Annotated in this window: 48 protein-coding genes (2 of these 48 only partly in view); 18 read left to right on the top strand and 30 right to left on the bottom strand. The window is 36.0% G+C overall.

Features of this window, described 5'->3' with window-relative positions:
- The 4 genes from CQ022_RS07345 to CQ022_RS07330 form a co-directional block, all read right to left on the bottom strand.
- A protein-coding gene (locus tag CQ022_RS07345; RefSeq protein ID WP_105680792.1) for a TolC family protein crosses the window boundary here: on the bottom strand, positions 1 to 917 show its 5' portion. 553 nt of this gene lie to the left of the window's left edge; the window shows 917 of its 1,470 coding nt (coding positions 1-917); the start codon lies at positions 915 to 917; its stop codon lies off the left edge, out of view.
- Positions 910 to 4,071, bottom strand: coding sequence for an efflux RND transporter permease subunit (locus tag CQ022_RS07340; RefSeq protein ID WP_105680791.1), 3,162 nt, complete (start codon positions 4,069 to 4,071; stop codon positions 910 to 912). The genes CQ022_RS07345 and CQ022_RS07340 overlap by 8 nt, the downstream gene beginning before the upstream one ends.
- 15 nt (positions 4,072 to 4,086) lie before the next feature.
- Positions 4,087 to 5,172: an efflux RND transporter periplasmic adaptor subunit gene (locus CQ022_RS07335; protein ID WP_105680790.1), complete on the bottom strand. Its 1,086-nt coding sequence runs from the start codon at positions 5,170 to 5,172 to the stop codon at positions 4,087 to 4,089.
- A 106-nt stretch (positions 5,173 to 5,278) separates the two neighbouring features.
- Complete coding sequence (locus CQ022_RS07330) at positions 5,279 to 5,737, bottom strand: hypothetical protein (RefSeq protein ID WP_105680789.1); 459 nt, start codon at positions 5,735 to 5,737, stop codon at positions 5,279 to 5,281.
- 193 nt (positions 5,738 to 5,930) lie between these two features.
- On the opposite strand from CQ022_RS07330, the gene CQ022_RS07325 reads away from it, so the two are divergent.
- The 3 genes from CQ022_RS07325 (at position 5,931) to CQ022_RS07315 (ending at position 9,863) form a co-directional block, all read left to right on the top strand.
- Positions 5,931 to 6,842: an SDR family oxidoreductase gene (locus tag CQ022_RS07325; RefSeq protein ID WP_105680788.1), complete on the top strand. Its 912-nt coding sequence runs from the start codon at positions 5,931 to 5,933 to the stop codon at positions 6,840 to 6,842.
- 336 nt (positions 6,843 to 7,178) lie between these two features.
- The gene (locus tag CQ022_RS07320; RefSeq protein WP_105680787.1) at positions 7,179 to 8,099 is read left to right on the top strand and encodes an AraC family transcriptional regulator; all 921 of its coding nucleotides are present in this window, start codon (positions 7,179 to 7,181) and stop codon (positions 8,097 to 8,099) included.
- Positions 8,100 to 8,354: 255 nt separating this feature from the next.
- Entirely contained in the window at positions 8,355 to 9,863 is a 1,509-nt protein-coding gene (locus CQ022_RS07315; protein ID WP_105680786.1) for an adenosine kinase, read from the top strand.
- A 102-nt stretch (positions 9,864 to 9,965) separates the two neighbouring features.
- On the opposite strand, the gene CQ022_RS07310 is transcribed toward CQ022_RS07315, so the two are convergent.
- From CQ022_RS07310 to CQ022_RS07300, 3 genes are all read right to left on the bottom strand, one after another.
- On the bottom strand, positions 9,966 to 11,162 hold the full coding sequence (locus CQ022_RS07310) for a winged helix-turn-helix domain-containing protein (RefSeq protein ID WP_105680785.1): 1,197 nt from the start codon (positions 11,160 to 11,162) through the stop codon (positions 9,966 to 9,968).
- 201 nt (positions 11,163 to 11,363) lie between these two features.
- Positions 11,364 to 12,326 carry a zinc-binding dehydrogenase gene (locus CQ022_RS07305; RefSeq protein ID WP_105680784.1) on the bottom strand — a complete coding sequence of 321 codons (963 nt, stop codon included), beginning with the start codon at positions 12,324 to 12,326 and terminating at the stop codon, positions 11,364 to 11,366.
- A gap of 39 nt (positions 12,327 to 12,365) precedes the next feature.
- A complete protein-coding gene (locus tag CQ022_RS07300; protein ID WP_228421486.1) occupies positions 12,366 to 13,343 on the bottom strand; it encodes an alpha/beta fold hydrolase in 978 nt (325 codons plus the stop codon).
- 94 nt (positions 13,344 to 13,437) lie between these two features.
- Here CQ022_RS07300 and CQ022_RS07295 point away from each other — a divergent pair, with 94 nt between their 5' ends.
- The 4 genes from CQ022_RS07295 to CQ022_RS07280 all read left to right on the top strand — a co-directional run bounded on the left by CQ022_RS07295 (position 13,438) and on the right by CQ022_RS07280 (position 17,822).
- A complete protein-coding gene (locus CQ022_RS07295; protein ID WP_105680783.1) occupies positions 13,438 to 14,304 on the top strand; it encodes a LysR family transcriptional regulator in 867 nt (288 codons plus the stop codon).
- Positions 14,305 to 14,371: 67 nt separating this feature from the next.
- Positions 14,372 to 14,929, top strand: a complete 558-nt coding sequence (locus tag CQ022_RS07290; RefSeq protein ID WP_105680782.1) for a Crp/Fnr family transcriptional regulator — start codon at positions 14,372 to 14,374, stop codon at positions 14,927 to 14,929.
- A gap of 77 nt (positions 14,930 to 15,006) precedes the next feature.
- Positions 15,007 to 15,810, top strand: coding sequence for an SDR family oxidoreductase (locus CQ022_RS07285; protein ID WP_105680781.1), 804 nt, complete (start codon positions 15,007 to 15,009; stop codon positions 15,808 to 15,810).
- A gap of 341 nt (positions 15,811 to 16,151) precedes the next feature.
- The gene (locus tag CQ022_RS07280; RefSeq protein WP_105681783.1) at positions 16,152 to 17,822 is read left to right on the top strand and encodes a hypothetical protein; all 1,671 of its coding nucleotides are present in this window, start codon (positions 16,152 to 16,154) and stop codon (positions 17,820 to 17,822) included.
- Between the two features lie 123 nt (positions 17,823 to 17,945).
- Here CQ022_RS07280 and CQ022_RS07275 read toward each other — a convergent pair whose 3' ends face one another.
- Both CQ022_RS07275 and CQ022_RS07270 read right to left on the bottom strand, forming a co-directional pair.
- The gene (locus tag CQ022_RS07275) at positions 17,946 to 18,413 is read right to left on the bottom strand and encodes a hypothetical protein (protein ID WP_105680780.1); all 468 of its coding nucleotides are present in this window, start codon (positions 18,411 to 18,413) and stop codon (positions 17,946 to 17,948) included.
- Positions 18,414 to 19,012: 599 nt separating this feature from the next.
- A complete protein-coding gene (locus CQ022_RS07270; RefSeq protein WP_105680779.1) occupies positions 19,013 to 21,412 on the bottom strand; it encodes a hypothetical protein in 2,400 nt (799 codons plus the stop codon).
- Between the two features lie 481 nt (positions 21,413 to 21,893).
- Between CQ022_RS07270 and CQ022_RS07265 the strand changes: the two genes are divergently transcribed.
- Complete coding sequence (locus CQ022_RS07265) at positions 21,894 to 23,804, top strand: amidohydrolase (protein WP_105680778.1); 1,911 nt, start codon at positions 21,894 to 21,896, stop codon at positions 23,802 to 23,804.
- Between the two features lie 91 nt (positions 23,805 to 23,895).
- Here the strand turns inward: CQ022_RS07265 and CQ022_RS07260 are convergent, their stop codons facing one another.
- The 13 genes from CQ022_RS07260 to CQ022_RS23165 form a co-directional block, all read right to left on the bottom strand.
- Positions 23,896 to 24,405: an AAA family ATPase gene (locus tag CQ022_RS07260; RefSeq protein WP_105680777.1), complete on the bottom strand. Its 510-nt coding sequence runs from the start codon at positions 24,403 to 24,405 to the stop codon at positions 23,896 to 23,898.
- Between the two features lie 197 nt (positions 24,406 to 24,602).
- Positions 24,603 to 25,451 carry a hypothetical protein gene (locus CQ022_RS07255; protein WP_105680776.1) on the bottom strand — a complete coding sequence of 283 codons (849 nt, stop codon included), beginning with the start codon at positions 25,449 to 25,451 and terminating at the stop codon, positions 24,603 to 24,605.
- A complete protein-coding gene (locus CQ022_RS07250) occupies positions 25,451 to 26,032 on the bottom strand; it encodes a hypothetical protein (protein WP_105680775.1) in 582 nt (193 codons plus the stop codon). Before CQ022_RS07250 ends, CQ022_RS07255 begins: the two co-directional genes overlap by 1 nt.
- A gap of 127 nt (positions 26,033 to 26,159) precedes the next feature.
- Positions 26,160 to 26,486 carry a hypothetical protein gene (locus CQ022_RS07245; protein ID WP_105680774.1) on the bottom strand — a complete coding sequence of 109 codons (327 nt, stop codon included), beginning with the start codon at positions 26,484 to 26,486 and terminating at the stop codon, positions 26,160 to 26,162.
- 19 nt (positions 26,487 to 26,505) lie between these two features.
- Positions 26,506 to 26,829 carry a hypothetical protein gene (locus tag CQ022_RS07240; protein WP_105680773.1) on the bottom strand — a complete coding sequence of 108 codons (324 nt, stop codon included), beginning with the start codon at positions 26,827 to 26,829 and terminating at the stop codon, positions 26,506 to 26,508.
- A 19-nt stretch (positions 26,830 to 26,848) separates the two neighbouring features.
- Positions 26,849 to 27,166, bottom strand: coding sequence for a hypothetical protein (locus CQ022_RS07235; RefSeq protein WP_105680772.1), 318 nt, complete (start codon positions 27,164 to 27,166; stop codon positions 26,849 to 26,851).
- Between the two features lie 68 nt (positions 27,167 to 27,234).
- Positions 27,235 to 28,488, bottom strand: coding sequence for an alpha/beta fold hydrolase (locus tag CQ022_RS07230; RefSeq protein WP_105680771.1), 1,254 nt, complete (start codon positions 28,486 to 28,488; stop codon positions 27,235 to 27,237).
- A gap of 11 nt (positions 28,489 to 28,499) precedes the next feature.
- Complete coding sequence (locus CQ022_RS23330; protein WP_165791594.1) at positions 28,500 to 28,814, bottom strand: DUF1648 domain-containing protein; 315 nt, start codon at positions 28,812 to 28,814, stop codon at positions 28,500 to 28,502.
- A gap of 26 nt (positions 28,815 to 28,840) precedes the next feature.
- Positions 28,841 to 29,743: a sporulation-delaying protein SdpB family protein gene (locus CQ022_RS07220; RefSeq protein ID WP_105680769.1), complete on the bottom strand. Its 903-nt coding sequence runs from the start codon at positions 29,741 to 29,743 to the stop codon at positions 28,841 to 28,843.
- Complete coding sequence (locus tag CQ022_RS07215; protein WP_105680768.1) at positions 29,731 to 30,303, bottom strand: SdpA family antimicrobial peptide system protein; 573 nt, start codon at positions 30,301 to 30,303, stop codon at positions 29,731 to 29,733. Before CQ022_RS07215 ends, CQ022_RS07220 begins: the two co-directional genes overlap by 13 nt.
- Entirely contained in the window at positions 30,287 to 31,123 is an 837-nt protein-coding gene (locus CQ022_RS07210) for a hypothetical protein (protein WP_105680767.1), read from the bottom strand. The genes CQ022_RS07215 and CQ022_RS07210 overlap by 17 nt, the downstream gene beginning before the upstream one ends.
- Positions 31,124 to 31,467: 344 nt before the next feature.
- Positions 31,468 to 32,007: a DUF3575 domain-containing protein gene (locus CQ022_RS07205; RefSeq protein ID WP_105680766.1), complete on the bottom strand. Its 540-nt coding sequence runs from the start codon at positions 32,005 to 32,007 to the stop codon at positions 31,468 to 31,470.
- 90 nt (positions 32,008 to 32,097) lie between these two features.
- Entirely contained in the window at positions 32,098 to 32,763 is a 666-nt protein-coding gene (locus CQ022_RS23165) for a helix-turn-helix domain-containing protein (protein ID WP_228421485.1), read from the bottom strand.
- A 749-nt stretch (positions 32,764 to 33,512) separates the two neighbouring features.
- Here CQ022_RS23165 and CQ022_RS07195 point away from each other — a divergent pair.
- Both CQ022_RS07195 and CQ022_RS07190 read left to right on the top strand, forming a co-directional pair.
- Positions 33,513 to 34,337 (top strand): helix-turn-helix domain-containing protein, encoded by an 825-nt coding sequence (locus CQ022_RS07195; protein WP_105680764.1) that lies wholly within the window; start codon positions 33,513 to 33,515, stop codon positions 34,335 to 34,337.
- Positions 34,338 to 34,413: 76 nt separating this feature from the next.
- Complete coding sequence (locus CQ022_RS07190; protein WP_105680763.1) at positions 34,414 to 35,712, top strand: serine hydrolase domain-containing protein; 1,299 nt, start codon at positions 34,414 to 34,416, stop codon at positions 35,710 to 35,712.
- Between the two features lie 93 nt (positions 35,713 to 35,805).
- On the opposite strand, the gene CQ022_RS07185 is transcribed toward CQ022_RS07190, so the two are convergent.
- Positions 35,806 to 36,894 (bottom strand): hypothetical protein, encoded by a 1,089-nt coding sequence (locus tag CQ022_RS07185; RefSeq protein ID WP_105680762.1) that lies wholly within the window; start codon positions 36,892 to 36,894, stop codon positions 35,806 to 35,808.
- 578 nt (positions 36,895 to 37,472) lie between these two features.
- On the opposite strand from CQ022_RS07185, the gene CQ022_RS07180 reads away from it, so the two are divergent.
- The 5 genes from CQ022_RS07180 (at position 37,473) to CQ022_RS07160 (ending at position 42,554) form a co-directional block, all read left to right on the top strand.
- A complete protein-coding gene (locus tag CQ022_RS07180) occupies positions 37,473 to 38,252 on the top strand; it encodes a sensor histidine kinase (protein WP_165791593.1) in 780 nt (259 codons plus the stop codon).
- Positions 38,253 to 38,336: 84 nt separating this feature from the next.
- Complete coding sequence (locus tag CQ022_RS07175) at positions 38,337 to 39,041, top strand: LytR/AlgR family response regulator transcription factor (protein ID WP_105680760.1); 705 nt, start codon at positions 38,337 to 38,339, stop codon at positions 39,039 to 39,041.
- Positions 39,042 to 39,183: 142 nt separating this feature from the next.
- The gene (locus tag CQ022_RS07170) at positions 39,184 to 39,855 is read left to right on the top strand and encodes a hypothetical protein (protein ID WP_105680759.1); all 672 of its coding nucleotides are present in this window, start codon (positions 39,184 to 39,186) and stop codon (positions 39,853 to 39,855) included.
- 457 nt (positions 39,856 to 40,312) lie between these two features.
- The gene (locus tag CQ022_RS07165) at positions 40,313 to 41,494 is read left to right on the top strand and encodes a DNA cytosine methyltransferase (RefSeq protein ID WP_228421484.1); all 1,182 of its coding nucleotides are present in this window, start codon (positions 40,313 to 40,315) and stop codon (positions 41,492 to 41,494) included.
- Entirely contained in the window at positions 41,475 to 42,554 is a 1,080-nt protein-coding gene (locus CQ022_RS07160) for a restriction endonuclease (RefSeq protein WP_105680758.1), read from the top strand. Before CQ022_RS07165 ends, CQ022_RS07160 begins: the two co-directional genes overlap by 20 nt.
- Positions 42,555 to 42,901: 347 nt before the next feature.
- Here CQ022_RS07160 and CQ022_RS07155 read toward each other — a convergent pair whose 3' ends face one another.
- A complete protein-coding gene (locus CQ022_RS07155) occupies positions 42,902 to 44,119 on the bottom strand; it encodes a hypothetical protein (protein ID WP_105680757.1) in 1,218 nt (405 codons plus the stop codon).
- 653 nt (positions 44,120 to 44,772) lie between these two features.
- Here CQ022_RS07155 and CQ022_RS07150 point away from each other — a divergent pair.
- From CQ022_RS07150 to CQ022_RS07140, 3 genes are all read left to right on the top strand, one after another.
- On the top strand, positions 44,773 to 47,277 hold the full coding sequence (locus CQ022_RS07150; protein ID WP_105680756.1) for a PIG-L family deacetylase: 2,505 nt from the start codon (positions 44,773 to 44,775) through the stop codon (positions 47,275 to 47,277).
- 100 nt (positions 47,278 to 47,377) lie between these two features.
- Positions 47,378 to 49,069: a sodium:solute symporter gene (locus CQ022_RS07145; protein WP_105680755.1), complete on the top strand. Its 1,692-nt coding sequence runs from the start codon at positions 47,378 to 47,380 to the stop codon at positions 49,067 to 49,069.
- A gap of 35 nt (positions 49,070 to 49,104) precedes the next feature.
- Positions 49,105 to 49,623 carry a DUF2911 domain-containing protein gene (locus CQ022_RS07140; RefSeq protein WP_105680754.1) on the top strand — a complete coding sequence of 173 codons (519 nt, stop codon included), beginning with the start codon at positions 49,105 to 49,107 and terminating at the stop codon, positions 49,621 to 49,623.
- A gap of 184 nt (positions 49,624 to 49,807) precedes the next feature.
- Here CQ022_RS07140 and CQ022_RS07135 read toward each other — a convergent pair whose 3' ends face one another.
- The 6 genes from CQ022_RS07135 to CQ022_RS07110 form a co-directional block, all read right to left on the bottom strand.
- Complete coding sequence (locus tag CQ022_RS07135; protein WP_105680753.1) at positions 49,808 to 50,146, bottom strand: hypothetical protein; 339 nt, start codon at positions 50,144 to 50,146, stop codon at positions 49,808 to 49,810.
- Between the two features lie 93 nt (positions 50,147 to 50,239).
- Positions 50,240 to 50,563, bottom strand: coding sequence for a hypothetical protein (locus tag CQ022_RS07130; protein ID WP_105680752.1), 324 nt, complete (start codon positions 50,561 to 50,563; stop codon positions 50,240 to 50,242).
- A 13-nt stretch (positions 50,564 to 50,576) separates the two neighbouring features.
- Entirely contained in the window at positions 50,577 to 54,353 is a 3,777-nt protein-coding gene (locus CQ022_RS23160; RefSeq protein ID WP_105680751.1) for a glycohydrolase toxin TNT-related protein, read from the bottom strand.
- A 44-nt stretch (positions 54,354 to 54,397) separates the two neighbouring features.
- Positions 54,398 to 55,852: an ATP-binding protein gene (locus CQ022_RS07120; RefSeq protein WP_105680750.1), complete on the bottom strand. Its 1,455-nt coding sequence runs from the start codon at positions 55,850 to 55,852 to the stop codon at positions 54,398 to 54,400.
- 107 nt (positions 55,853 to 55,959) lie between these two features.
- Positions 55,960 to 57,402 carry a contractile injection system tape measure protein gene (locus CQ022_RS07115; RefSeq protein ID WP_105680749.1) on the bottom strand — a complete coding sequence of 481 codons (1,443 nt, stop codon included), beginning with the start codon at positions 57,400 to 57,402 and terminating at the stop codon, positions 55,960 to 55,962.
- Between the two features lie 46 nt (positions 57,403 to 57,448).
- Positions 57,449 to 57,671, bottom strand: the 3' portion of a protein-coding gene (locus CQ022_RS07110; RefSeq protein WP_105720516.1) for a hypothetical protein. The gene runs 98 nt beyond the window's last position; only the last 223 of its 321 coding nucleotides appear in the window; its start codon lies beyond the right edge, outside the window; the stop codon is at positions 57,449 to 57,451.

Genomic DNA, 57,671 nt, shown 5'->3' with positions numbered 1-57,671 from the left:
TACTCAGCCTGTTTAATATCCGGACGGTTTTCCAAAAGCTCAGAAGGTATTCCTCCGTACACGGCTTGTGGAACAACAGAATCAAAAGAATTCTGACTCCTTTCCACAGATTGCGGAAACCTGCCCACCAGATAATTGATTGTATTTTCAGTTTCAACAATCTTTTGCTGAATGTCATACTGCATTCCCTGGGTTTTCAGAACCTGGGCTTCAAATCTCTGCACAGCCAGTTCATTGGATCTGGCATTCTTTTTTAAATCTTTGATAATCTCCAGTGCATCATTCTGAATTTTAATATTCTGATTCAAAATGACCAGTTCGTTATCCAGTGCCAGCAACTCATAATAAGAATCTGCAATCTCTGAAATAAGATGAGTGGTCATAAAATTCTTTCCTTCAATGCTGGCAAGATACCGCTGTACCTGTGCTTTTGTAGCATTATGAAGTTTACCCCAGATATCTGTTTCCCACTGTGCCTGAGCACCAATTCCAAAGTCAAACAAAGGTTCAGGCATTTCTCTGCCTGGTTCTATTTCTGTGTTGGCTTCCATTGCTCCGATATTGGTGTAACGGCTTACTTTGTCTACACCTGCACCTGCTTTTAAACCTACAGACGGAAGATATTCACCTTTTCTGGCTTTGATTTCATTTTTAGATATTTCAATTTCCTGAAGGACAATATTCAGTTCCTGATTATTCTGAAGAGCCTGAGTAATCAGTTCCTGAAGATGTGGATCACTGAAATATTCATTCCACTTCATTTTCCCTGTATTGAGGGTATCATTTTCTGCTGAACCGTATTTTTCAGGAACGGTTTTATTTTCAGCACGCTGTGCTATTTCGATAGGTTTACAGGCAGTAAGACTTAATAAGACGACTGCCAGACCTGCATATTGATATATTTTTCTTTTATTCATAATGGATCATGTCTTCGCTTAATGGAGATTCATCTTCGTCTTTAATCATTTTTTTACCGTCAGACCACTTGGCAAATATGTAGTAGAGCCCCGGAATTACAATAACTCCGAAAAGAGTACCTATCAACATTCCACCCAGTGAAGACGCTCCAATGGTGTGGTTTCCGATGGCTCCGGCACCTCTTGCAAAAACAAGTGGAACCAATCCTGCAATAAAGGCAAAAGAGGTCATGAGAATCGGTCTGAAACGGGCCTTAGATCCTTCTACAGCAGCTTCAAGAATAGAATCTCCGGCCTGACGTCTTTTCACGGCAAATTCTACAATAAGGACTGCATTTTTACCCAATAATCCGATAATCATAATCAGTCCTACCTGTGCATAGATATCATTTTCCAGTCCCATCGCTTTTAATAATAAGAAAGACCCGAAAACTCCCACCGGAAGTGAACAAAGTACGGCAAACGGAATCAGGAAACTTTCGTACTGAGCCGCCAGAACAAGATAAACGAATACCAAAACAACAAGGAAGACATAAATAGCTTCATTACCACGCTGTGCCTCATCATAAGACAATCCTTCCCATGCCACTTTATACCCGTGAGGTAATGTTTTTGCTGCCGTTTCATTGATAGCCTGGATAGCATCTGCTGTTGTATAACCTGCAGCCGGAAGCCCACGGATTGCCGCGGAATTGTACATGTTATAACGGGTGATTTCATTCGGCCCCTGAGTCTTTTTCATGGTCATAAATGCTGAATAAGGAACCATTTCATCACGGTCGTTTTTCACATACAGATTCATAATATCCGTAGGAAGTCTTCTGAATTCAGGAGACGACTGTACATATACTTTAAAGAATTGCCCGAAACGGATAAAACCCTGTTCATAGGTACTCCCGATCAGAATGTTGAGGTTATCCATCGCTTTTCCGATAGAAACACCTTTCTGCATGGCTGCATTATTATCAAACACCAATTCATACTGGGGATAATTGGCTGCAAAGAAGGTGAACACTCCTGAAAGTTCCTTACGTTTTTTAAGCTGGGCGATGAAATCTTTATTGGCTTTATCAAATTCCTGATAATCCGTAGTTCTGTTCAGGTCAAGAAGTCTCATAGAGAAACCACCCGAAGATCCGAATCCCGGAACAGCGGGTGGTTCGAAGAATTCAATGGTAGCTCCCAGATCTTTTGATTTTTTTTCCAGTTCTTCCATGATTTCCTTTACAGAATGCTCACGGTCGTTCCAGCTTTTAAGGTTAATCAGACAGGTTCCGGCATTGGAACCACGGCCTTCCGTCATGATTTCATATCCTGCCAGTGATGATACAGATTCCACACCGTCTACTCCCATACAGATTTTCTGTAATGTTCTGGAAACCTTATTCGTTTGTTCCAGCGTAGAGCCCGGAGGTGTCTGGATAATGGCATAGATGGTTCCCTGGTCTTCATTCGGAATAAATCCACCCGGAAGTACTTTATTAATCATAACAATTCCGGCACAGAAAGCAATCAGGATTCCCCATGTGACTACCTTTCGGCTTACGATTTTTCTAAGGAATGAAGCGTATTTTCCTGTTACTTTATCAAATGCTCCGTTAAAAGAATCTAACGCTTTAATGAAAATATTTACTTTTTTAGGTTTTCCATGATGGTTTTTCAATAACATTGCTGCCAAAACCGGAGTCAGTGTAAGCGCTACTACCGCTGAAATCACAATAGAACTTGCCATGGTAATAGAAAACTGGCGATAGAAAGTTCCCACAGGACCTGTCATAAATGAAATAGGAATAAATACAGCCACCATTACGGCTGTAATGGCAATAATAGCACCTGCAATTTCACCCATCACTTCTTTTACAGCTTTATAAGGCGAGATATTACTGCCTTCCATTTTAGCGTGAACAGCTTCTATCACTACAATTGCGTTATCCACTACAATACCGATTGCCAATACCAGTGCGAAAAGGGTAACAAGGTTAATGGTTAATCCGAAGAACTGAATGACAAAGAAAGTTCCAATCAAAGAAACCGGTACGGCAATAATAGGAATCAGCGTAGAACGCCAGTCACCAAGGAAAATGAAAACCACAATGGCTACAAGGATAAATGCATCTCTCAAGGTATGCATTACCTGTTCTATAGACGCATCCAGGAATTGCGACACGTCATAACTGATTTTATAATCAACACCCGGCGGGAAGTTTCCTTTCATTTCTGCAAGTTTTGCCTTTACATCTCTGATCACATCATTGGCATTACTTCCGTAGTTTTGTTTTAAAACGATAGAAGCGGAAGGATGCCCGTCAAGATTGGAATAAATATCAAAGAATTCACTTCCCAATTCTACTTTGGCAATATCTTTCAGTTTCACATTTTCTCCTTCCGCATTGGAACGTACAATGATATTTTCATACTCTTCCGGTTTGTTGTACTGTCCTTTATAGGTCAATACATATTCCAAGGATTGTGCTGCAATACCGGAACTTTGTCCGATTCTTCCCGGACGACCAATGATACTTTGCTCACCAATAGCCTTCATCACCTCATCTACAGAAATAGAATATGCACGCATACGGTCAGGATTCAGCCAGATACGCATGGCATATCTTCGGCTGCCCAGAATCTGAGACTTTGCAATCCCGTGGATACGGTTGATTTCCGGAATGATATTCACCATAGAGTAGTTGTACAGGAATTTTTCATCCATACTTTTATTCGTACTGTAGAGATTCACATACATCAGCATACTTGGCTGAATCGGGTTTACAACCACTCCTTCTTTCTGTACAAGCTCCGGCAGTAAAGGCATTACCTGATCTACTCTCGTTTTTACCAGAACTACGGCCTCATTGGGATCGGTTCCCGGATCAAAGACAACATTTACAGTAGCTTCTCCGGCACTGGTAGCATCGGTGGTGATATAACGCATTCCCTGAACTCCGTTGATGGCATTTTCAATCGTAATCAGAGATGATTTTACCAATACATCTGCACTTGCACCCGGATAGGCAATGGAAACGGCTACTGTGGTAGGGGCAATTTTGGGAAACTGCTCTGTAGGAAGCTGCTTCATGGCGATACCTCCCATAAACAGGATAACAACCGATATTACGATAGCGAAAACCGGTCGGTGTATTACTTTTTTAAACATAATGCTGTTTTTGGGTTACTCGGCGTACAGATCCAGATTCGACATTACTTTTTCAGGTTTTTGGTATTTTGAACCAATCTTCTGGTTTTCCTGAACCATTCTAAGCCCTTCCAGCAAGATTCTGTCATCCTTTCCAAGTCCTGAAGAAACTACATAAATGTGTGGCAGCTCAGCAGCAACTTTTATTTCTCTTGCATGCACTTTATTGTCTTTGCCAATCACATAGACATATTTCTTTTCCAGTTCTTCAAAAGTGGCTTTCTGAGGAATCATCATGGCATTGGTATAAGGTGAAGTAATGACGATGTTCCCGGTTTCTCCGTATCTTAACAGCCCTTTAGGGTTGGGAAATGTAGCTCTGTAGGCAATATTCCCTGTTTCATTGTCAAAATCAGACTCTATGGTTTGTACCACACCGTCTTGAGTGAATTCTTTGCCATTGGCCATTCTCAGACGTACATGCATTGGATTGTTATCCTTTTTAGCATCCATCTGGTTAAGATATTCTGCTTCCGGTACATTGAAATATACCCACATTTTGCTGTTGTCGGAAAGTTCCGTTACCAGTTCACCTTCATCTACAAGGCTTCCCTTTCTTACGTGTAATTTTCCTACAATTCCGGTAAAAGGAGCACGGATTTCGGTGAATCTCAAATGGGTATTCATTGAAGCAAGCTCAGCCTGGGCTTTTTCATATTTTGCTTTGGCCATTGCCATTTCCTGAGGAGCAACGATGTCTTTGTCAGAAAGGTTTTTGGTATTCTGATATTCAATCTGTGCATATTTAGACTCTGCTTTGGCACGGTTTACATCCGATTCATATAAATTAGGCATGATTTTGAACATCAGCTGTCCTTTTTGTACGAATTGCCCTTCATCTACATAAATAGACTGAATGTATCCTTTTTCCTGGGCACGAAGCTCAATATGATTAATAGAACGGATTTGTGCAACATAATCTTTGTTAACTAAAGTATCTTTTATAAGCGGGCTTGTAACGTTGAATGACGCTGCTTCTGCTTTTTCCTTTTTTTCAGATTGACAGCCTGCAAACAAGAAAATAAGGCACAAGTTGATATACATGAGACTTTTCTTGACCATGATAAATTTTGTTTTTATAATAATTTATAATTGAAAAAATAGAATTACCTGCTCTCAAATTAGGATTTGAAAGCATATAAGGTTTTCGAAAAAAATTATTATAAAATCACAGTCTGATGACCCTGTACTGGATGTACAGATCATCATCTAAAGGCTTTAAGTGTTCGGATTGAGCAAGTGAAACAGCGATTTGTCTGTCGTGAAATGTAGTAACAAAACCTGAGATCAGATGCCAGAAACCATCTTTGAAAAGAGCGAGAAGCTCAGTAGAACCGGATGTTTCTACATTGTCGTCATTTTCGTTGTCGTTTTCAGAAAGATTAGCTCTGATTTTGTTGTAACGGGGATGGCTGACATTGTAAGCATCATTAGCCTCATGATTTTTAAGAAAAGCAAAAGGTGCTTTGAAGCTTTTGTTCTGATGAACAATAAGATCAGTGGTAAAATGAAGTTCGGAAGAAATATCTGTTGAAATATACTGCTGGATTTGCCCATAGTACCAACCTAAAACGGTAAGCAATGCAAATAACAAGCTGTACAAATATTGATGAAATCTTTTCCGCATCCCAGGGGCAAAGGTAGGTAAAGTTCAAAATAGGTGCAACCGTTATAGATTAAAAAAGTGTTAAAAAGCGTTCTGTTTACCGAAAAAATACATCTATTCATTAAGTTTCCTTTTTTGGCTAAGAAGAAGATAGATCCGGTGAAGTCTTCTTTACAGGTATTTCAGAATTTTGCTCTAACAAAAAATTATAGAAATGAATATTGTTTTAACAGGTTCCATCGGGAACATCGGAAAACCCCTTACAGAAGAGCTTATACAGAAAGGACACTCAGTAACAGTGATAAGCAGTACTATAGAAAGAATGTCAGCTATAGAAGCATTGGGAGCAAAAGCGGCGATAGGCAGTATGTTTGATCCTGATTTTCTCACGGATGCATTTACAGGGGCAGATATTGTTTATTTAATGGAAACCATGGAAGCAGCAGGAGATTTTTTTGATAAAGATGTTGATTTTATTGGAAAGATCTGCGAAATTGGTCACCATTACAAAACAGCTGTGGAGCGCTCTGGAGTGAAGAAAATTATCCATCTCAGCAGTATTGGAGCTCATACGGACAAAGGGACGGGGATTATTGTGTTTCATCATCATGTAGAAAATATTCTGAAGCAGCTTCCGGATGAAGTTACCATCAAATTTATTCGTCCGGTAGGCATTTATTTCAATATGTTTTCATTCATCAGTACGATTAAAAACAAAGGAGTTATTATTTCCAATTGGGGAGGAGATCAGAAAGAACCGTGGGTTTCTCCATTGGATATTGCGGCTGTTATTGCAGAAGAAACTGAAAAACCATTTGAAGGAAGAACAGTTCGTTACGTAGCAAGTGATGAGGTTTCTCCTAATGAAATTGCGAAAGCTTTGGGGAATTCAATTGGTAAGCCGGATCTTCAGTGGAAGGTGATCTCAGACCAGGAATTATTGAAAAACTGGCTTGATATCGGCTTTAATGAGCAGGTGGCTAGAGGTTTTGTAGAAACTCAGGTCGCTCAGGGAAGCGGGATTCTGTATGAAGATTATGATGAGCATCAGCCTGTTTTGGGAAAAGTAAAACTGGCCGACTTTGCAAAGGAATTTGCTGAGGTCTATCAAAATGATGAAGTGTAAATAGTGAACCACAAAAGTCACAAAAGTTTTTAAGCATTTTAGTAAGACGAAGAGCATATTCTTACGCTGAAAAGTACACTTAAGAATAAAATAACGCACTGCTTTAACCACAAGCATCTGTGAAAATCTGTGCAATCTGTGGGAAAAATAAACCACAAAAGTCACAAAAGAAGTAAATATTTAATTAAAATAAAGAGACAATTTTGACGTAGAGAAGTCCAAATAAGTTTTGAAAATAATAGTATTAACGTAAATATTTGTGAAAATCTGTGTCATCTGTGCGAAAAACCTCTACAACAAAAGTTTACTGAAAAAACAATTTGTAATTTTATAGATATGGAACAGCGGGCAATAAAAAGAATAAAAACCATTACGGAATTTCACCGTTCAAGAGGGTTGAATCCTCCTGAACATCCATTGATCAGTGTCATCGATTATAAAGATGTAAAGCGACCTGCAGACATTGGTGAAGTCAATTGGATGCTGGGTTTTTACCAGATTTCTTTAAAAATAGGAATGAATGGCAAGCTGAAATATGGCCAGCAGGAATATGATTTTGATGAAGGAACCCTGTTTTTTATTTCTCCCAACCAGGTTTTCAGGATTGAAGCGGATTCCGGTCCGAAGGAAAAGCAATCCGGCTGGATGCTGTTGATTCACCCTGATTTTCTATGGCATACTTCACTTGCCAAAACCATAAAGCAGTATGATTTTTTTGATTATTCAGTGAATGAAGCTTTATTTCTTTCGAAAAAAGAAGAGCCTACCATCAATGGAATTATAGAAAATATTGAGCAGGAGTATCATTCTGTGATTGATAAATTCAGTCAGAATATTATCATTTCACACATTGAAACATTGCTCAATTATTCCGAAAGGTTCTACGAACGGCAGTTTATCACCAGAAAAATAACCAACCATACCATTCTTAATCGTTTAGAAGTTATGCTGGATGATTATTTCAATGATAGTGATCTTGTGTCAAAAAGATTACCTACCGTACAGTTTGTTGCAGATCATCTTGGAATTTCTCCCAATTATTTAAGTCGTATGTTAAGAAGGCTTACCGGTCAGAGTACCCAGCAGTTTATTCATGATAAACTGATTGAAAAAGCAAAAGAAAAGCTTTCTACCACAGATTTATCAGTAAGTGAGATTGCTTATGAGCTTGGTTTTGAACATCCACAGTCTTTTACCAAATTGTTTAAAAATAAAACCCGTCTTTCTCCATTGGAGTTCAGAACTTCTTTTCAGTAAAGAATTCGGAAATGGTTTCTTTGTTCCTCATGATTGAATGTTGTCCTTAAAAATGTTCCGTCACAATTGACACACCTCAGAACCTGTAAGTGAGGCCGATCAGAAAACAATTAAAGCATAATAATTACCTGAGGATTTTAATAAAATTAATATTATTTTTGAAATAGCTTTATTTTGCACAATTTTTGCTGTAAAAAGCTACTTTTAACGGTTAAAATGTAACCGATAGTACAAAAAACTCCTCCAATATTTATTATGATGAAAAAATACCTTATTTATATATCACTTTTAGGCTCACCTCTATTTTGGGGACAAACCAAAGTGACGGAAAAATCTGTCTATCAACAGAAATGGGCATCGTCTGAGAAGGAAAATGAGGCAATGGCCTTTGATGCTGATATAAAATTGTCGGATACGGAAATGGCTTTGGATAAGAAAATATTCCAGGTCCGCAAACAGTTTCTCAGTGATACGGAAAAGAAAAAAATATCTTTATATAACAGTTCTTTTAATGAAATTAAGCCATTAATCGAAAGCAGCAAATTGTTTGAACTCCTTCAGACTATGCCGAAAGGAGGTTTGCTGCATACCCACAGTGGAGGAATAACAGATGTGAAATGGATCATTTCGACTGCCAGAAAATATCAGGAATGTTATGTGTATGATCAGAAAGATAATGATCAGTTCATTTTCGGACAGCTGGCTTTTTTTGAAAAAGGAAAAGTTCCGAACGGATTTGTAAGTCTTGATAAAAAACTAACCTCAACTCCTGATTTTGAAAAGGAACTCCAGGATCTTCTCACACTGAAACGCGACAATCTTTGCTCTTATACAGATTATTGGATTGAATTTGAAAAACGTTTTAAGAGGATCAGTCTGCTGCTTCCGTATCGTCCTTTCTTTAAAGAATATTATCTGAAAGGATTTAAAGATCTGATAAAAGATAAAGTACAGCACGTAGAAATCAGGTATATCTTTGATGAACTTTATGATTTTCAGCATGGGAAATATCCTTTGAAAACTTCCATCACAGATCTGAAGGATATTCTTAAAGAAATACACCAGTCAGATCCGCAGTTCACCCTTAAACTGATCTATTCAAGTTTTAAATTCTTAGATAATGAAAGTATTGGAAAACAACTGGAAACAGCATTTGAACTGAAGAAAGAATTTCCGGATATGATCTCAGGATTTGATCTTGTGGCAGATGAAGCGGCAGGGCATAACATCAGTTTTTTTGAGAAAAGCTGGACAAAACTGGATGAACTTAATAAAAAGTATGGAGTAGAGCTTCCTCTCTACCTTCATGCCGGAGAAAGCAGCTCTATCCTGAATAAAAATGTCCTGGATGTAGCGCTGTTAAACAATAAAAGAATTGGGCACGGATTGAATCTGATTTATTTCCCCAAAACAATGGAACAAATCAGAAAACAGAATAAACTGGTGGAAGTAAGCCCGATCAGTAATCAGATCTTAGGATATGTAAGTGACCTGAGAAACCATCCTGCAAGGGTTTTATTGAGCAATGGAATACAATGCTCCATCAGCAGTGATGATCCTTCCGTCTATGGATATACAGGGCTCAGCTATGATTTCTGGGTAACGCAGGTGTATTGGGATCTGGATTTAAAAGCCTTGAAGAAACTGGTTTTCAATTCTATTAATTATTCTTCGATGAATGACGGTGAGAAAAAGAAAGCACTCACTTACCTGAACCAGCAATGGGATGATTTTGTTCAGAAAACAAATCAGAAATTAAACTAATCGGGATCATCCTGATAAAAATAAAATCGCATTATTGAGCTCAATAATGCGATTTGTCTTTTAATAGAAACATTCAGATAAACAGCTATTACTTTTTAAACTTTAATCCGGACAATTTTTTTTCACGGAAGTGTTCAGTTTTGATGGACTTACTTTTGTCAAAGTCAAAGATTCACAGCCATTGAAAACAGCAAAACGTTTTATAGTTTCTGCGAAAGGTTTTAGCCATAATTCAATATCTAAAGTATTGTTTTCAATATGTAAATGAATGATTTCCAGTTTTTTTTCTTTCCTATGAGCTTTGCAGTCAACCCTTCCGATGAACTGGTCGCCATACAGAATGGGCAGACAGAAATAACCGTATTGTCTTTTTTCTTTTGGCGTATAGCATTCCAGCCGGAAATCAAAATCAAAAATCTGCCTGATTCTATCCCGATGGATAATAGAATTGTCAAACGGAGACAGCAGATGTATATTGGAATCTTTCAGATCAAATGTCTTTTCAAAAACATCATTCCGAATAAAAGCAGAAGAGAGTCCTTCTATTTTAACCTGAGATATTTCCCCTTTATCCAGCATAGTTTTCAAAATGGTATTGACATTCTTTTTTAAGTCGTTTCCTTTCCGAAGATGGGTAATCTGCTTTACCGTCGTCAATCCATAGGCACGCAGATTTGTTTTTACCAGATATTCTGCAAACTCAAGTGGAGTAGGTTCCGTGGTATCAATGAAAGAAGGCAAAACCCTTTCAGCGAGATCATACGTTTTCTGCATTCCGGAACGTCCGCTGATCATCAGATCTCCCTGCATGAAAAGTCTTTCCAGCGCTAATTTGGCAGGCTTCCAATTCCACCAGCTTCCGGCTTTATGGCTTTCATTTTCAAAATCTCTGGCCCTTTTAGGTCCTTCATTGCGGATGGTGTCTATGACATATTCCATCACTTTAGGATCTGCGTTGTAGTAACGGGATTCTCCTCTTTTGATCGTGAGCATTTGAGGCAAAACATACCGGAAATCCTGCATGGGAAGATAGGAAGCAGCATGGAACCAATATTCAAATACTTTACGATCTTCCACCAGTTCTTCCAGATAATCTGTCTGAAAATCGGGGATTCTCGTCCAAAGCGTATGATGATGGGCTCGTTCCACCATCGATAAAGTATCAATCTGTATATATCCGAGATGTTCCACAGCATTCAAAACTGCAGTTTTTCCAGTTCCGAACGGTGTGCTTTGTAGTAATCCCTGACTATTTAATGTTATAAGCTTTAAATGTTCTAGCGCCAGCTTCTTTTCCATATTGTAATTCCAAGAAAACAGGTTTTATGATGTTTCTTTCAAATATAATGATTTAACAGAATAATAAAAGGAGGCTTCTTTTCTAAAATTAGATTTGTCATATTCGAAATATCCTGATTTCTGGTACAGTAATTTATTCAAACTTCCGGCAAATATCGAAGATATTTGCCGGAAGTTTTTTGTTAATTTATTTCAGAAAAATTACATAGACAATACAATTTTACCCAGCAGAGGCCTGTCTCTTTTCGAATCCTCAATTCTCTGATGAGCTTTTTGAACATCTTCAAGTGGATATATACTGTCTATAACAGGTTTTACATGCCCGGTTTCAATTAAGTCAGTGATATGGTGAAGTTCATCCCTGCTTTGTCGGGTAAAAACAAAATGATAAGTCGCATTCTTTTCCCAGGCATTGATGAGGTTTTGAGGCTGTGGAATATCAACGAGTGTTACAACAGAACCATAATCTGCTAATGCAAGCGGACTGTCTGAAAGGGTAGTTCCTCCCACAGTGTCAATGATTACATCAACACCCTTTCCATTTGTATATGTTTTGATTTCCTCAATATAGTTTTCCTTATGATGATCGATCACAACATCAGCTCCAAGATTTTTTAGTTTTTCATGTAAAATACTTTGCCCTGTGGTATACACAAAAGCACCCAATGATTTAGCAACCTGTATGGCCAATGTTCCCACACCTCCCGCACCGCCAAGGATAAGAATACGGTCTCCCTTTTTCAGTTGAGCCCTTACCACAAGCATTTCCCAAACTGTTCCTCCAATAAGGGGAATAGAAGCAGCTTCCTCATAGCTGATAGTATCTGGCATTCTGGATAATGAAGACTCATCGGTAAGATGATACTCGGAATAGCTGCCCGAACTTCCAAAACGGGGAGAATAATATACCTTATCACCAGGTTTCCATTTTTTAACGGATTCACCTACCGCTATAATATCACCGGCAATATCATGACCTGTTATGATAGGCAGATCGAAAAGTGATGCATAATCACCTCTTCTGATCTGGTAATCCAGCGGGTTAATAGAGGTTGCTCTTACTTTTACCAGTACCTGAGACGGATCTTTTATTACAGGATCAGGCATTTCTGTAAGCTGCAGAACTTCCGGTCCGCCATACTTTGTAATGAGAATTGTTTTCATAGTGAGATATTTCTCTTATTCTTTTTTCTGATTATAGATTTATCGGGGTAATGTTCGCATAAATTCAAAGATTTCAACACCTATTTCTGCTGCATGTGTTTCCAGTGCAAAATGTCCTGTATCATAAAACTTTAATTTTGCATCCGGTACATCTTTTTTATAGGCTTCAGCTCCGGCAGGAAGAAAATAAGGATCTTTGTTTCCCCACACCAATAATAATTTTGGCTGATATTTTCTGAAATATTCATGGAATTTGGGATATAAAGCCACATTGGTTCTGTAATCTTTTACCAAATCCAGCTGTATCTCTATATTGCCTGGCCTGTCAAGGGATTTCTGATCGAGGGTATACGCTTCCGGGGCAATTAATGAAGGATCAGAAACACCATGTTGATACTGAAACAAAGTAACTTCTTCAGACACAAAGTTTCTTAAGGCAAGACGGTTAGCTTGTGAAGGATCTTTCCAGTATTTCTGGATCGGATTCCATTGATCGCTTAAACCTTCTTCATACGCATTTCCGTTTTGTGAAACGATACCCGTAATTTTCTCAGGATTATTCATTGCCAGACGCAAACCTACCGGAGCTCCGTAATCAAAGATATAAACGGCAAAACGTTTCATCTCCAGCTTGTCTACAAAAGCCTGTACCGTTCCTGCAAGATTGTCGAATGTATAAGAGAACCTGTTATGATCCGGAGCATCAGAATAACCGAATCCCGGAAGATCCGGAGCGATTACATGGTATTTTTTGCTCAAAATCGGGATCAGATTTCTGAACATATGAGATGAGGTAGGATATCCGTGGAGAAGAAGGATCGTGGGAGCATCGGCTGGGCCGGCCTCTCTGTAAAACAGGTTAAGATCATTTACTTTGATGTTGCGATAATGAATAGGATAGTTTTCCATAATGTGATTGTTTACATGTAATTTTTGATTGGATTGTGCCATGGTCATCGTACCTGTGAATAAGGCAACAGATAAACCTGCAATGAATTGTCTTGAAATTATTTTCATTTATTTTTTTTGATAGTTCAAAATTAATACGGATATTTGATTATTAAAAACGATTAATTGTAATGATTTAAATCACTAATAATGATTAATTGAAATGAACATACACGATTTAAAAATATTTGAAGCGGTAGCAGAAACGGGAAGTTTTACAAAAGCAGCCTCTGTCATGTTTACCGTCCAATCGAATGTTACAGCAAGAATAAAAAGTCTTGAAGATGAGTTTAATACCAAGCTTTTTTCACGTACCTCGAGAAAAGTAGAGCTTACTTCTGAAGGCATGATCCTGATGCAGTATTCTAAACAGATTCAGCATTTGGTGGAAGAAGCAAAAAACAATATTCTGAGCGGTGACAACATCCGAGGATGCCTGAAAATAGGCTGTATAGAAACAACAATGGCATTAAAAGTTCCGGAAATCCTCAATACTTTTGATGATAAATACCCTGGTATTGAGCTGGAGTTTAAGTCAGATACCAGAGATTCAGTACTGTCTGATGTTTTGGAGTACAGGCTGGATGCAGCCTTTGTTTCTGCCCCTGTGAATGCCAAAGGACTGGAGAAAATCTGCATTAAGGAAGAACAGCTTGTGATTCTGGCTTCCTCAAAAGGCCCGAATCTGCAGACACTCATCGCCAATGAACCACTGAAAATAGTGGTATTTGATGAAGGCTGTATTTTCAGGGAACGATTAGAATCCTGGTTGAGCCATAAGGGAATTCTTAATTATAAAAGTACGGTTCTGAATTCTATTGAAGGGGTCATTAACTTTGTGGAAGCAGGCCTGGGAGTCAGTATATTGCCGGAGGAAGTGGTTACTCAATACTATGCGGGAAGAGGGATTAAGACGTATGGGCTGAACAAGCAACTGGGAACGATGAATACGATTCTTGTTTTCAGAAAAGACGGGCCACAGTCCAAAGCTCTGCAGTGTTTTATTGATATGCATTCACAATTATTATAATTCTTCTCCAACTTGCTTTTTACCAAATGGTAAATATTCTACCTTAAGTATTGCTAACTTTGTCATAATGAAAGAGTTTATAGAATATATCCTGCAGTTTGGTCATTTAAACCAGCAACAAATAGATCTTATCACAAGCAAAGCCCAAGAAATCGAACTGAGCAAAGATGAGTATTTTGCAGAAGCAGGAAAAGTCCTGAGACAGGTAGGTTTTATTCTCGACGGAATTCTTCGTATCTGTTATTACAACAACAAAGGAGAAGAAATCACCAAGATTTTTCTGGAAGAGAATCATCTGCTTTTTAATCTGAAAAATGTACCTTCCACAGAATATATACAGGCTGCAACCCATTGCCATTTGCTTGTGTTTTCTAATCAGGACTGGAAAGATATTTCAGATACGATTATTGACTGGGAAAATATCATTCAGAAAATCACAAATAAAGCACTCGCCCAGAAATTAGAAAGAGTAAGCTCGTTAGTAGCTCAGGATGCTACCACCCGCTATCTGGAATTCATGGAAAAATATCCCACATTGGTTAACCGTATTCCTTTGTCCTATATTGCTTCTTATCTTGGGATTACCCAGCAGTCACTCAGCAGAATCAGAAAAAATATCCGGTAAACTGCTTTTTACCAAATGGTAAACAGGTTCTTTTTTTATCGTTGCAAATTTGTGATATCAATTTTAAAAAATAAAAAATGAACCCAACGATTTTCATTACAGGTACATCATCAGGATTAGGAAAGGCGGCTGCAAAGCTGTTTGCATCAAAAGACTGGACGGTAATTGCTGCTATGCGGTATCCGGAAAAAGAAACTGAGCTTACAGAGTTTCCCAATATTCATCTTCTGAAATTAGACATCAGCGATCCGAAACAGATTTCCGGAATTGCTTCAGAAGCAGAAAAGATAAGCCCTGTAGATATAGTACTGAATAATGCCGCCTATGGACTAATGGGACCTTTTGAAGGAACTACAGACGAAGAATTGAGCCAGCAGATCAATACTAATTTTTTAGGAACGATACTGGTTACAAAATCATTTCTTCCTTATTTAAGAGCCAGAAAAAAGGGAACAATAATTACGGTAACCTCATCCACAGCCAATATTCCATATCCTTTTGTTTCCGTATATGCTGCAACAAAATCAGCGCTTGAAAAATGGTCAGAAGGCATGAGTTATGAATTGAAAGAGTGGGGGATCAGTATCAAAACAGTGGTTCCTGCTTATATGCAAACTCATTTTGGAAGCAATGCCCAAATGGTTTCCCATCCGGATTATCAGAATGTTTTCAATCAATATATTCAATCCATGAGAGCGGATTCCACTGCGAAACGGGATACTCCTGAAACCATTGCTGATATCGTGTATGAAGCAGCAACAGACCACAAGCAGCAGGTTCATTATATCGCTGGTGATCTGGCAACCGTAGAATATGAATGGCTTAGAAAAGAGGGAATAGAAACTGTATTGGAAACAATGAGCCAGCGGTTTTTGAGCTGATACATTATTTTTCAAAGCAATCTGTACTCTTAGAGATCTTCATTTTACAACAAGCCTTTCAACCCTGAAAGGCTTTTGATTTTAAATATGTTTTTTATTTCAACGCGTGAGTATGCTTAAGAGAAAAAACGAAGATTTTTAAGAAGATTATTTTTTTATACGTAAAAATGCCTATGCACTACAGTACAAATACTTGGCTTCAAAATCAGAGATTTATACCCTAAAATCTGGTCTTTTTTCATCGTTACTTTGGTATGTTCAAAAGAAGCTTCCAAACCCTGAACAACGGCAGTATCCGAAAAGCCAACAAAAGAGTAGGAACCATACCAAATATTATTATCATGAAAAATCCAGAAAATGCTGCTCCCTTTGTAGAAGCATCACAAATTATTACAGAACTGAAAGACAGAGCCAATGATATTCTTTCCAGTGTTTTAAGTACAGACCTGTCTGCAATCACCATCAATGGCAAAGGAAATTTCCCTTATTACTGGCAGGATCCGTCTAATCTGAAGTTTAATAAGAAAACTTACGACTGGATCTCTTCCAACCTTAGAGCCAATACAGAGCCTGTGCAGCTGGATCAGGTATTTACCAATTACTTTATTGATGCTTTCTCAAAAGTCAATTATTCTTTATCCGTAGAAGATACCGCTGTACTGAATGATGCCCATACAAGAGCTACAGATCAGCAAATGGCTTTACTTAATGCCTGGGTAGCTGCTTATAATACGCTTCCTCCTGCTACCGACACTATGCAGCCTATTGATATCATTATGGATAAAATTGCTACAGAATGGGCGAATCCTGCTACTACTTTATATCAGATTCAGAAAAGTGATAACCTTGATGCTCTGCTGAACAAGACTCCGGCAAGCGGAAAACCGATTATTCCTGTGTTAGCTAACTATCTGGATGCACTGGGTGCTACGATATCTCTGCAGAACAATGTGACGATGAATAACGGCTACTTATCCAAAGCATTAAAGAATGTACAGAATCCTAAAAAAGAAAATGGCGGACTGCTGCTGAATGACGACAGTATTTTACCTGCTTTTCAGGTGACAACACCGCTTAGCGACATTTTAAACGGTCTTAAAAATACCGCTCAGACCGCTCAGATTGATATGGAAGTCAGCCGTGAATCTGAAAGCAAGTTCCGTGTTTCTGTACAAGGAAAAACGGGTTTTTCTATTCCTATCTTTGATTTCTTTACGTTGGGAATTGGTGGCAATGCCAATTATTTCAGTGAAGATATTGCGATAAGTAAAAACTCTATCAAAATATCAATGATGTTTACAGGGGTTACTCTTGTTAACTTTGGACCAACAGATTTTAATATTGCCAGCAATATGTACTGGGCATGGTTTGATCCCATCCGTAAAGCACAGATCAACAGCAGAGACAAAGAGGAAGAAAAACATATCTCAGGATATAAATTTTCTCCGGATCCGGGTATGAAATTCAATGCCGAAGGACCTTTCGGTTTACTGAACGGGGTAGCGATTTCCAATTATCCTACGGTAGAGATCACGGTAACGGGTGAAGATTATAAGAGTATTCAGAAAACTTTTGAACAGTCTACTTCTGCTACGCTTTCTTTCTTAGGAATTCCTTTGGCGAGTGTTAAAGAATCTACCTATTCTTCTTCTTACTCTGTAGACCAATCAAAATCTACAATTAAGATCACACTCAGTCCTCCGCCAAGTCTGGTTGCGGGTAACAATAGAGATTCCATAGCATGGGTTCTGGGTGCTATTGTGGATTATCCGGCTGAGGTGGGCGATGATGTTGAACTTCTGGATAATGAAGAGTTAGTAGCGAAAGGTGCCTATCCTAACTACCAGCTGTATAAAGATAACTTCGGAACTACTTATTGTTCTGTAAAAAAAGTGAAATCTCACGCTGTGGGTGCTACATGGGTAAGTGAATGTCTTGCTGCCCATCCGGGAACAAGCCCTGCAGGAAAACCATGGACAAGTCCTAAGCAATCCGGGGTAATCTGGCCATAACAACAAAAAATAATTCATAAAAATAGACTGTCTCAAAAGACAGTCTATTTTGTTTGGTACTATATCAAGATCTTCGTTTATTTGTCTGTATTCAGACTTTGAAGAATAGTGAAGTTTAAAAAACTATTTGACAAGAAGATAGATTCCAACCCCAATAGCAGCATAAGCTGTAACAGTAAGAATATCAGCAATAGGCTGCGAAAAACGTTTTTCTGCAATTCTCTCGCTATTGATCTGGTTCTTATGGAATTTCAGACTTTTTTTAGCATTACGAACGGGATGTGCTACCAGACTGTCACCTTCCCATCGGTCAACGATAACTTTATAACTCTTGTTATCCACTTCAATTTTAACATTTTTACCCGCAGCTAATTTCTCCTGAATATTAACCGGAGCAGGTGCCTGCTGGATGTTCAGGCTTTGAGGAGCCGCGGTAGTGTTCATTTGAGGAGCGGTATTATTGGCAATCGCTGTATTCTTTTTAGAGTCCTGCTTATTGCCGGTAGCCGGATCCACTGGCTTTTTTACCTGATAAGTATAGCAACTGGTAAGCGTACATAATATAATGATGAAATAAAGATTCTTTCGCATAAGCCAAATTTAAGAATTAAACGGAATATTTGGGAGTTTCTTTTAAAAGATGATGTTTTTTTGGAAAATTTCTGCTGTTTACAATACAAAAAGTTTCCCGATATCATTCTTTAAGGTTCCGGATATCTCAGTTGAGGTTTTGGAACGCTATTTTGGGGTTCTGAAATACTCTTTTAAGGTCTGTATGTTCTCCCGATAGGTCTGTGATCCCTAATTTCTGGTTGGTGAACCCCAGGGGAAGGGTTTTATATTGCTCCGGATGGGTCTGGAACCGCAAAAGAATATTCTGGAACCGCTACGTAGGGGTAAAGTAAAAAGACAGCGTACTGTTTTTGTCTTTAAAGTGTAAGTTTCATACAAAATACCTTCGTTTGATATCCTTGTCAAGGTTTTAAACCTTGACAAGGATGGGTTTATATTGTAACTGCCTTCCAGAAAGGAAAAGATGATTTTTTTATAATGATTAATGTTTGCAGCATAAAATTCGTTCATTTATAAAAACAGACAAATATCTGTTCTTTATAACCATTATCACTTCCTTCTTCCAGCTTCCTTCTTCAAAACTAAAAAGCCTTTCAGGAAAACTGAAAGGCTTTTTATTATTTCAAAATCTGCTGGTCATAAAGAATGTTGTCGTCTTCATCAAAGCTTATGATCAGTACTTTATATTGTTTGGCGCTGTCGTTGTTGAAGAATTTAATTCTTGGAGGGACGTAATCGCTGTCAAATAAATTCGGGTTCCAGTAAAGGGTTTCGCGGGTATCACTTTCAATTTTTTCCGGAGCATTATCATCGATCATTTCAATAGGGAATTCTGAAGGTTTATCATATCCTTTGATGATTGATGCATTGTTCTTCGGTGCTTCTTTTTCATCGCTTTTGGATTTCATATTCCCTTTCATGGTATAGACGGCTATGGCATCACCTACCAGTCCTGATCCTTTAATGATTTTTACCATCGCTATATTGCTGATAGGAAGGTTGGCAATCATGGTGGCATCTGTAGATATTTCATCCAAATACAGTTTAGCCTGCTGGCCGCGGATAGAAGGAACATTGATCCCTGAACTGTTTCTTTGAAAGGTTAATCCGGCAGTAGCTCTTCCTTGCAGCCAGTCTAATACATTCATTGATCCTCCGGTATGCTGGTTTTCGTTAACGAAGTCAAATATAGTGGTATTGACAGAACTGAACATTCCACTGGACAGCTGTTTGTCCAGTTCTTCTGTGGGATCTTTCTTTTTTCCTACCAAAGCAACTTCCTGAATCTGTATTTCAGCACTTTCTTTCTTTTTAATATTTTTTTGGGTATTGATGGCTCTGGAGATTTTTGGAGAAACCGTCTTATTTTTATTGGTCTTTACCAATGTGTATTTGGTAGCAGGGAAGTTACCTTTAAATTGTGTAGGCGTAACTAACGGCTCTATGGTGACAAACAAATCATCCTTTCCTGATTCTTTGTTTTCTGAATTTACGAAAAATGATACGTCTAAAGGTTCGTCATTATTGAGATTATTTAAATAAATATATCCGTTTTGATCTGTTTTAAACTGATTAAAGCTAGGTGTATTTTTACCCAATCTCAATATTAAATTGACAGTGGTGTTCACCAGCATTGTATTATTTTTAATAGGTTTTACCCTGTAGGAAAGATATTGCTCAGATTTGGTCTTAATAGAGGGTGTAGATCCGCTGAGTGCAGAATTCCAGTCGAATCTTTTCCAGTTTTCAGAAATAAGCAGGGCATCAAGAGCTTCACTGTTGGCATTCTTGGAGAAATATTGTGCCGGGTTGTCTATTCTTGTGGTGAAATCTCCTGTCAACCAAAGTCCGCTCAGGATATTTTCTTCTTCCTGAGTTTGAGTGCCATCATCTTCGCTTACCAGAACTGTGTAATTTTTAAAATAAGACTCTGGAGAAAGATCAATGCTATTGAAAGCTCTTGGCGTTGGTTTTAAGCTCTGGCCTATTATTTCTGCTTTCTCAATCTTTAAATTGCCGGGTTTGATAAAGCAAAGCCTTTTTGCTACAACGTTATCCTGTTCATCAAAAATAACCAACTGTAAAATACCGTTTGCTCCGTTACTTATTTTTGTAGGAATAAGACTGGATGCTTCATTGGTTAATTGATTGATATTCGCTCTGTAGGCAAGATGGTTATTGATCATTCCGACAATTTTATAACCCTGAAGCTGTTGTTTCAGATTAACTCCTTTAAGAGCATATTTTATCCCTTCTTTTGTGCTGGAAACTTCAATATTAAGCCCGCTGTCTGCAACCTGTGGCAGATCTATGGTTTGACTTTTCCCCGTATTGTCCTGAATAATGGCCTGGTATTTTTTTCCTGAGGCCGGAGTTATTTTAAAAGAGGCAACATTTTTATCAAAAGATTTAAATGTCGTGATGGGAGTATTGGGATTTTGAGAATCTATTATTTTTCCGGACCAGTTTTCCGGCAGTGAAGAATTGGATGACAGCCTCACTGCAAATTTTGTAGGCATACCACTAATGAAAGTTCCGCCTTCAGGAAAAGCTTTTGCAGACCAATCGGAATTTTTTGCAATAACTAATGATTCTGCTGAGCCTGGATTATAAACCGGAATGGTTTTTACAATTTGGAAATCTTCATTAAAATTAGTCATGTAAGGAGTATAAGCTCTTACAAAATAAACCTGTTCGGGAAGATCTTCTTTCAGCTGAAAATCTCCACTGCCTTCCCCATTGGTCAACAGTATGGTTTTCCAGTCTATTAATTTTTTATCAGAATTGTACAGCTCAACAAATAGGGTAGTAGATAATGGAGAACGGTTATATCCGTCAAATACGAAACTTTTAAACCATATTTTGTCACCGGCAGCATATTGGGATTTGTCGGTAAGTACATATACTTTCTCCTGCTCGTAATTATCCTCAAGATTGGTAATTGCCTTTTCTAATTTGGTTTGTGCCAGTACAGGCTGTACCATTGAAATAAGCAATACACGGAATATATTTTTCATAAGAAATCTCAGCGCATTTTAATTCTTTGCTAATGTAGTCATTTAAAGACTTCGATAATTGATATTTAACGGGTTATTTCACCAGAAAGAAGTGGGATTGATTACACTTCAGGAGGGAGAATTTCGAGATACCATGCATGGTAAACCATTTGAAAGATTCAGAATGGAATTGTGAATTAAGTAGCAACGTACTGTAAATTAAAAAATTAGATGTAAATAATTAATCAATATTAAGTGATAAAATAAGTTTTGAACGGATATTTTTATTATTTTTATGAAATAAACTAAAACATGAAAACAAATGAAATTTATTCACATCCCAGTATTTACTTGAGTATAATATTCTAAAAACAATCCTTATTTATTCTCATCATATCATAAGCCTCATCCCATGACAGGCTTGTATTACTATGTACATCACAATTAAAAATCGATACAAACAGAATTAAACTTACACACACTTTTAAACCCAATTATTCTTATGGAAAAATCACACTCACACACGCATGGCTGCACGCATTGCTCTTGCCACAATCCTGTTTTAGATGTTCTTAAAGAAGAACTCTTCAGTGCAGAAAATATGACCAAAATAAATCCGGGTTCCGGAAAAGCAACCCACGAAAAACCACAAACCCTGATGATCAGCGGAGGAACCATCCGTCCTATGATTGGAGGATCTACAGACACCGTTCCCTCTGTTGGGATTGCGGATGGAAAAGTTGTGGTAACCGGTACAAAAGATCAGGTAGAATCGTATATGAAAGAGAAGTATCAGGGATTTCAAAGAAGAGAATTAACCGGTACTCAAACTTTACTTCCTGGTCTGATAGAACCTCACGTTCATATGGTTCCTACCGCAATGATGCATGGCTGGCTGGATCTGAGCCCTTTTGAAGGACAAAATTTAAAAGCTATATACGATTTGGCATCTGTGGGAACAATCATCAACAATCACGTTCCTAAAATTCCCGGACCTGTTATTTTAGGAAGAGGATTAGATCCTTCGTTAATGCCTTTTGAAGATAAAAATGGTAAAAAAGAACTAATAACGATTGATAATGTAATACTTGATAGTATTAATCATGATACCCCAATGATGCTGTTAAGTGCTTCCATGCATACCCTTTATCTGAATACCAAGGCGCTGGAACATGTGTTTAAAAATAATTCTGATATCAGTGACGAGTATAAAACTGTTGATAAATATATCAGTGAAACCAAAGGCCAATTGCAGGAAGGTTTACAGATGACTCCTGCATTGAAGACGGTAAAGCTGCAGATCATTGCGATGAGCATAGAGATTAACAGGTATCTTACCAATCTTTTCAATACAGCCAATTCAAGAGGTGTTACTTTTATGTATGATGCGGGTCTGAATAAGGACTCAGAAATACTTTTAACCAAATATTTCGAGACTCACCCTGAATGGGTAAGAACGGGTGGAGCATACCTTTGTTCCAACCAGGCAGATGTAGATAAACTTGAACCTTATCAAGAACCGGAACACTATAAACCTGTATATTACGGACATATTAAAGTGGTTTCAGATGGTTCCAACCAAGGACTGACTGGTTATCAGAGCGCTCCTTACCTGTGTGATCCTGCTAATAATACAGGGGTATTTAATTTTCCGCAGACAGGTATTCCTGCCCATACAATTCCGCCAAGCTATAATACATTAATCAATACGGTGGTGGCTGTAAAAGGCTGGCCGCTAATGGTTCACGCTAATGGAGATCAGGCCGTAACATTTGCGATCAATGCTTATCAGCGTAGTCTTGCTCAATATAAAGGCCGTGAGCTTCGTAACCGTATAGAACACTGTTCGCTGCTGACAGCGGATCAAATTACCAATATGCTTCAGATGGGAGTTTCTCCAAGCTTCCTTATCGGGCATGTAGGCTATTGGGGCTATGCTTTTAAGGAAGTGATCTTTGGTGAGAAAGCGCAGATGCTTGACCTTTGCGGATCAACGCTTGCCGCTGGTATGAGAATTACCCTTCATAGCGACAATGAGGTAAGCCCATTAGGCCCTTTAAGAATGATGGAACAGTCGATTACCAGAATCATGGAAAAGAATCCAACGGAGGTTGAAGTGTTAAACAGCGCCGAGCGTCTTACCCCAGAGCAGGCTTTGATTGCGGTTACTTATGATGCTGCCTGGCAGTGTTATGCGGATAAATGGGTAGGGTCTTTAGAGGAAGGATATTTTGCAGATTTCGTTATCCTGGAACAAGATCCTCTTTCATTAAATACCCCATCGTTGCAATATATGAAAATGAGAGATATTCCGGTATTGGAAACGTGGGTAGGCGGTATCCCTGTGTATGTGAATGATAAGGCTGCAAAAACAGTAACTGAAAAAGATATGCTCTTTTCAGATAATTCATAATTTGTTCTGAAAAGAATTTAAATAATTGCTAATCAATACCCAATCAGAGTAGATTATTTCTGCTCTGATTTTTTTGATAGGTCATCATTGATCATGAAATTTTAGCAAGCACCTGATCTCTCCGTTTCGATACTGTACCACTTGCTTTGACTGCTTCTATTCCAAAATCATCAATCCAGTCGTGGAGTACATCATTAACCTGATTTCTAAGTTTGGGAAAGTCAATCTCATGCTCATGGATCAGATCCGGTTCTTCAATGGGAACAAATACAAAAAGATCAATTTCGGAAATCATGGCCTGGGCTTTTTCAAAAAGAGGCTTAATATTTCGGTGCGGATCAAGAATATGAAGATAAGCTAAGATATCAATGAAACATCTGTCAAATAGTACATCGTTACCGCTTTGGGAAATAAGTTGTACGGAATAATTAAACTGCTCAACGAAGTCTTCTGCATTGGGTTCTTCTGAAAATTCAAAACCTGAAGATTCCATTTGATAATAAGGCTCTGTTTCCAATGTATATCCGGGAAGGTTTTCAAGAAGTTCTTCTGCTAATGTGGTTTTACCAACTTGGTGAGCACCGAATATTGCAATTCTCATATTTCAGTCTGTGTTCAGGATTTCTGATGAATAATTTCTAGTTTCCATTGGGGGTGACCTCCTAATTTTCCATTCAAATCAAATATAGGTAAAAAAGAAAAGCTAATCCTTCGATTGGTTTTAAAATACCCCAATACATCATCTTTAGCATAAAAAATCCGTTTCGCCACTGAAACGGATTTTTTTAATCAGTAAGATTAAGACTGAGTAGGTTTTTCATTGTTAAAAGAAAACAGTAAAGTCAGATTCCAAATGATCATTATGGAACTAAAAAAATACAGATTTAATATAAATGCTATTCCCACATGCATTAAAATCGTTAAATATATCCAGTATTTTGAAATTTTTGGCTGCCATACAAAAAAAGGATAAGTCAGCTCTAAAATAACGGTTAACAGTCCAAAAACAGTTAATAAGATAGGAAAATGTCCTAGAAATGTAATGTCATATGTATTGGTAGCGAAAGGTAAATTAATGGCCTTCCATATGTTTTCTCCATTCCACCAGTTGGTGCCAATGATCTTATCAAAACCTGCAAAAAAGTATACGATTGATACATGAATTTGAAATAATCGTTTAAAAGGAGATAATGCGAGTGATGACAGATCACGAGGAATGATGGCTAGATAAAAAAGAGACATGCTGGTGAAAAAATCAACGCCATAAGCATAATAGGAGTTAGTTTTTACGAGAGCGATTTGTAAAAAAAGAACAATAAGTGCTGATAGGTTTTGTTTGTAGCCTAATAACAACGTACCTAAAGCAGCCAGGAAAAGGATTTTAAATGATAGAATTGTCGTATCAGGGGCAATCCCTATTGTATCAAAAAAAATAATGATTTTGGGTAAATTTATTAAGTAATCCGGAACAAAAATATCCGTTACATTGTACCCGATTACCCCTTCATTTACTGAATAAAGATTTTTGAAATCAGGTAATATAGATACAAAATGAATGATGATGAGTAAAGATATTGCGATTCTGAAAAAGGTAAGCCAAAAATTGTTATTTTGCTGAGTAAAGAAAAAAGTATAAATTCTGTCCATTATTTAATATAGGTCATTTCATTAGTTAAAAATAATTCTGTCTTATTCTTGCCTTTTACATATTCCTGTAATGCTGGGTAATTGTAAAGATATACCTTGAGATGAACCCCATACTTACCATTATATTGATTATAAATGTGCTTTGACATTTCTTTCAGTACAATGTCAATATATTTATTAAACATTTCATTTTTGTCTCCCGTCAGTTTATCAAGAAATAACCTGTTTAAAGAAGTAAAACGAACGCTGGCTTCTTTGGTATTCAATTTAAATTTCTTGCTGTCAACTTTGTTTCCTTGTTTATCCAGCAGGTCGTAAATGATCACAAAATCACTGGATACATTCGTCCCAAAAAAACCATAACCAGTCTCGAAACCTGTATATGAATTAAAAACTCTTAAAGGCTTAATATTATAAACAGAGGTTAGAAAATTGTTTAAAGGAGTATTCTTGTCATACTGATAATAATTGCACACACTGTCTACTGTTGTTTTTACAGACGATAACAGGATGATTGAAATTATGGTAAAGGTAATTGTTAAATAAATCTTTTTTCTAAAAGGAAATTCTTGTTTCTTCATAATTGTATATAAAATATTCCCGAACAACAGTTTATTGGAAATTAATAAACTATTATTCGAGAATAGTAAAAAAAACCTTATTGATAACTGATGAACAGGGTAGGGTTCAAAAGTTTCAGGCTAACTCCTATTTATAGTTATTAATTAAATTTTCAAGTTTTGTATTTTTTCCAGTCCCTAAACCTGTTCCGGTTCCGGTCCCAGGGCCTGATAGAAAAAATCCTGTACTTGAATCTGCTGTAACCTGATTATCTAATGTTCCAGGAAAAGCTGTAGCAGATGAACCCACAACAACATTGTTTTTATAACCATTTAAATTCTGTATAGAAATTGAATGGTTCTTGTTTCCTGTTGTATTGTTTAAATCCTCAACTCTGCTGGAGTTTACCTGTGAAAATGAAGAAGCAATAATTACTACTAAAGCTGCTGAAAATAGAAATGTACTTTTTTTCATGTTTATTAAGTTTTAAAAATTATTTGTAATGATTAATTAAGTTTTCAAGTTTTGTGTTTTTTCCAGTCCCTGTTCCAGTTCCGGTCCCAGGGCCTGATACAAAATATCCTGTACTTGAATCTGTTGTAGCTAGATTATCTAATGTTCCAGGCATAGCTGTAGCAGATGTACCGATTATTATATTGTTTTTGTAACCCCTTAGATCTTTTATTGAAATTGATTGGTTTTTGTTACTGGTTATATCATTGTTTAAATCTTCAAGTCTATTAGAATTTGCTTGTGAAAAAGAAGAGGCAACGATTACTACTAAAGCTGCTGAAAATAAGAATGTACTTTTTTTCATTTTTATTAAGTTTTAAAAATTATTTGTAATGATTAATCAAGTTTTCGAGTTTCGTATTTTTTCCTGTACCGGTTCCAGTACCTGGTGAAGTGCCTACTACAGCATAATTTTGGGTAACGATAACATCGGTTGTGTTAACCTGATTGGTTACAATAGATCCGTCTATGACAACATTTACAATTTGCTTATGGCCTCGTAAATCTTTAACATCAACGATTTGTCCTTTTTTGATAGTATTTAAATCTAGATTTTGACCTTTACTAGAGTTAGCATGGGTAAATGAAGATCCCACAATTACTGCTAAAATAGCAGAAAAGAGAATGGTACTTTTTTTCATGTTAAAAGTTATTAGTTTTACTTACTTTCAAATTTTTTGTCGCTGTTTCAGTGTGTCCGACATGCTTGTTATTTTAGAATAAAATTTTTCAAATCCGTTAAAAACACCTCATCCACTTTCCCTTTTACGGTATAGTCTTTTGGAGATGCGATGCCAGAACCTTTAATGTACAAATGACTTAATCCCGGATACCACTTAAATTCTGCAGAGGTATTATTTTTTAATGCAGTCTTCCAGAGCATAAAATCTTTTTCAGTTACCTGATAATCTCTGTCGCCCTGAGCAAAAAACATGGGTACTTTAATGTGCTTTACTTCTTCTAAAGGGTGGTAATTCTGCAGGTATTTCCAGTAAGCAGCTGGAATTCCCATGGGTAATTCTTCTTTAGGGGTATTTGCATTAAATGTACTGGAATTCAATAGTGAAATCCCTTTCTTCAGATTGTGAATATTTTCATCTGATACTGCTGAAGCATCAATTTTATGAAGGTATTCAAACTGGTCTAATAATACATTTTGCAGAGGTCTTGCATTCCCGGATAAGAAAATATATTTGGATACCTCTGCTTTAGAAGCTATTTTGGGCATCAGATAAGCTCCCAGACTATGGCCTAAAATAATGATCTGGTATCCTTTAAAATCATTATTCTTCTTAAAATAGGTAGAAACATTTACTGCATCGTTGATTGTTTCCTGTTCAGCGGTTGATTGATCATCAAAGCTTGCAGGATAAGAATAGTTTCTTTTATCATATCGGTATGACGAAATTCCATTTTTTAACAGGTATTCCGCAATATCTTTAAAAGGACTGTTTTCTCCTACCGTTTCATTTCGGTCATTCGCTCCGGAGCCATGAACAAAAATGACAAGTTTTTTCTTATTGTCTTCAGTCGGCTGCAATAATGTACCCTTTAGTTCTAATCCGTCACTCTTTATTTTTAAAGTTGTTTTATCATCTTCCTTAATAAAATCTTTATGAGGCAATACATAAAAACCTATAATCTTATTATGATCAGTAAAAGTGATTTGAATATCAGGTTTTGATTTTTCAAATTCAGAATAATAGTAATAAGTATCTTGTTCATTATTGATTTCAATAACATTTTTAAATTTGCCAAACTGTCCTTCCAGTTGTCCCGGCAGAGATTTTAAAATGTTAATTGGAATTTGCTGGGCAACAGATTCATCAAAAAAATGATGTGTTTTTTCAGCATTTCCTTCAATAAATAAGGCTTGTATGAAATTATTTCCGATTTCCTTTCTACTTTGTGAATAAGTAAAAATAGAGAAGGTAAGAAGACATAAATTGAGATACTTTTTCATTCCTAAAAAAATTAAAATACGGTATCTTTAAATAAGACACAAAATATAACTGTAATAATAACAGCGAGCACAACTAAAGATATCTGTATATTTTGGAAAACAGATTCTCTGTTATCATCATTAATCTCAATGGGTAGATTGAGGTTTTGCGGAATCTTAATCAAAACCCAAATGAGTAATAATAACAGAACATTCAATCCAATCGTTAAAAATAAATAAATTTTATCTCCATATCCGTCCACATGATCACCATATCCATGAATGGGGATCATTTCGGGTATATGATCATACGTATATAGCACATAGGCTGTATAAAGTAAAACCATAAAGCACGGAATGCAGAATAATAATTTTATTTTTTTTGAAACCATTTTAATTTGAAATTTTCGTTTGTTGGATACAAATACAGAATTAATGCTGCACTAATCGAGAAGAAGAACGAAAATATCCCATGGAAAATAATGATAAAGAAATGGAATACTAAAGCCACTACCAGAATAGATAATCTGTACTTTCTACTAGCAAATAACGCTAAAAAAAGTAACAATTCTAAAATCAGTACACCATAGGTTAAACATGTAATAAATAAAGAGTTTCCTAAAAATGGATTTAAAAAATTAAAAGTATCAGGCATCCCAAAATTGGAATGATGAAGCCAATAATAAATAGCGGTTCCATTAGCCCATTCGGGATGTGCAAATTTCCCTACAGAGGCATGGAAGTAAATGATGGCCACCTGCAAACGGATCATATACAGAAAGCAAATCGAAATAAGATTTGTTGCACGATGTTCTTCTTTTTTAGCATCCCAGTGATTTTTCCTATTATCCAATATACAAATAGGAATGAGAAGCAGAGTCAGAATGGTAGCAATCTGATCACCTCCGTCAATTACTGCTGCGGTATGCAAAAAGCTAAAAGAAATCCACCAATGTAATATGCAGGTGATCTTTTGGAAATAACCGCTGATAACGAGGGCTAAAATAATAATTGCACCCCATTTCATGAAGACCAAATCCTGATTGCCAAGCAAATAAAAAAAGTTGATTTTACTGGCAAACTCATTTTGCAAGGTGGGTATCATAAAGCTGCCAGAGACTTTACGTACAAAAATGGTATCAACCGGATTAATTAAAAGAGTTAATAGTGTTCCCAGTGCTATCAGGCTTCTTGATAAGCCCACAACATTGGTATAAGGTGCATGGGTGAAAGCGAATGCTCTCAGTTTATTTTCAATAGTGTTTAATTTTGACATGTTATTCTTACTTTAATAACTTTGGCGGGCATTCTTGTTTTATACGCTGAGTTACTCCATGCCCATGGAACGATACTATGGTAGACAACTAAATAATCTCCACACAAAATAGGCGATTTTATGAGATTCTTAATGGTAATAAACTGATCTGGAATTTTACCATAAAGATTTTCATCATAATTCCATGTTGTTTTAGGGAATTTTTTTTTGTCCAGCATCGTGGCAATGATTTCCACTTCCATTGTCATTTTTGATACTTTACGGGATAACCCTATAAAGTTGCTTAGGTTCGCATGTTTCTGGCTAATTTTCTCTAGTTTATTATTTTCAATTTTATAAATATAAACCTGATCTTCTTTTGCCTCTCGGGTAAAAAATGCCCAACCTTGAGGAGCATAGGTGTAAACTTGACTTACATAGTTAAATTTATACTGAATAGGGTTAAAAGGAATACTTGAAATAAGAACAATAATAAATGAAATTATTGCAAATAAACCCAGACACACTGCTAAGGCAGTGTATCTAAGGTTTAAAAACAGGTTTTTAATTTTGTGAAGCATCAGCAATTTCTTGAACAAATAATTCAAATTTTAAGTAATCCTCATTCATAACGCTTATTGATTTTCCTTTTCTAGGACTTGTTAGTTTAGGTCCCCACCAAGTAACCCCTAAGTAAATCGCAACAGCTCCCGCAACAGCAAGATTAGCTGTAACTGCAACTGTATTATGAATTGCTAAAGCTGCATAGTAAAAACATGCTACAGCCCACGAGCAAGGAATCGCTTCAACATCATAGTTTTGAGCTAAAAACTTCTGATATTTAACATTTAAATTTTTAAGATCTTCAGGACTGATTTCTCCGCCTTCTGCTACCATATTCTGTAATTCCTCGTCTTGCTCAAGCTTATCCATTATAGGCTGAAACTCAGGTAAGATAATAGCTACATTTTCATAAATATGGATAGATCCATTTTTAATCGCATTTTGGATATTTGAGTTATCACCACTCAATATCTCTTTTTTGAAGTTTTCAAAATAATCGGCATCCTTCGTTTTTACACTTTTAACGAAATTGCTGAATCTCTTGTTAAATAAATCTTTTTGATCAGCAGGTGCAGCATTTACTTTTTCAACGATCTCTTTGTGAGATTCAATGTTTTTAGCAAAATCCCCATACGCAAAGAATATTCCTTCAAATAATTCTTCCCCAGAATATTCTTGGGCCATTTTTGAAGAAACACCATTAAGGTTCTTTTCAGTTTTGGAGTTTTCGGGTGAATTCCCTAAAGCATCATCAATGCTGTTCGAGCATGAAGCTAAAAATACGTTAAGTGTAAGTAACACAGAAACCGTACGCAGATTTGTTCTGAATCTTTTCATGGTTAAATAAATTTATTAGTTTTTTTGACTGGGCAAATATAAATATTTCAGTGAATATGCAAAATGTTTATGGGAAAAATATAAGAATAGCGTATAAATTTATTTTTTGTGAACGAAATGATTAAATGTTTTCAATATAATAACTCCTATTTGTTATAGGGGTGATTTTTGAAAGCAATGAGAATAATTTATTTTTTTTGTGTTTTGATTATCAGTGAGATAAATTGCTTGAATGAACAAAGGTTATATAATCTACAAATCCCAACTTTCGTCAGGATTTTATGTATTCTTCATTCTTGTAATGTATCCACTGCATACAAAATTTCTGTTATGCTTTTTAGATATTAAAATCGATAGCCAATACTCAATCCAAGTTTTACCACCTGGTCATGATCTGTTTTATTGGCATTGAACATCAGTTTTCCATAAGCTGCATTGGCTTCAAAAACAAATCCCTTTCTGGTAACCAGCTTCCAGCCAAGGCCTGCACCCAGTGCAAGATCATAAACATCTTTACCTTCAGTGAATGTAATGTTGTCTGCTGCGTATATTTTTTTTCCATCAATGGAGGTGAACATTCCAAATCCTTCAACAAAGAAACCGGAAGCATATTTTTTTCCAAAATAATATCTGTAATAGGGGGAGATGAAGTAATTCATGTCTTTCTCTTTTGTATTGTCATAAACAAAAAATGCAGAGATTCCCAGTGATGATTTTTTGTTGAGGTACCGTTCAAAACCTACTTCCGCAGCACCAGATAACGGGGCAATTAAATTTAATTTAATTTCATTGTTTTTGTGATAGGGATTTGCATCAGTATCATTTTGAGCCTTGACAGAACAAAAAGCAAACAAAATGATGAGCAGTAAAAAGTTCTTTTTCATAAAAAAGCTAATTTGAATTATTTGAGTGCAAAACTCATATAATCAAAATTAAAGCAGGTTTCAAAAGCTTAAGACTGGATAAAATGGTACTTATTTGATGGTGTTTTTATATTCATTGGGAGTTTGACCGGTTACTTTTTTAAAGGAATTATAGAAAGTTGTTTTTGAAGTAAACCCGGCTTCTAATCCCATCGTCAGCAAAGTATAGTTTTCATATTCCGGATCTGATATCATTTCCTTCACAGCTTCCACCCGATATTGATTGATATAATGGGCAAAGTTATCTCCTGTTATTGTGTTTACAATTTGTGAAAGATACCCTGCGCTTATGCCTAGTTTTTCGGCAACTTTTTCTCTGTTTAATGTACTGTCGGTATAAATGTGCTCTTCTTTGCAAAGAAGTTCCAGTTTTTGAAAATAAAGATTATCTGCCGTAATAGATTCCTTATACTCTTGTGGGGTGCTATTATGTACCACTGGCAGATGGGTATACAAAACAGCGGTATCATTATTGAGTAAATTATAGATGGCATCTTTATTTTTGGCCAGTTTATATTTGTAAATACCGATATAAGCTGTCCAATGAATAATGAATGTAGCCAATAAAGCTATGACACGCATCGTGGAAGAAATGTCATAGTCGAAAAATAAGCCGGATAGAGCGGTAATAAGCCAAATAAACAGCACAGAAGAAACAATTGTCAAAAAGGTAAGTATCCATTTTTTTTCCTGTGAATCTTTTAAATGTTTTATCATAAAATAAGAGTAAACTGGAAGGAATGGAATGAATGTAATGGCTAAAAAAATTTGAATCAGATTCAATATTTGGATGATAACCATGCCTGACTCAGACAAGGTATAAACTCCTGCAACATGATCAAGATCGTTGATAATGTTAAGGACAGCGGAAAAGGCAAATGGGATAAAACACAAATATTTTTTTTGTTTGTATTTTCTGGTATGATCAATCCGGTTTATGATAAACAGGAATAGGAAAGCAGGCATTAGAAATACCCAATTGATATTGTCTGTAAAATGTAGAAGAGGATAGGAGGCAAATACGTGATGAAGCTCAAAAACATAATTCAGTAAAATAATTGAAAGCGTAAATAGTAAGTAGGCTAAATATTTATTGGAATTGCTATTGAACAGGGAAGACTTTAAAATGACTAAGCCTAAGATGAATCCCTGGAAAACTGCAATGTTTAAAAGTGTTGTATAAATCAATTTTGTATAAAAGGTGTTTTCAAGATCTGCTTTGGCATATCATGGTAATTATTGTTTAAATATAGCTCTTTCGTATGAATTGTTTGGTTTTTTGTGAACTTGCGGGTTGGTGTATCGAACCCATTGTTAAAAGATTGTGCATGTATTTTAGATATATATGTTTGATAATTAAAATTGTATAAATTATTTGTTTTGGTTTGAATTCTGTTGGGTATTTTAGTTTGTATCTTTCCTTTTCTAATTGAGCTGGATTCCCATAAATTTAAAAGCTAAAAAGGATGACCATAAAAATCTATAGACCTGAAAATCCTATTCTCAAAAAGTATATTGAATGCTTTTATATTCTCGAGCAGCCCTCTGAAGAATCCTCTGCTACTTATTTTACCTTTCCGAGCATCTATACCATTGTCACGGCTAGTGAGAAAACAGAAACTCTGACCACTAAAAACAAAATAACAACCAGATACTGCCAGTCCAACCCCATTGAAACCAATCTGGTAAGCGATTTTAATGAACCGGTATTGGTCAGCTATGAAGGCGTAATCAATGAAATTACTACCTATTTTAAGCCATTGGGGATCAATGCTTTTATACCGAATAATTTAAGAGATTATTCAGAGGGAAGTTTCCCGGATTTTAATCCATATGAGGATTATAAAGAAACCATGACAAGTATTCTTTCCTTAAAAGACCCCGCTGAAAAAATCAAGGCGATAGAATTGTACTGGCTTTCAAAATTTCGTCCGTTTGAAAATGTTTTGCTGGCTGAGGTACTGACTGAAATGTTCGATGCCAGTAACCTCAATCAATCTATGACGAAATTGTCTTATACAACGGGTCGGTCACGAACAACAATCAACAAGCATTTCGATCAGCATATTTGTAAAACACCTTCCCAGTTCAAAAAAATCATCAGATTCAGAGCTGCTATTCAAAGCCAGCTTGACGACAAAAATAGAGCAGGGTTGTCTTATAGTGTGGATTATTTTGATCAGTCACATATGATCAGGGATTTTAAAAAATTAACAGGTTTTACCCCAAAAGTTTTTTTTTCAAAAATAACAACACTTGAAAAAGATCTCATAAAATGGATGTTTATTTAGCAGGGTTTACAAAAATACAATGATGATGATTGATTAAATAGTAACATTGCAGCTTAATCATGTCATTCAATAGTTTATGAAGCCAATCCTAATATTACTTTTATTCCCAATTCTTATTTTTGGACAGAAAAATGGGCCAGCCAATCTTGAGAAATATATGCAGGCTCAGGTTGAAATAAATCATTTTAGCGGAGCTGTTCTTGTGTCGAAAGATGGCCGGGTTTTACTAAAAAAAGCCTATGGTTTGGCAGATTATGAGTGGAATATTAAAAACACCATAGATACTAAATTTCAGTTGGCCTCAGTAACCAAACAATTTACCGCCGCAGCTATACTTCTATTGACTGAAAAAGGAAAACTGTCTCTTGATGATAAACTGAGTACATTTTTACCAGACTACCCCAAAGCCGATAGTGTTACGATCCATATGTTGTTATCACATACTTCAGGGCTGGCTATGGGTTTTAAAGAAATAGCTTTAAGCTCAATGGACAAGGATGCTGCCTATGCCGAAATAAAGAAAATACCTTACGAATTTTCTCCAGGAACTAAAAGCGGATACAGCAATATCGGCTATTATTTGTTGGCTAAGATCATTGAAAAAGTGTCAGGGGAGAAGTATGCCATTTTCTTAAAGAAGAATATATTTGAAAAAGCAGGAATGAAGAATACGGGTGTTAGTAATAACGAATCGATTGTTGAAAAAAAAGCAAAGGCTTACTATCGTACAGAAAATGGGCTTATTCATAATCCGTATATCAACTGGGAAATTAATGTAGGGCATGATGGTGTTTATTCCACTGTTGAAGATCTGGCCTTATGGGATAAAGCCTTATATGGAACTGATATTCTTTCTGCAAAGATGAAGAAACTCATGTTTAGTCCCTATGGAGCTGAAAATTGGGGGTATGGCTTTGTAATCAATCCGTTTTACAATCAAGGGTATCAATTAATTGCTCATGATGGAGGTTTTTTCGGGACAATGACTTCTTTTAACCGCTTTACGGACGATAAGCTTTTTGTGACCGTACTTTCCAATAATGAATCATTTTCCTATATTATAAGTTATGGACTTTCTGCCATTGCATTGGGAAAAGAGGTTGAGCTTCCTTACCAACATCACCGGGTTGAAATAGACCCCAATTTATACGATCAATATATCGGTAAGTATGATAAAATTGACATATTGAAAATTGATGGTAAACTTTATTTTAACAATGCTGATATGGAACTCATCCCAGAATCTAAAACCAAATTTTTTAGAGAGGATAATAATGACAGAACCGTTGAATTCATTCCAGATAGTGCGGGTCTTTACAATTCTATAATTCTGACAAAAGGTGGAGTGAAAGAAGTGGTAAGAAGAAGTAAGTAATTGAGACAATCGAAGTTGACATATTTTGACTTTAGTTGACTTCGATTGTCTTTTTCCTTTATATATATTTTACGGAGAATATTTAATTTCAATTCAATTACTCAAATCAAAGCTTGATATAGTATGAAAAGCATCTGTTCCTTCATTCTTTTCCCCTGGAAAAGTATCATAATTAACTACTAATAATTTCCCTTTATAGATAATCGTTTCACAAGGGTTATCCAGTTTTCCATCAGAACCGTCTGCATTGTCATTTTCCCAAATCAGCGAAATTGTATTCGTATCTAAGTTGAGCTGATGTACACTGTTATTCTCATAATTGGCAATAAAAATCGAATTTCTTTTTTCATCATAAAAAAAACCGTCACAGCATTTTAACTGATCTGAATTGAAAACTATTTTATTCGATTTTACTTTTCCATCTTTGTCAAATTCCAGTTTATTAATCACTCCATCTCCAAAATTTCCGGCGTACAAATTTCCTTTTTTATCAAAAGCAATCCCGTCAATTCCTATCGTATTTTTCGTAACTTCAGGTTTTAAAGTAAAAGTTGCAATGAGATAATTCTTCTTATTGGCTGCATCTAAGGTGATATTTTTAGAATTTAATTGTTCCAATGAAAAACTGTAAATTCCGCTTTCTCTTCTGTTTTTAAATAAAGCATCTGTTATATAAACCCGGTTTTTATACCATCTTACAGCTTCTCCAAAATTAAATCCTTCAACCAAAACCTCAGCATGTAAAGGTTTCCCGTCTTTTACAATAATCCGAATCAATCTTGAAAAGTTTTCGTTTCCTGTAAAAAACTGATTATCCATAAAATATAAATTCCCGTCAGGACCAAATTCCATTCCCATTGGATGCACTTTTTTAGTAATAGGATGCAAGGGAAGTTGATCAAACCAAATCACGGGTTTATCATTTTTATCAAAAGTTAGAATTCTGCTTCCATATTGATCAAATGAAATTGGATTTGTGATCGATAAAAATAGATTACCCTTTTTATCTAAAGCCATTCCGTCTGGCGTTTGATTGGTTTCTCCCAAATCAGCAAACAAGGTTGGCTTTATGAGTTTAGAAGTTTTGCTGTATACTATTTCTTGTTGGGTCTCTTGTGAAAACAAGTGTATGGTACTCATTAGAATCAGAATGCCAATTGCTTTTTTAATTCCTTTTTTCATTTCGTATTGTTGGGTTAATCATTTTTCGTTAAAAGTTTTTTTATTTGAGCATATTACTTAACAGTGCTGCTGGTGGAATAATAAATTTGATCATTTCTGTTATTTTAAGCGAAAATAATCATGTCATTATGATCTTGTTTTGAGGGCAATTGAAGACCTTGTTTCAGCATTCAAATAATAGATTTTTACATTTTATGGAATTCGTATGCTGAAATGCAGTTTTTAGAAGCTAAAACATACTATTCAGATTAATTGACGTGCCTTATGTCTATATTTTGTTACTTTGCTGTTAATTAAAATATATAATGAATCTTCTCAACAGCATTGACTTAAAAAGGACGGCGCTTCATTGTCTCTACTGGATTTTATTTTTGCTGTTTTTTTTTGCAAATAAATCTGATCAAGAAGATTCTTATGCATTCTTTGTTGTTTATTCCTGGAAAATTTTAGCACAAGCCGCTGCTGCTTATGGTTTGATATATTGGATTATTCCGGAAACATTAAATAAAAAAAAATATTTACTTTTCATTATTTCTGCCTTAGGCTGGCTTTATCTTGTTTTTGCTCTTTTAATAATCTTGAAATTTTATTATCTGGAACCCAGATTCCCAACTTTCTTTGATAATTGGCTTGGTCATACCATGACGATTCGTGAACGTCTTACTTCGGGCAAATTGATCGTAAGAGAGTTTTCTTTTATCACATACCCTGTTATTATTTTAGGATTTATCAGTTTTAATCGCAAACAAACGCGTCTTTTAAAAGTGGAAGAAGAAAAAAGATCGATAGAATTAAAGGTGCTGAAAAACCAGCTGAATCCTCATTTCTTGTTTAATACTTTAAATAATCTATATACTCTAGCCCTAAAAAAAGATGATAAGGCACCTGAGGTAATTGCTAAATTATCTGAGATTTTAGACTTTGTTTTATACCGCTGCAATGAAGATTATGTTTCTGTTGAAAAAGAAATTATGCTGATTGAGAATTATATTGCTTTGGAAAAATTGCGGTATGACGAAAACAGATTGGATATTTTATTTACGAAAGATATTCAGGAAAGTAATAAAATTTCGCCTTTAATTGTATTGACTTTTATCGAAAATGCTTTTAAGCATGGGGTTATTAATGAAACTGAAAAAGCAACAATCAGACTGAATTTAGAAAGTAAAAAAGGCCAGATTATTTTCAGCATTGAGAACACAAAACCTCAAAATGAATTGACCCGGATTTCAGACCAATCTAAAATTGGTTTAGAAAATGTCCGGAAACAATTGGATTTATTATATCCCAAAAAACATCAATTGGAAATTGAAGAAACGAAGACGTTTTATAAAGTTAAACTTTGGCTGAAAAATTAAAACGGGAAAGAACTTTTATAAGACTGTGAATAGATCATTCAAAACCATTAAATTAGCTTTTGGAATTCAAATCACTTATCCCGCATGAAACATAGATGTATTATTGTTGACGACGAACCTTTGGCAAGAGAATTAATAGCTTCTCATTTGGCCAACTTTGAAAGTTTTGAGTTAATAGATTCTTTTGAAAATGCATTGAAAGCGTATTCCTTTTTAGAGTATAACTCTGTAGATTTAATCTTCTTAGATATTGAAATGCCTCTACTGAAAGGAAATGATTTCTTGAAAAAAATAAAAAATCCACCCAAAGTAATTTTTACAACAGGTTACAGAGAGTATGCTATTGAAGGGTATGAACTTAATGTAATCGATTATCTTTTGAAGCCGATTACTTTTGATCGTTTTTTTGTTTCAATAGAAAAATTTAAACAACTTCAACCGCCAAAGAAAGAAGTTAATGCGGAATCTGAAGATCATATTTTTGTAACCAGTGGCAATAGACATATTAAAATTATCTTTAATGAAATTATGTATATCGAAAGCCTGAAAGATTACATAACGATTCATTTGGAAAATGGAATATCACATCATATAAAACAGAATATCTCGGTTTTTGAAAAATTATTGAATTTTGATTTTATTAGAATTCATCGTTCTTTTATTATTCATACCAAAAAAATGACGGCTTATACTAAGAACGAAATTGAGATCAACTCCATTGAAATTCCCATTGGAACCAGCTACAAAGAAAACTGGCAAAATTATTTAGAAACAGTTATTTCAAAATAGTAAAACCGAATTCAATAAACCCCAGGATAAAATATTGAAGCCTTAAAGAAAGATTGAACTTCTTAAAATGATTATTAAAATGGCTTGTGTTTATATTTTACACTCTGCCGCTTGCCTACAAATAGTAATATAAAAAAAGACAATGCCAATAAACCTAATACCTCCGGATGGAGGCATGTTATATAAAGAAACAGATATGACTCAGTTTTTCCCTGAGCCATTAAATGCAATAACTGCCCTATTTTTTCTAGCCATAGCTATTTTCTGGACTCTTAAAATAAAGGATAATTTTAAAGAATATCCTTTTTTAACCTACTGCTTAGTTTTATTATATATTGGTGCCATAGGAGGAACTGTTTACCATTCTTTCAGACAATGGCCGGTATTTATCATGATGGATTGGCTGCCCATTATGTTGTTATGCCTTTCTGCTGGATTTTATTTTGTAACCCAGAGCACCAGATGGTACTATGCTGTTGCAATGGTTCTGGGATATGTAGCACTTATGTTTACTTTGAGAAACTGGATTCTGGTAGATAACCCTTCTCTCTTTATCAACGTCAATTATGCAATCATGGCCTCATTGGTAGTTTTCTCGGTCATAAGGTATTTGATATATACTCATTGGAAAGCTGGCAAATGGGTAGGTTTTGCTGTACTATCATTTGTTTTTGCACTGACCTTCCGTATCGTTGATAAGTGGGAATGGTTGAGTTTTGGAACGCATTTTTTGTGGCATACTTTCGGGGCGATAGCAACGTTTTGTATGTTTAATTATATTTATCTTACGCGGAATGTGATTAGGAAAGCGTAATTTTTTGTTATGCAAAGTTTCAGGCCTTGAACTGGTAAAAATGATTATTTCCTTTTAAACTTCAAAATCAGTATATCTCGGAGAGTGGATTATAGATAAATCATAATTTTCAGCAAATGGCTTCGGCAGCAAAAATGCGATTGCTGATAATAATTCTGAAGAAAGGAAGGTGCAAAATTGTAGAGTAGGGTTGGTGAAAAACATCTAATCCTCTATTACAATAGAGGATTAGATGTTTTTTTGTTTTGATTTTTGATGAATAAAGTTGAGGAATTTTGAGCTAGTAAATAAGATTACTTCCTTTGAACTTGTTCCAAATTGGGAGACTTCAAGGGGGGGATATGTTATTTAAAGTTAGGAACTCTCAAAAATGGAATGAGATATCAAACTAAATTCTTACGTTGTAAATAATAAGGAAAAAGCTCTTTGAAAAATTATTTAATTGTAAATTTGCGCTATGTCAGAAAATAAAAAAATGAATACTAAGATTGGGATTTTTTCCTTTTTTGCAGGGGCTGGTTTTCTTGATTTAGGCTTTGAAACGACTAAAGGTTATGAAACTCTTTTTGTTAATGAATATCATAAACCATTCATGGAAATTTATAAATCTTCCAGAAAAGGACTGAAGATTAAAGAACCAATTTTTGGGCATAATACTGATGATATTTGTGATTTTCTTAATGAAGCGAAGACTAATGAATTACAGAAAAATATAAATACAGCAAGAACTAAATTTGATTTAATAGGATTTATTGGAGGGCCACCCTGCCCTGATTTTTCAGTGGGAGGAAAAAATAAGGGAATAGAAGGAGAAAATGGAAAACTGTCTGGGACATATATTGAATTAATTGTTAGAAATAGTCCGGACTTCTTTCTTTTTGAAAATGTTAAAGGCTTGTATAGAACAAAAAAACACAGGGCTTTTTTTGATGAAATGAAGCTTAAGTTGATTGAAAATGGTTATTATTTAACAGAAAAGCTTATTAATGCTCTTGATTTTGGTGCACCTCAAGATAGAGAAAGAATTATTTTGTTAGGATTTAAAAGGAATGCCTTATTAGAAATGGGAATGGAATTGAACGGTTCTCCATTTTTAAAATCATTTGATTGGAATGTTAAAACAATATATAACTCTAAAGATGTTCTGTCTAAAGAGTGGCCTAAACAAGAGACATATGTTGAAGACGGTTTGAAACCAATGCCTAAAGGGATTGAAAAAAAACTAACAGTTCAATATTGGTTTGATAAAAATAATGTAGTAAATCATCCTAATTCAAAACATTATTTTCAACCTAGAGCAGGTTTAATCAAATTTCAGTCAATTCAGGAAGGAGACGACCTTAAAAAGTCATATAAAAGACTTCATCGTTGGCGTTATTCACCAACAGCAGCGTATGGAAATAATGAGGTTCATCTTCATCCTTATAAGCCAAGGAGGCTTTCAGCTGCAGAGGCGTTGGCAATTCAATCTTTACCGATAAATTTTGTTATTCCTGAACATATTTCTTTATCCAATATGTTTAAAACAATAGGAAATGGCGTGCCATACCTTGCTGCTAAAGGATTGGCGGAAACAATAAGTGTTTTTATTGAAAAAATAAAGAATAAAGAGTTAAAGCATGCAGAAATTATCAGCTAGTAACATTGTTGCATTTATCAACCAATTGGATAAAAGGCTCACATATAATTATATTAATCCTAAGACAAAAGGTGTTATTAAAATAGAAGGGGTCGATATGCCTGAGGGCCCAATTAGAATTAAAAGATGGAATCCTTCTTTAGGAGAAACTGAAGTAGATCAAAAGATTGAAAGTATTTCTAGTGAAATGATTTGGAGAGTAGCTAATGCTTTCAATCCAAACCAACCAATTAATTTTGACAGGGTTTTAGGTGCAAGTTATAATACTAGAAGTGTATTTGAAGCATTGCTTGCACATACACCTGAATTCTATTTTTGTTATCCAGGACGTGTTGAAAATAAGGGAGGAATTTCTTCAATCAAGCATGGACATAAGCATTTAATGTGGAGGCCAGATGCTCCTCATAAAAGTGGTGTTTTAATTAAGATTGAAACTGATATAGTAATATCAGAAGTTCCTACACTTGATGTATTTTATGATTCTTTAGTTCTACCCGATAATTTTGAGCAGCAAGAAATAGATATTGATGTAAAAAGAAGACATGCCCAAATACAGATTGCCCTTTATTTTATAGGTAAACAGTTGGGTTTTAGAACTTGGATAGCTCAAAATGATAAAGGTATTTTATACCAAAACAAAAGAATTGGAGAATATGAAGGAGTAATTGCATCGCTTAAAGATGAGAAATTAATGACTGCTTATGATGATGCTATCCAAGCGGCTCTACTAATTGATTGCATTTGGTTTAAAAATGGAAGGCTTATGCCAGCAGTAATGGAAGTTGAACACTCAACAGGTGTAACAAGTGGCCTGACTAGGATGAAAAACTTTAAGGATAAATTTCCTCCTTTTCCAACCAGATATGTAATTGTTGCTCCAGATGAAGACCGAGATAAGGTAATAAAAGAAGCAAACAAACTGCAATTTCACGATCTTGATACAAGATATTTTACTTATTCAGCAGTAGAAGAACTTTATGCATTATGCCAAAAGCGAAAGCTTAGAGGTGTTACTGAGGAGTTTTTAGATTGTTTTATGGAGCCTGTTTTAGTGAAGTAGGATGATAATATTAATATTCTCCAAAGTCTACTGATTTTGGAGAATATTTTAAAACTAATCTGAACAAACCCTACCGCTTCATCAGCGACAAAGTCGCATCACTTTGCCTACTTAGAATAAAAACGTAATGATTCATAAACTTTGCGTTTATCTCTTTAATCCATAAATAATTTCAAATATATCTCCCGCTGAGTTGGTAAAGTCATAAGATTATTTCCTTTAAAATTGTTCCAAAGTCAGGAGGCTTCGGAGAGTAAGTGATACGAATATCACTATGATTTTACATCGATGCCGATACCGTAAACTTCGTACCTTAATAAGGAATGCCCCTAAAAAGGGGCATTATATTATTGTGCTTTTACCTGCTCTATCTTTATATAAATTTTGGTAAGATTGGGTTGGGCACTGCCTGAAGTAGGGGCTCCTGCCATAATGGTTGCGGTATAAGCGGTTTTTGAAGAAGAATTACTGTCTATCCAGGTATATCTTCTATGCTCAGGTCCGCCACCGGCTCCATCTATAATCCCTACGTTCCCCCAGTAAGCGTTTCCTATTGCTCCGGTGCCTTGAGGAAACCAGGTCGCTGATGAATCTGCCATACCGCCCCATACTCCTGAAGTGATATTGTTTGTGGTTACCGCTGAACCAATATAGCCGCCATATTCGGTATTATAATTCCAATAGAGATTTACGGTAGCGCCTGTATTGTTATATAATTGTACGTTAGGAATTGCGGCGGTTGTACCACTTGTGGTATCAAATATTACCCTGATGGAATACTTACCATCCGGGGTTGCAAGAGGGAAGGTATACGCTTGTTTCCCGTTGGGATCGCTTGTCAAGGTAGGATATCCCATTGCAGCAACAGGTGCAATGTCTGCCCGGCTGCTATTTCCTACGGTAGCGGTACAGTTTTGTACTGCTGTTAAGAAAGGAACTGCAGTACTGTTTAGGGGAAGAGTCATATCATTAGCCGTGGTAGGGGTTCCACTCACTGAGAATACCAATTCGCCATCACCAAACTCCAGAGTGCCGGGTCTTAGCTGGAAGGTTAATCCGTTTACGGTAAAAGGAGTTCCTGAATTATATGAACCTCCGTTTCCTTGACTATAGGTAACTTTTAGGTTTCCGGTGAAGGGGATACCGGCAGTGTAGGTAGAAGGACTTAAGTAAGCTGAAGTACATTGTAATGCAGAAATTGCAGGAGAGATGGGGTTTGTTGCTTGCGTAAGTCTCTGCCATACAGATCCATCAAAATAATAATAGCCCATAGCAATGACATTGACACGTTGTCCTGTAGCATCTCCACCCGTAACGTCCGTAATATAAATTAATGCGCCACTCTGATCACTGCCATAGGTAGCTGTATTGGCTGTAAGCTCAGCTCTTGTAAGCCTCGGGGCCTGTAATCCGAATGTTTGGGTGTTATCCGTAATCAGCCCTGAAGTATCTCTTTTAGCAGATACATCCACTATTGTTTTGGGTGAAGTTGTATTGAACCCTACTTGGGCAAACGAGAATCCCGAAATAAGGATCGCACAGAATTGTGTAAATTTTGTTTTCATATTAGGGTGATTTATGTTGTATGTCAAATATAACTTTTTTTATGGATAATAAAAAACTATGCCTTTATAATTGATGAAAATTAACTAATTTGTAATATTTTATCTGATTTTGATATTTTAAACTGGATTAAAATTATTAATGTAAAATTCTATTTTTCTATAAATAATATTCTTTATTGGTGTTTGATTGAAAAAACAATGTATTGATGATGGGCTTTTGATGCAAAACTTTCATTTTTGAAATTGTTGATTTTAGGAAAGTGAAGGATTGAGCCTACTTCGTTGATTTGCTGAAGTAGGCATAAGCATACTGCTTCATCAGCGAGAAAGTTGTATCATTTTGCTCACTTAAAATAAAGCAGAATTAGTAATGAACTTTGCGCTTATCTTTTTAATCAAAAAATAATTTTAAACATTATCTATTTTACAAAGCTTCATTTTTATCAAATCATTATCTTGTAGGTCAAGGGTATTGCAATTTAATTGTAAGCATTAAAGACAATTAAAGTGATATCATTGGTTTTTAATTTTTTCAACCCTATGTAAATATCCTACGAAAAATATAATAGAATGTTTGGGATTTTCAGGTACTTTTTCTTTTAATGTTGAAAGAAAGATGATTTACTTATATTTGCCTCGCAAAGCAAATTCACATGTTCAAAAAAGTAATTACTGTATGTATCCTTGGTTTTTATACGGTTTTTTGTTCGGCTCAACAGGTTCGGCCTTCAAAATCATCTGAAATTTACCGTGAAATCAAAACGCTGAAACATCTTCCTAAAGTTTTATACCTTGCGGCTCATCCCGATGATGAAAATACGGGATTACTCTCCTGGTTAATCAACGACCAAAACGTAGAAACGGGTTATTTGTCTTTAACCAGAGGAGATGGTGGTCAGAATTTATTAGGAACGGAACAAGGTGCCGCATTGGGATTAATCAGAACACATGAGCTTTTAGAGGCAAGAAAGTTAGATGGCGCCCAACAGTTTTTTACCCGTGCGATTGATTTCGGGTTCTCTAAAAATACAACTGATACTTTTAAACAATGGGATGCAGACAGTATCACAGCGGATGTAGTCTGGGTAATCCGTAAATTCCGTCCTGATGTTATCATTTGTCGTTTTCCTCCTACTGCTGCGGCAGGTCACGGACAGCATGCGGCTTCGGCTGTGGTTGCGGAAAAAGCTTTTAAGCTTGCAGGTGATAAAACCGCTTTCCCGGATCAACTAAAATATGTTAATGCATGGCAGCCAAAACGTGTATTGTGGAATACTTTCCGCTTTGGCGGAGTGAATACAACCGCTGAAAATCAACTGAAAGTTACCGTTGGGCAATATGATGCACAACTGGGAATGGGCTATGGTGAATTGGCAGGATTAAGCAGAAGTTTACATAAAAGCCAGGGTGCCGGAACACAGTCTGTAGCCGGGATCAGAACAGAATATTTCTCCCATGTTATCGGTGAGCCGGCAAAAACAACGCTTTTCGATGGAATTGTTAAAACCTGGACTTCACAAGGAAATGCTGATATTGACCAATCATTAGATGCAATTATTTCCGCTTTCAATTTCAATAATCCAGACCTCAGCTTACCTGCTTTGCTTGCTTTGCGAAAAAAGGTGATGGCATTAAAAGATGGAGATCTGAAAAAGGATAAAATAAAATCTCTCGACAATATTATTTTAAGCTGTGCCGGATTTATGGGTGAGGTGGTTACCAACCAGGCTGAAGCAGTTGCCGGAGATCATTACAATTTCAGGTTAAATTTGATCTCAAGAGCTACAAACTCGGTTGTTTTAGAAAATATTAAATGGTTAAATCAATCAGAAAGCTTCAACAGAAAACTATCAAAAGATTCTTTAATTACCATTCAGCATGACATACAGATTCCTGCAGATGCAGCGCTTACAGAACCTTACTGGTTGGCAAAACCAGCGGTGAATGCGGCAACGTTCTCTGTTCCCAATGATACTTTAGTCGGTTTGCCAGAGGCAGAATCACCACTGAATGTTTTACTTGATGTAAAAATCGGTTCAGAAAAGTTTCAGGTTAAACTTCCTTTATCGTTCAAGAAATTAGATCCTGTGCGTGGTGATGTGGTTGAGGCCTTGCGTATTGTTCCTGCATTGGAACTGAAATTTACGCAACCACTTTATTGGGTTAAAGAAAATGAAGATTTGCCTTTGAGTTTAAATGTTAAGATTAATTCTAACAAACAGTACAGTAATGGTATTCTCAACCTGATGTATAACGGAGAGCGGTTAGGCAGTGCTGAGGTAAGTTCGCTCAATGGAAAAGATACTACCATCGATTATGTTATTCCAAAAGCTAAGCTTGCCGCAATACATTCGGCTCGTTTGCCATTGGATGCCAATTTTGTTGCAGATGGAGTAACCTATAATAAAAAACAGGTATTAATTCAGTACCCGCATTTACCCTCCTTACAATATTTTGCGCCTGCCACTGTAACTGTAATGAAAAGTGATATTCAGGCGAATGTTAAAAAAGTGGGCTACATAGAAGGTGCGGGCGATTTCATTCCTGAGTTCCTACGCATTGCAGGGATTCAGGTAGATGTGCTGAAGGACGAAGATTTTTATGGAAACATAGATGAATCCGGCAAAAACGGTAGCCAAAGCAAGCTGTCTCAATATGATGCCATCGTATTGGGTATTCGTGCCAATAACACTGAGAAAAAGCTGGGGCGATGGATGCCTTTTTTATGGTCTTATGTAAAAGCTGGAGGCAATTTGATGATGCAGTATAATACTAATCAGGATACCACCGTTGACAAATTGGGAATGTACAATTTCAGTATTGCCAATAAGCGGGTTACTGAAGAAAATGCCAAGGTTACGTTGTTAAATCCCAATCATAAATTACTGAACTTTCCAAACAAAATTACTACGGATGATTTTAAAGGCTGGGTACAGGAGCGTGGCGCTTATTTCCCTGCTCAATGGGATGCTGCGTATGAACCGCTTTTTGAAATGCACGATGCAGATGAGGAGCCTCTGCAGGGATCAACTTTATATGCCAAATACGGAAAGGGTAATTTTATTTATACTCCATTGGCATTTTTCAGACAGCTGCCTGCGGGAAATGTTGGAGCGGCACGTTTATTTTTAAACTTTTTATCTGCACAGAAAAACTGATGAACAAACAATTTAAAAATTGGAATACGTGGTATATATTATTAGCAGCTGCATTAGTATTGCAGATTGCATTTTATTATTGGTTTACTAAATTCTGGGCATGAGTAATATAGATTGGACAGTTCTTATTTTTACCCTTGTTGCAGTGGTGGTTTACGGCGTATTTATCGGTCGTGGGCAAAAAAGCAACGCATCCTACCTGAAAGCAGATAATAAAATGCCTTGGTATATTGTCCTTTTAGGGATTATGGCCACGCAGGCAAGTGCCATTACATTTCTTTCAGCACCAGGCCAGGCATATACAGACGGTATGCGTTTCGTGCAGTATTACTTTGGTTTGCCTTTGGCGATGATTGTTATCTGCATTACTTTCATCCCAATTTTTCAACGCTTAAATGTTTACACCGCCTACGAATATTTAGAAAACCGTTTTGATAAAAAAACAAGGGTACTCACTTCACTGCTATTTCTTTTTTCAAGAGGCTTATCCACAGGAATCAGCATTTATGCTCCAAGTATCATCTTATCAAGTGTTTTAAACTGGAATATTTATTTAACCAATGTTCTGACAGGTGGTATTCTGCTGATTTATACCTATGTTGGCGGAGCAAAAGCAATTGCTCACACCCAAAAATTACAGTTTCTTATTATTCTGGGAACAATGGCCTTTGCAGGTTATTTGCTTATTCAAAATATGCCGAATGGAATCGGTTTTAAAGATGCGCTTTATCTGGCGGGGAAATCCGGAAAGCTCAATGTAATCACTACAGAATTCGATTGGAAAGATAAATACAATATCTGGAGCGGGCTTATTGGTGGTTTCTTTCTTGCGCTTTCTTATTTTGGTACAGACCAGAGTCAGGTTGGGAGATATATCACTGCGAAAGACAATACCAACGCAAAAATGGGTTTGCTGTTGAACGGATTGGTGAAAATCCCGATGCAATTTGCTATTCTTCTGATTGGTGCTTTGCTTTTCGCATTCTTTTCTCTAAAACCGGCTCCGATTTATTTTAACGAACGCTCTTACCAATATTTAAAGGAAACAAAACCTGAACAGGCTGCCGTTTTCGAAAAAGAACATCAGGATTTACAAATAAAATTTAATGCAGAATCGAAAGAAATTCTAAAGCTGAAAGAAACTCAATCTCCCCAACTCAAAAAAACGATTCAGGATTTTAAAAATACTCAAACCCAGGTAAAAGAACTTCACGGAAGGGTAGAGGAAGCGATCAATCATTCAAACTATAATGCGGAGAAAACGGATACGAATTACATTTTTCTGTATTTCGTGAAAAACACCTTGCCTGTAGGAATGATCGGTTTACTGTTTGCTGTCATTTTTCTGGCCAGCTGGGGTTCCATTTCAGCTGCACTGAATTCTCTTGCCGCCTGCTCATTAAAAGATGTTCATTTGATATTTAGAAAAGATATTCCGGATGATGCCACCGAATTGAAGTACAGCCGACTGCATACTTTAGCCTGGGGTATTTTTTCAATCGGTGTAGCCATGTTTGCCACGCAGATGGGTTCCCTTATTGAAGCGGTTAATGTATTGGGTTCTCTTTTCTACGGACCGATATTGGGAATTTTTCTGGTCGCATTTTATTACAAAAAGATCAATGGTGCGAATGTATTTATTGCTGCCATTTTATCTGAAATTACGGTTATTGCCGTGTATCAGCTAGATATCGTTTCTTTCCTTTGGCTTAATGTAATCGGGGCAGCGGCAGTCATTATATTTTCTACAATTGGATTACTGTTTTATAAACCGAAAGCAGTAAATTCGTAAACGAACAATAATAAAAACAAACAAATAAAAATAATATGAAAACAATGATTAAATCTGCTACAGTACTTTTCGCAGCAGTGACGCTTTCAGTAAATGCTTTTGCACAGGAAACTAAAAAACCTGCCAGCCCTCCGGCTACTGCTACGGGAAAAATTAAAGATGCTACCATTACAATTGCTTATAGCAGTCCTTCTGTTAAAGGGCGTACAATCTGGGGCGGATTAGAAGCTTATGATAAAGTTTGGCGTGCGGGAGCCAATGAAGCAACGACCTTCGAAACGGATAAAGACATTACCGTTCAGGGTAAAAAACTGCCTGCAGGTAAATACAGCTTTTTCTTAATCCCTAAACAAAGCGGAACCTGGACCGCAATTTTTAACAAAGAGCCAAAACAATGGGGCGCTTATAAATACGAACAGGCTAAAGATGCTTTACGTGTGGATGTAAAAACAAAAGCTTTACCGGCAACACAGGAAGCTTTAGTGTATAAAGTAAACAATAATGGAATCACAATGGATTGGGACAAAATTTCAGTTCCTGTTGAGATCAAATAAATTTAAATATAAGAAATTAAAATCCCGTTAATTCGGGATTTTTTTGGTTAAAACTTTGATATTGTATTACTACTGAGGTAATTTCGGCCTGTTTATTTCAAAACAGAATAAGCATTTTACGCCTACAATGTTGAGCACAAAAACAATCAGAGCAGAAATAATCTGCTCTGATTTTATTTTTTGTTTAATGATAAATACCTTCTAAAAATAGCATATACCTTCCGGGCTGAAATTCTCCATAGGAAAACAGATAGATCCCATCATTCTTTTTCAGATAATGAACTTCCAATCCCTCTTCAGATACATATTTTTCAATGAAAGTGTTTTTTACATTCAATCCACTTTCTCTGACAATGGTTTCAAAACTTTCATTATCTATTTCTTTTTTTAAATCTCTTAACGGACTGTTATAAAAATCAATCAGTTTGATTTTCTGATTTTCAATTTCAAAAATTTCTTTTAGACATTCTTGTTCATCGCCATCAAATAATTTTTGCCTGGTTATTTCGTTTTTTATGATCATATCTGATTAGTTATAAGTTTTAATACATTCTTAATGATAAACTTTGTTTTTAAAAGCTTATCTAACATGATTTTGAGTTTTTATATCAATTTTTTATCCTTCAATCATAGTGGGATATAGTGATATTCCCCAGACGATATCTTTCAGCATATTGGCATAATCTGTATTGGCTTCTTCTGCAACAAAATTTCTTGCTATCATTACTGCCATTGGATATTTTTGATAAGCTTCGTCTTTTGTATAAACTTCATTATTGTCAATGACTGTTTTTTTGATATCCAGTAATTGATTATAAAAAGAAACATTCATTGGATTATCAGGAGATCTTTCGTATTCTTCTTTTGCCTGTAATAAGGCTTTTCCAACTATTTCACGATAATAATTTTTCGTTAACTTGTCTTCTAAATCTGTATACATTTATCTATTTTGTTTAATTAAATTGAGTTTTTGGTATATATAGCTGGCTTCCACCACCTTCTGTATGAACTGAGATAGGGTTACCTTCTGAGTCAATTCTTGACCATGTGTCATCAATTTTAGCTGAAGTACTTCTTAAGGCTTCTGCATCTTTTGGTAATTTAGTTATTTCTTTATTAACATCTCTTAGCTCTTGCGTTTGTTTCCAACCATTATTAGGATCTCTGACATTATACTTATCTGAAACTCCAAGCTCATTCGGTGTATTGAGCGGATTATCAGTATAATAGTCTCCTCTTAATACCGTTCCTTCCGTATTTACCTTTGTGTATTGTATTAATTCTGTTCCTTTTGGCAGTTTAACGATTTCGATTGGGCTACTAAAGTCAATCCCTGCAATATGAGATTCAATATCTCTCATTTTCATATCAGGATTATGTTTAAGATAAAACTCAATAGCTTGTTTTTTTCTTAAGTCAATAATGGCATCTATATCATCTACTGCAGCTTTGCTTATGATGGTGGCTTTATCGTCTTTTACTAAATTTTCTTCCTCATTTTTATTATTTCTAATTTTTTTCCCTTTAAGGGATCTTGCTTTAGCTAAATTAGTATTTTTTGATGTTTTACCGATAGGTTTTATATATCCTTCTTTTATTAAATCATTGATAGATGCCGGCAGTTCATACTGAATACCTCCACCTTTTTCTCCAAACCAAGGGATGATTTCTCCTTCACTGACTTGAGTGATATCTTTCAATACTTTATACCTTGTATAAGTTTTACTATCTGTTCCTTTAGGTAAAGCTCTGTCTGTATAAGGTGTACCATCTTTTCCTGCAAAGGTTCCTCTATCCTGGAAAACTCCATTTTCATCGATCCATCCACCATATCTGTCAAAAATGCTTCCTTCTTTTAAGGTAACCTCTAGGGTGCTTGTTGCTCCACGGTTTGGAGGCCAGTTTCCATTGAGATTCTTATCCGTAAACAATTGTTCTAATTGTTTCCAGTTTTTATTTTTAAATAAATCATAAGCCTGTTTTGCTATTTCATCAGATGGAAAACCGGTTTCAACAGATTTTAGGAACTTATTAAAATCGGGTTGTTTATAAGTATTCTCTAGAGCGTGTACTGCTGGTTTATTGCTGACTGTGTTTTTAGGTAATTTTCCGCCCATTAAATTTTCTGGCGTATCAATAAATTCGCTATGCTGCTCCGGGTTGTAAGGTTTTTTTGAGGTTTGCTTGGATGTTTGTCTTTTTACCTTTGGCAGTTTCTCTAATTCTGCTCCTTTTAAGTTTTTACTGCTTAGCACCAGCAATCCTGCAGTTAATGTCAATTGTCCTAAAATTTTAACGATAGCATCTATTTTTTCTGCTGTTGTTAAGTTTTTATTATCATGGATATCCTGTATGCTTTCTAAACCATTAGCTGTAATCATCACTGCAGCAGTGCCATTAAGGGCAAAATCAGTTAAAATGATATACTGCATCCCTGTTGAAGATATTTTTATAATAGAGGATGCCCTAGCGATGCTGGATAATGAGCCTGCCATCCCTAAAAAGCTGGAAGCTATCATAATGACATCCAAAGTCAGGGTTTCGTTGGTCAATGTTCCCTTTTGTACTTTATCAATAATGCTGGCGGTTCCGGAAGTGACACCTGTGGCACCTGCAGCTATAAATAAGTAAGGAGCAATAGGCGCTGCCGGCGTAAATGAGGCTACCAATCCCGCAACTGCGAAACCTAAAGAAGCCCAACCCGCTCCGGTGGAAAGCGATTCCCAAAGCGATGCTCCATTAGTCGTGAAATTACCTTTTAGGGTAGGATAACCTAATGTATTGGACGGAATTTCATAAGCCAGAATACCATCCGGATAGGTGTTTTTGCTGTCAAATTCTTCAAATAAATCTTTTAAATTATTTCCTTCATAAGTACGCTGATGCTGTACACCCGGAGTAAGATCTGTTAATACATAATTGGCTGGATTTTTTTTGCTTTTTCCTATAAATAAATTGAGTGACAAGGTTTCTGTTGTTTCCTCGTTGATGGCTACGGCTTTAATAGCTAATGCTGTGTTGGGAGCAATGCTATTAAAGCTTTTATCAATGGTTTTCTTATATTCTTGTACGTTTTTTAGAGCCTGATAATCATCCTTTGGTAAGATAACCTGTCGGTAAGATGCTTCCTGGCCTGTTGGATTATTATTTTTGTCTAATACCAGACAATGAATGGTATAAACACCTGTAAGTGAACCTAAAAAAGCAGCTTTTGACTGTGAAGAATTCATATTCCATCCGTCTCTGCCAAAATATTCTCCTCTTTTATAGCCATGTACAGTGGCATTTTTAGCATATTCTACCCCAAGTAATGCGCTGGCCCCATCAAACATTTCTTTAGGAGTGTTGATTTCTGCAAACCAGAAATAATGATGATCTTTAGAGATAGGCTTTCCTTTAATTGAATAGTAAGACTGTGGAATATGATTAATATCTGCAGCACTTACTCTTGCAGGATTTTCACTAAATGATGCAGATTCAATGTAGAAATCCGGATTGCTTTTCTGCTCTTTGGATGCTCCTTTTGAAAGATTGAACTCAATAAAGGCTACCTGCTGTCTGAAATCTGAATAATTTTGGATTTTATTCTTTTTTAAATCACCAGCTGCCGCCTCTTCAAGGGTCTTAACCTGATATTCTTTGGTTAAGGCTCTGAATTCATTTGTTAGGGTATTTTCTATGATGAATACAAATGTATAATTCCCTGATTTATGGGTGTTAATAGAAAATTGGCTGATTGCAGTTCCATCCTGTCTGAATGTTTTAGTATCCTTTCTAAAAGGGTATTCAAACAAGTTGTACACTCTGCCTTCATTCTGGATTAATACTTTTCGGACAACTTCCGGATCTTTAGGCCTGTTTCCTTCAGCATACATAACAGGGGTTTCATATTGATAGGTACAATCAAATTCTATAGGTTGTCCTTCTATAGCATACTTTGTCTTAGGCTTGATCCATGATCCTTTACCTGTGACAATAACTTCCTGCAACAGCTCACCTTCTGGGTATGCTGGCTCTGGCTCCAGCGCTGGTTGTGGCTCTTCATAGTTGGCATATAATAACCGTATCGCTTTAAATAAGTCTTTGTTGCCTAATTCTTCATATAAATCCTGTACTAACCCTACTTTTCTTTTAGGTTTGTATGTTGCGTCATAATATTGAATAAGCTCATATCTTTCTTCATAGGAAAGTTTTTCTAAAGCCCTAAAAACTTTATCTTCATCAGTTCCTGCAAAAATCCCTAGGGTTCTGTGTTCAAAAGCTTCGTACAGCATTTTTGCACGCTCAGAAACAGGCAGTCCAATTTCTTTCTGACTGTTTAAGAAATTCAATGCTTCATTCATTTTCAGCAAGGTTTCCCTATTAAGAGTTCCGGAAGTATTAATATTATTCTTACGTTGAAAATTGATGATCCCGGTCTTTGTTTCATTCCAGAAAAGATTCTTGTTTTCAGAGGTTTTATGTCCTAATGTATTAAGGGCGTTATGAAGTGTTGAAACATGCTGTCCTTTGTCAAATAATTGAATAACAGATGCATTTTTTTCTACTTTTCTAAATGCTCTGTTTTTAAAAGGATCGTATGTTATTTGGGTAGATTCTGTTTTTGCGAGGGATATTTTGCTGTCCTGATCGGTGATTTGCTCATGCTTATCTTTATCCTCTTTACTATGGGTGTTTTGCTTATCGGACCTGCCAGCCCTGGGGGCAAATGTTTTTTTGTGTCTGCTCATGTCATGGGTTATTAGATGAGTTTTTATTATGCTGTGCTAAGGTGTTATTCTGTTTTTTGTACAAATGGGCTGAGTCGGGATTGATTTTTTCCAAAAGCCTTTTCATTTTCTATCATTAAATAAGTGCTTATTAATGAATAGGTAATACGGGTTTCATTACGGTCATGTAATGCCATTGCTACATTTTTCATAATGTTTCGGATATTAGCACCGGTATAGGTATACTCTTTGGTTAAATGTTGTAAAAGATCATTACTTTCAAAAGTTATGTTTTTAGGCAAATAATGCTCCCAAAGGGCTTTTCTGGTTATTTCTGTGGGACGTATTACATTGACAGAGATATCGATACGGCGTTTGAAAGCATCATCCATATTATTTTCAAAATTGGAAGCCAGAATTGTTAATCCGTCAAATTTTTCTATTCGCTGCAATAAATAGGAGACCTCCTGATTGGCGTAGCGGTCATGAGCATCTTTTACATCAGAACGTTTTCCGAACAAAGCGTCAGCTTCATCAAAAAACAGCATACAGTTTTTCCCCTGCAGCCTGTTGAATAATACTTCAAGATTTTTCTCAGTTTCACCAATGTATTTGCTCACTACCTGTGAGAGATCTACATGGTACATGTCAATACCATATGCATTAGCAAGAATTCCGGCAAGCATCGTTTTTCCTGTTCCCGGAGCACCGTAGAATAAAGCAATGAAGCCTGGTTTAAAGCTATGATCATCGGTTTTGAAAAATCCGTTTTCCAATGCTTTTATATAATGTCCAATAGGTTTTATCTGATCACGCACATTATCTTCCAAAATAATATCTTCCATGGTGAGATCAGATTTGTAAAGCCTGCCGGGAAAGTAAGAACCATGGTCCAGCTGTGGTTTCTGACCTGATAAGAAATAATTGAGATAAGCGGTATCCAATTCAATTTTTCCATGAATAAATTCTGTTGAAGAACGGTTGTAAATAAGATCATTTTTCAACAGTACACTGCCATGGATGAGCTGTGCACCATACTGTGACCACAGTGACAAATCCTTACCTGCCAGCAAAAAAAGTGCAGTTTGAAAAGTCGGCTTAAAGCTGCGGCTGATTTTATCATATTCACCACCTGCTTCAATAGCAAATGCATTGCTGCTTTCTTCTATCTGTACAAAGGTTTTGAGGATAGACGGATAATGAGCCGAAGCAATGCCCAGCGCTAAAATGATTCTGTCCAGAACAGTAAGCTGGTGGGTGTTTATCGTAATGGAATAAGGAGATTGGTCCTCTGATTTTGGCGGTTCAGGTATTTCATAATCCCTATTCAATTCTATATCATCTTCCAGAAACAATTCTTTGCATCGCTTTTCGATAAGGGATTGCAGCCATTTCATTTCTTCATTTAAAGAGTTATGATTTACAGTATTGGAATGGAGTAAGGGGTTAATTATTTCTGTTTTTTCATTAATAGGTGTTTTTATTAATGATGAGTGTTCATGGTTAATAGGAGATTTCATAATCTTATTTTGAATTAATAGGGTTGCAGTGAGGGTATTGCTGATGTAAAATCAGCAACTTCAGAGATTTGGAAAGCTTCAGAGGACTTAGAAAATGTAACCTGTTATTACCAGTTTACGAATATGAATTTTTTCTGCCAGGGTAGCTTTACGAGACCTATTCCCCACGAGAGTTTTTCAAGGAGAATATCCTGTGTTTTTCGTTCTACGGTAAGGGTGTAATCAGAGTCGGTGATGACTAATTTTCCTGGTCGCTGGAAAAACTCGTTTTGCAATAATGCAGCAGATGATTTTTTCATGGGAGCCCAGTTGTGCTGTATACTTTCTATTACATTTTTAGCCTGTGTTTTATGCTTACGTGAAAGTTTAATATGCCTGTTAATTGTTTGATGCATTGGGATGTTACACAGGAATTTTTCAAAAATCATGTCGTACTCAGGAGCATTTATTTTTCCGGTGGCGATATAATGCAGGAGATGGGCACACAATTCAGGATCAGTGAGCTGCTGGGTTTTTGGATCAAGAAGCTCACAGTGTTCAAACAGAGTTTTGATGAATGGATGGATCAAAATAAGCCCTGCATTTTGAATGTATTGTCCTTCGTTCTGATTTACCTCTTCCTGAACTGTAGCATTTTTTTCCTGAATGGTTTCTATTGAAGTTTTTACATTTTCAGGTTGATCCGCAGCATTCGTTTTGAGGCTTTCAGAAATTTCATTTTCTGTAATAAAAGGGAATATCTTAACTATTATTTTCCTGTTCTGATGATTGCTTTTTGTTTGTGATAAGCCCATCTGTTCTATTGTTGAAATTTCCCGTAAAAGATACTCCCGGGGATGAGGATTGGATGTATTCAGATACTCCGATATTACATCGAAGATCAAACGCCAGATGGCAATTCTATCCGTATGATTCAGTTTTGATAGATAATGTATTGTATCCGTTTCCAGGTTGATCTTCAACTCCTTATTTTTTAACATTGCCAGGCATAATTGTGCAATTTGTTCATTGGAAAGCTGATTGATAAGCCGATTTCGGACATTTTCTTTTGAAAAAACAGATACAATATTCCTTTGAAAATTATCACCCGAAATAAGACGGTTAAAAACCTTTGGTTCCAATATAGCCATAGTATTGCTCTCAGAATTCCACCAGGGCATAGCTCCTTTTTCTAAAAAATAGATCAATGCTTTGAGCATCTTTTCCTGATTGTCTACCAGATAGGCTTTAGGATCACTTTCTATTTCCTGATGAGAAGTTTCAATGGGTTGAGTAATTTCTGACAGTTCATCTTTAAAGAGTTCAGCTATTTGATCTTTTAACTCTGTATCTAATGCGCTGCTTTTTACATCCACATTTAATTCTAAACGGGGAATCTGCAAGGTATGACCAGCCAACTTATATTCTAAAGCCCTGATATGATTTTCTATTTCCGGAAAAACATCAATAGACAAAAAGCTGTTAATATCATCTTTTATACGCAATGCCTTTTCTTTGTTGTTGACGGTAATTTCAAGAAAAACTTTCTGAATGATATGATTTTGCTTCACATTAAAGAGGTTTAAATGATAAAATATTGGGAATCGTCAGACAGTCTTACTTTTTGTCGAACTCGCCACCCCAGAAACTTGCAGGACAAAGACTTAATTTTGATCTTTGCTTGGCACTCAATCTGCATCCGCAGCCTCTGATAAATCCGTCTTTTGGACCATCTATTACTTCCAGGGTCTCTGGATTGAGCCATTTCATGGCGTTACAATTGTTGCCGTTTTTTAAAGGACATGCATTACAAATTTCTTCCCTTAAAGAGAAAATAGCT

The sequence above is a fragment of the Chryseobacterium culicis genome (genome assembly GCF_002979755.1).
Taxonomy (GTDB): domain Bacteria; phylum Bacteroidota; class Bacteroidia; order Flavobacteriales; family Weeksellaceae; genus Chryseobacterium; species Chryseobacterium culicis_A.
The sequence above is the reverse complement of the archived record's forward strand: the minus strand, read 5'-3'. Positions and strand labels throughout refer to the sequence as shown.

Coding starts and splice junctions, on each gene's coding strand:
- CQ022_RS07340 (WP_105680791.1), bottom strand. CDS start 4,071: ATGTTTAAAAAAGTAATACACCGACCGGTTTTCGCTATCGTAATATCG.
- CQ022_RS07335 (WP_105680790.1), bottom strand. CDS start 5,172: ATGGTCAAGAAAAGTCTCATGTATATCAACTTGTGCCTTATTTTCTTG.
- CQ022_RS07330 (WP_105680789.1), bottom strand. CDS start 5,737: ATGCGGAAAAGATTTCATCAATATTTGTACAGCTTGTTATTTGCATTG.
- CQ022_RS07325 (WP_105680788.1), top strand. CDS start 5,931: ATGAATATTGTTTTAACAGGTTCCATCGGGAACATCGGAAAACCCCTT.
- CQ022_RS07320 (WP_105680787.1), top strand. CDS start 7,179: ATGGAACAGCGGGCAATAAAAAGAATAAAAACCATTACGGAATTTCAC.
- CQ022_RS07315 (WP_105680786.1), top strand. CDS start 8,355: ATGATGAAAAAATACCTTATTTATATATCACTTTTAGGCTCACCTCTA.
- CQ022_RS07310 (WP_105680785.1), bottom strand. CDS start 11,162: ATGGAAAAGAAGCTGGCGCTAGAACATTTAAAGCTTATAACATTAAAT.
- CQ022_RS07305 (WP_105680784.1), bottom strand. CDS start 12,326: ATGAAAACAATTCTCATTACAAAGTATGGCGGACCGGAAGTTCTGCAG.
- CQ022_RS07300 (WP_228421486.1), bottom strand. CDS start 13,343: ATGAAAATAATTTCAAGACAATTCATTGCAGGTTTATCTGTTGCCTTA.
- CQ022_RS07295 (WP_105680783.1), top strand. CDS start 13,438: ATGAACATACACGATTTAAAAATATTTGAAGCGGTAGCAGAAACGGGA.
- CQ022_RS07290 (WP_105680782.1), top strand. CDS start 14,372: ATGAAAGAGTTTATAGAATATATCCTGCAGTTTGGTCATTTAAACCAG.
- CQ022_RS07285 (WP_105680781.1), top strand. CDS start 15,007: ATGAACCCAACGATTTTCATTACAGGTACATCATCAGGATTAGGAAAG.
- CQ022_RS07280 (WP_105681783.1), top strand. CDS start 16,152: ATGAAAAATCCAGAAAATGCTGCTCCCTTTGTAGAAGCATCACAAATT.
- CQ022_RS07275 (WP_105680780.1), bottom strand. CDS start 18,413: ATGCGAAAGAATCTTTATTTCATCATTATATTATGTACGCTTACCAGT.
- CQ022_RS07270 (WP_105680779.1), bottom strand. CDS start 21,412: ATGAAAAATATATTCCGTGTATTGCTTATTTCAATGGTACAGCCTGTA.
- CQ022_RS07265 (WP_105680778.1), top strand. CDS start 21,894: ATGGAAAAATCACACTCACACACGCATGGCTGCACGCATTGCTCTTGC.
- CQ022_RS07260 (WP_105680777.1), bottom strand. CDS start 24,405: ATGAGAATTGCAATATTCGGTGCTCACCAAGTTGGTAAAACCACATTA.
- CQ022_RS07255 (WP_105680776.1), bottom strand. CDS start 25,451: ATGGACAGAATTTATACTTTTTTCTTTACTCAGCAAAATAACAATTTT.
- CQ022_RS07250 (WP_105680775.1), bottom strand. CDS start 26,032: ATGAAGAAACAAGAATTTCCTTTTAGAAAAAAGATTTATTTAACAATT.
- CQ022_RS07245 (WP_105680774.1), bottom strand. CDS start 26,486: ATGAAAAAAAGTACATTTCTATTTTCAGCAGCTTTAGTAGTAATTATT.
- CQ022_RS07240 (WP_105680773.1), bottom strand. CDS start 26,829: ATGAAAAAAAGTACATTCTTATTTTCAGCAGCTTTAGTAGTAATCGTT.
- CQ022_RS07235 (WP_105680772.1), bottom strand. CDS start 27,166: ATGAAAAAAAGTACCATTCTCTTTTCTGCTATTTTAGCAGTAATTGTG.
- CQ022_RS07230 (WP_105680771.1), bottom strand. CDS start 28,488: ATGAAAAAGTATCTCAATTTATGTCTTCTTACCTTCTCTATTTTTACT.
- CQ022_RS23330 (WP_165791594.1), bottom strand. CDS start 28,814: ATGGTTTTACTTTATACAGCCTATGTGCTATATACGTATGATCATATA.
- CQ022_RS07220 (WP_105680769.1), bottom strand. CDS start 29,743: ATGTCAAAATTAAACACTATTGAAAATAAACTGAGAGCATTCGCTTTC.
- CQ022_RS07215 (WP_105680768.1), bottom strand. CDS start 30,303: ATGCTTCACAAAATTAAAAACCTGTTTTTAAACCTTAGATACACTGCC.
- CQ022_RS07210 (WP_105680767.1), bottom strand. CDS start 31,123: ATGAAAAGATTCAGAACAAATCTGCGTACGGTTTCTGTGTTACTTACA.
- CQ022_RS07205 (WP_105680766.1), bottom strand. CDS start 32,007: ATGAAAAAGAACTTTTTACTGCTCATCATTTTGTTTGCTTTTTGTTCT.
- CQ022_RS23165 (WP_228421485.1), bottom strand. CDS start 32,763: ATGATAAAACATTTAAAAGATTCACAGGAAAAAAAATGGATACTTACC.
- CQ022_RS07195 (WP_105680764.1), top strand. CDS start 33,513: ATGACCATAAAAATCTATAGACCTGAAAATCCTATTCTCAAAAAGTAT.
- CQ022_RS07190 (WP_105680763.1), top strand. CDS start 34,414: ATGAAGCCAATCCTAATATTACTTTTATTCCCAATTCTTATTTTTGGA.
- CQ022_RS07185 (WP_105680762.1), bottom strand. CDS start 36,894: ATGAAAAAAGGAATTAAAAAAGCAATTGGCATTCTGATTCTAATGAGT.
- CQ022_RS07175 (WP_105680760.1), top strand. CDS start 38,337: ATGAAACATAGATGTATTATTGTTGACGACGAACCTTTGGCAAGAGAA.
- CQ022_RS07170 (WP_105680759.1), top strand. CDS start 39,184: ATGCCAATAAACCTAATACCTCCGGATGGAGGCATGTTATATAAAGAA.
- CQ022_RS07165 (WP_228421484.1), top strand. CDS start 40,313: ATGTCAGAAAATAAAAAAATGAATACTAAGATTGGGATTTTTTCCTTT.
- CQ022_RS07160 (WP_105680758.1), top strand. CDS start 41,475: ATGCAGAAATTATCAGCTAGTAACATTGTTGCATTTATCAACCAATTG.
- CQ022_RS07155 (WP_105680757.1), bottom strand. CDS start 44,119: ATGAAAACAAAATTTACACAATTCTGTGCGATCCTTATTTCGGGATTC.
- CQ022_RS07150 (WP_105680756.1), top strand. CDS start 44,773: ATGTTCAAAAAAGTAATTACTGTATGTATCCTTGGTTTTTATACGGTT.
- CQ022_RS07145 (WP_105680755.1), top strand. CDS start 47,378: ATGAGTAATATAGATTGGACAGTTCTTATTTTTACCCTTGTTGCAGTG.
- CQ022_RS07140 (WP_105680754.1), top strand. CDS start 49,105: ATGAAAACAATGATTAAATCTGCTACAGTACTTTTCGCAGCAGTGACG.
- CQ022_RS07135 (WP_105680753.1), bottom strand. CDS start 50,146: ATGATCATAAAAAACGAAATAACCAGGCAAAAATTATTTGATGGCGAT.
- CQ022_RS07130 (WP_105680752.1), bottom strand. CDS start 50,563: ATGTATACAGATTTAGAAGACAAGTTAACGAAAAATTATTATCGTGAA.
- CQ022_RS23160 (WP_105680751.1), bottom strand. CDS start 54,353: ATGAGCAGACACAAAAAAACATTTGCCCCCAGGGCTGGCAGGTCCGAT.
- CQ022_RS07120 (WP_105680750.1), bottom strand. CDS start 55,852: ATGAAATCTCCTATTAACCATGAACACTCATCATTAATAAAAACACCT.